Annotated in this window: 55 protein-coding genes and 1 pseudogene (1 of these 56 cut by a window edge); 33 read left to right on the top strand and 23 right to left on the bottom strand. The window is 63.2% G+C overall.

Annotation, left to right across the window (positions count from 1 at the left end):
• Both hrpA and ACIP1G_RS11895 read left to right on the top strand, forming a co-directional pair.
• A protein-coding gene (gene hrpA / locus ACIP1G_RS11900; protein WP_400736903.1) for an ATP-dependent RNA helicase HrpA crosses the window boundary here: on the top strand, window positions 1-2,669 show its 3' portion. It extends 1,237 nt beyond the left edge of the window; the window shows 2,669 of its 3,906 coding nt (coding positions 1,238-3,906); its start codon lies off the left edge, out of view; its stop codon occupies window positions 2,667-2,669.
• 237 nt (window positions 2,670-2,906) lie between these two features.
• Window positions 2,907-4,028, top strand: a complete 1,122-nt coding sequence (locus tag ACIP1G_RS11895) for a beta-ketoacyl-ACP synthase III (RefSeq protein WP_400736900.1) — start codon at window positions 2,907-2,909, stop codon at window positions 4,026-4,028.
• 174 nt (window positions 4,029-4,202) lie between these two features.
• Here ACIP1G_RS11895 and ACIP1G_RS11890 read toward each other — a convergent pair whose 3' ends face one another.
• Window positions 4,203-5,447, bottom strand: coding sequence for a putative porin (locus ACIP1G_RS11890; protein WP_400736898.1), 1,245 nt, complete (start codon window positions 5,445-5,447; stop codon window positions 4,203-4,205).
• A gap of 263 nt (window positions 5,448-5,710) precedes the next feature.
• On the opposite strand from ACIP1G_RS11890, the gene ACIP1G_RS11885 reads away from it, so the two are divergent.
• Window positions 5,711-6,838: a GNAT family N-acetyltransferase gene (locus ACIP1G_RS11885; protein WP_400736896.1), complete on the top strand. Its 1,128-nt coding sequence runs from the start codon at window positions 5,711-5,713 to the stop codon at window positions 6,836-6,838.
• Between the two features lie 125 nt (window positions 6,839-6,963).
• On the opposite strand, the gene ACIP1G_RS11880 is transcribed toward ACIP1G_RS11885, so the two are convergent.
• The 4 genes from ACIP1G_RS11880 to ACIP1G_RS11865 all read right to left on the bottom strand — a co-directional run bounded on the left by ACIP1G_RS11880 (window position 6,964) and on the right by ACIP1G_RS11865 (window position 11,159).
• Window positions 6,964-8,796: an ABC transporter ATP-binding protein gene (locus ACIP1G_RS11880; protein WP_400736893.1), complete on the bottom strand. Its 1,833-nt coding sequence runs from the start codon at window positions 8,794-8,796 to the stop codon at window positions 6,964-6,966.
• A gap of 62 nt (window positions 8,797-8,858) precedes the next feature.
• The gene (locus ACIP1G_RS11875) at window positions 8,859-9,416 is read right to left on the bottom strand and encodes a peptidylprolyl isomerase (protein ID WP_400736891.1); all 558 of its coding nucleotides are present in this window, start codon (window positions 9,414-9,416) and stop codon (window positions 8,859-8,861) included.
• Window positions 9,410-10,222, bottom strand: coding sequence for an alpha/beta fold hydrolase (locus ACIP1G_RS11870; protein WP_400736888.1), 813 nt, complete (start codon window positions 10,220-10,222; stop codon window positions 9,410-9,412). Before ACIP1G_RS11870 ends, ACIP1G_RS11875 begins: the two co-directional genes overlap by 7 nt.
• 13 nt (window positions 10,223-10,235) lie before the next feature.
• Window positions 10,236-11,159 carry a LysR family transcriptional regulator gene (locus tag ACIP1G_RS11865; RefSeq protein WP_012273620.1) on the bottom strand — a complete coding sequence of 308 codons (924 nt, stop codon included), beginning with the start codon at window positions 11,157-11,159 and terminating at the stop codon, window positions 10,236-10,238.
• Between the two features lie 50 nt (window positions 11,160-11,209).
• Between ACIP1G_RS11865 and ACIP1G_RS11860 the strand changes: the two genes are divergently transcribed.
• The 5 genes from ACIP1G_RS11860 (at window position 11,210) to arfB (ending at window position 14,840) form a co-directional block, all read left to right on the top strand.
• Complete coding sequence (locus tag ACIP1G_RS11860) at window positions 11,210-11,524, top strand: 3-phosphoglycerate kinase (RefSeq protein WP_400736885.1); 315 nt, start codon at window positions 11,210-11,212, stop codon at window positions 11,522-11,524.
• 109 nt (window positions 11,525-11,633) lie between these two features.
• Window positions 11,634-12,233 (top strand): FMN-dependent NADH-azoreductase, encoded by a 600-nt coding sequence (locus ACIP1G_RS11855; RefSeq protein ID WP_400736882.1) that lies wholly within the window; start codon window positions 11,634-11,636, stop codon window positions 12,231-12,233.
• Between the two features lie 315 nt (window positions 12,234-12,548).
• A complete protein-coding gene (locus ACIP1G_RS11850; protein ID WP_400736879.1) occupies window positions 12,549-13,424 on the top strand; it encodes a carboxylate/amino acid/amine transporter in 876 nt (291 codons plus the stop codon).
• 1 nt (window position 13,425) lies between these two features.
• Window positions 13,426-14,361 (top strand): AEC family transporter, encoded by a 936-nt coding sequence (locus ACIP1G_RS11845; RefSeq protein WP_400736878.1) that lies wholly within the window; start codon window positions 13,426-13,428, stop codon window positions 14,359-14,361.
• 65 nt (window positions 14,362-14,426) lie between these two features.
• Complete coding sequence (gene arfB / locus ACIP1G_RS11840) at window positions 14,427-14,840, top strand: alternative ribosome rescue aminoacyl-tRNA hydrolase ArfB (protein ID WP_400736875.1); 414 nt, start codon at window positions 14,427-14,429, stop codon at window positions 14,838-14,840.
• A 102-nt stretch (window positions 14,841-14,942) separates the two neighbouring features.
• Here arfB and ACIP1G_RS11835 read toward each other — a convergent pair whose 3' ends face one another.
• Window positions 14,943-16,244 (bottom strand): mechanosensitive ion channel family protein, encoded by a 1,302-nt coding sequence (locus tag ACIP1G_RS11835; protein ID WP_400736873.1) that lies wholly within the window; start codon window positions 16,242-16,244, stop codon window positions 14,943-14,945.
• Window positions 16,245-16,347: 103 nt separating this feature from the next.
• On the opposite strand from ACIP1G_RS11835, the gene ACIP1G_RS11830 reads away from it, so the two are divergent.
• On the top strand, window positions 16,348-17,709 hold the full coding sequence (locus ACIP1G_RS11830; protein ID WP_400736870.1) for a DEAD/DEAH box helicase: 1,362 nt from the start codon (window positions 16,348-16,350) through the stop codon (window positions 17,707-17,709).
• 169 nt (window positions 17,710-17,878) lie between these two features.
• On the opposite strand, the gene ACIP1G_RS11825 is transcribed toward ACIP1G_RS11830, so the two are convergent.
• Entirely contained in the window at window positions 17,879-18,151 is a 273-nt protein-coding gene (locus ACIP1G_RS11825; RefSeq protein ID WP_400736868.1) for a hypothetical protein, read from the bottom strand.
• 156 nt (window positions 18,152-18,307) lie between these two features.
• Here ACIP1G_RS11825 and ACIP1G_RS11820 point away from each other — a divergent pair, with 156 nt between their 5' ends.
• From ACIP1G_RS11820 to ACIP1G_RS11790, 7 genes are all read left to right on the top strand, one after another.
• Complete coding sequence (locus ACIP1G_RS11820; RefSeq protein WP_400736865.1) at window positions 18,308-19,072, top strand: SDR family NAD(P)-dependent oxidoreductase; 765 nt, start codon at window positions 18,308-18,310, stop codon at window positions 19,070-19,072.
• Between the two features lie 97 nt (window positions 19,073-19,169).
• Window positions 19,170-20,402: an ethanolamine utilization protein EutH gene (gene eutH, locus ACIP1G_RS11815; RefSeq protein ID WP_400736862.1), complete on the top strand. Its 1,233-nt coding sequence runs from the start codon at window positions 19,170-19,172 to the stop codon at window positions 20,400-20,402.
• A gap of 86 nt (window positions 20,403-20,488) precedes the next feature.
• Window positions 20,489-21,289, top strand: coding sequence for a LuxR C-terminal-related transcriptional regulator (locus tag ACIP1G_RS11810; RefSeq protein WP_400736859.1), 801 nt, complete (start codon window positions 20,489-20,491; stop codon window positions 21,287-21,289).
• A gap of 157 nt (window positions 21,290-21,446) precedes the next feature.
• Window positions 21,447-21,725, top strand: a complete 279-nt coding sequence (locus ACIP1G_RS11805) for a BrnT family toxin (RefSeq protein WP_400736857.1) — start codon at window positions 21,447-21,449, stop codon at window positions 21,723-21,725.
• Window positions 21,703-21,957, top strand: coding sequence for a BrnA antitoxin family protein (locus tag ACIP1G_RS11800; RefSeq protein ID WP_400736854.1), 255 nt, complete (start codon window positions 21,703-21,705; stop codon window positions 21,955-21,957). The genes ACIP1G_RS11805 and ACIP1G_RS11800 overlap by 23 nt, the downstream gene beginning before the upstream one ends.
• A 78-nt stretch (window positions 21,958-22,035) precedes the next feature.
• Window positions 22,036-22,431 carry a transcriptional regulator gene (locus ACIP1G_RS11795; RefSeq protein WP_400736852.1) on the top strand — a complete coding sequence of 132 codons (396 nt, stop codon included), beginning with the start codon at window positions 22,036-22,038 and terminating at the stop codon, window positions 22,429-22,431.
• A gap of 106 nt (window positions 22,432-22,537) precedes the next feature.
• Complete coding sequence (locus ACIP1G_RS11790) at window positions 22,538-23,464, top strand: DMT family transporter (RefSeq protein WP_400736849.1); 927 nt, start codon at window positions 22,538-22,540, stop codon at window positions 23,462-23,464.
• Between the two features lie 128 nt (window positions 23,465-23,592).
• Here the strand turns inward: ACIP1G_RS11790 and ACIP1G_RS11785 are convergent, their stop codons facing one another.
• Window positions 23,593-24,765, bottom strand: a complete 1,173-nt coding sequence (locus ACIP1G_RS11785; protein ID WP_400736847.1) for an MFS transporter — start codon at window positions 24,763-24,765, stop codon at window positions 23,593-23,595.
• A gap of 106 nt (window positions 24,766-24,871) precedes the next feature.
• Between ACIP1G_RS11785 and ACIP1G_RS11780 the strand changes: the two genes are divergently transcribed.
• Entirely contained in the window at window positions 24,872-25,765 is an 894-nt protein-coding gene (locus tag ACIP1G_RS11780; protein WP_400736844.1) for a LysR substrate-binding domain-containing protein, read from the top strand.
• Window positions 25,766-25,889: 124 nt separating this feature from the next.
• Entirely contained in the window at window positions 25,890-26,018 is a 129-nt protein-coding gene (locus ACIP1G_RS11775) for a PA1414 family protein (RefSeq protein ID WP_009683677.1), read from the top strand.
• A 188-nt stretch (window positions 26,019-26,206) separates the two neighbouring features.
• On the opposite strand, the gene ACIP1G_RS11770 is transcribed toward ACIP1G_RS11775, so the two are convergent.
• Complete coding sequence (locus ACIP1G_RS11770; protein WP_400736841.1) at window positions 26,207-27,586, bottom strand: sodium:solute symporter; 1,380 nt, start codon at window positions 27,584-27,586, stop codon at window positions 26,207-26,209.
• Between the two features lie 132 nt (window positions 27,587-27,718).
• Complete coding sequence (speB, locus tag ACIP1G_RS11765; protein WP_016498452.1) at window positions 27,719-28,669, bottom strand: agmatinase; 951 nt, start codon at window positions 28,667-28,669, stop codon at window positions 27,719-27,721.
• A gap of 225 nt (window positions 28,670-28,894) precedes the next feature.
• Here speB and ACIP1G_RS11760 point away from each other — a divergent pair, with 225 nt between their 5' ends.
• The 4 genes and pseudogenes from ACIP1G_RS11760 to ACIP1G_RS11745 all read left to right on the top strand — a co-directional run bounded on the left by ACIP1G_RS11760 (window position 28,895) and on the right by ACIP1G_RS11745 (window position 32,150).
• Window positions 28,895-29,788 carry a LysR family transcriptional regulator gene (locus ACIP1G_RS11760; protein ID WP_400736838.1) on the top strand — a complete coding sequence of 298 codons (894 nt, stop codon included), beginning with the start codon at window positions 28,895-28,897 and terminating at the stop codon, window positions 29,786-29,788.
• A gap of 133 nt (window positions 29,789-29,921) precedes the next feature.
• Window positions 29,922-30,345, top strand: a pseudogene (locus ACIP1G_RS11755) (PAS domain-containing protein); the annotation flags it as partial.
• Between the two features lie 381 nt (window positions 30,346-30,726).
• Window positions 30,727-31,485: a methyl-accepting chemotaxis protein gene (locus tag ACIP1G_RS11750; protein WP_400737104.1), complete on the top strand. Its 759-nt coding sequence runs from the start codon at window positions 30,727-30,729 to the stop codon at window positions 31,483-31,485.
• Between the two features lie 65 nt (window positions 31,486-31,550).
• Window positions 31,551-32,150 carry a tRNA-uridine aminocarboxypropyltransferase gene (locus tag ACIP1G_RS11745; RefSeq protein ID WP_400736836.1) on the top strand — a complete coding sequence of 200 codons (600 nt, stop codon included), beginning with the start codon at window positions 31,551-31,553 and terminating at the stop codon, window positions 32,148-32,150.
• 145 nt (window positions 32,151-32,295) lie between these two features.
• Here the strand turns inward: ACIP1G_RS11745 and ACIP1G_RS11740 are convergent, their stop codons facing one another.
• The 3 genes from ACIP1G_RS11740 to ACIP1G_RS11730 all read right to left on the bottom strand — a co-directional run bounded on the left by ACIP1G_RS11740 (window position 32,296) and on the right by ACIP1G_RS11730 (window position 34,924).
• Complete coding sequence (locus ACIP1G_RS11740; RefSeq protein ID WP_400736833.1) at window positions 32,296-33,654, bottom strand: TolC family outer membrane protein; 1,359 nt, start codon at window positions 33,652-33,654, stop codon at window positions 32,296-32,298.
• 309 nt (window positions 33,655-33,963) lie between these two features.
• Window positions 33,964-34,329, bottom strand: coding sequence for a YbaN family protein (locus tag ACIP1G_RS11735; RefSeq protein WP_400736830.1), 366 nt, complete (start codon window positions 34,327-34,329; stop codon window positions 33,964-33,966).
• Window positions 34,330-34,336: 7 nt separating this feature from the next.
• Window positions 34,337-34,924, bottom strand: coding sequence for a YecA family protein (locus ACIP1G_RS11730; RefSeq protein WP_400736827.1), 588 nt, complete (start codon window positions 34,922-34,924; stop codon window positions 34,337-34,339).
• Window positions 34,925-35,168: 244 nt separating this feature from the next.
• Between ACIP1G_RS11730 and recQ the strand changes: the two genes are divergently transcribed.
• Complete coding sequence (recQ, locus tag ACIP1G_RS11725) at window positions 35,169-37,316, top strand: DNA helicase RecQ (RefSeq protein ID WP_400736825.1); 2,148 nt, start codon at window positions 35,169-35,171, stop codon at window positions 37,314-37,316.
• A gap of 150 nt (window positions 37,317-37,466) precedes the next feature.
• Window positions 37,467-37,904 (top strand): MarR family transcriptional regulator, encoded by a 438-nt coding sequence (locus tag ACIP1G_RS11720; RefSeq protein ID WP_400736823.1) that lies wholly within the window; start codon window positions 37,467-37,469, stop codon window positions 37,902-37,904.
• A 116-nt stretch (window positions 37,905-38,020) separates the two neighbouring features.
• On the opposite strand, the gene ACIP1G_RS11715 is transcribed toward ACIP1G_RS11720, so the two are convergent.
• A complete protein-coding gene (locus tag ACIP1G_RS11715; protein ID WP_400736820.1) occupies window positions 38,021-40,207 on the bottom strand; it encodes a patatin-like phospholipase family protein in 2,187 nt (728 codons plus the stop codon).
• A gap of 67 nt (window positions 40,208-40,274) precedes the next feature.
• On the opposite strand from ACIP1G_RS11715, the gene ACIP1G_RS11710 reads away from it, so the two are divergent.
• On the top strand, window positions 40,275-40,556 hold the full coding sequence (locus tag ACIP1G_RS11710) for a SelT/SelW/SelH family protein (protein WP_172285757.1): 282 nt from the start codon (window positions 40,275-40,277) through the stop codon (window positions 40,554-40,556).
• A gap of 1 nt (window position 40,557) precedes the next feature.
• Here the strand turns inward: ACIP1G_RS11710 and ACIP1G_RS11705 are convergent, their stop codons facing one another.
• Both ACIP1G_RS11705 and ACIP1G_RS11700 read right to left on the bottom strand, forming a co-directional pair.
• A complete protein-coding gene (locus ACIP1G_RS11705; RefSeq protein WP_400736817.1) occupies window positions 40,558-41,448 on the bottom strand; it encodes a DMT family transporter in 891 nt (296 codons plus the stop codon).
• Between the two features lie 204 nt (window positions 41,449-41,652).
• A complete protein-coding gene (locus ACIP1G_RS11700; RefSeq protein ID WP_400736814.1) occupies window positions 41,653-42,420 on the bottom strand; it encodes an AraC family transcriptional regulator in 768 nt (255 codons plus the stop codon).
• 127 nt (window positions 42,421-42,547) lie between these two features.
• On the opposite strand from ACIP1G_RS11700, the gene ACIP1G_RS11695 reads away from it, so the two are divergent.
• On the top strand, window positions 42,548-43,360 hold the full coding sequence (locus ACIP1G_RS11695; RefSeq protein WP_400736811.1) for a UDP-2,3-diacylglucosamine diphosphatase: 813 nt from the start codon (window positions 42,548-42,550) through the stop codon (window positions 43,358-43,360).
• 40 nt (window positions 43,361-43,400) lie between these two features.
• Here the strand turns inward: ACIP1G_RS11695 and ACIP1G_RS11690 are convergent, their stop codons facing one another.
• The gene (locus ACIP1G_RS11690) at window positions 43,401-43,712 is read right to left on the bottom strand and encodes an Mpo1-like protein (protein ID WP_400736808.1); all 312 of its coding nucleotides are present in this window, start codon (window positions 43,710-43,712) and stop codon (window positions 43,401-43,403) included.
• A 152-nt stretch (window positions 43,713-43,864) separates the two neighbouring features.
• Here ACIP1G_RS11690 and ACIP1G_RS11685 point away from each other — a divergent pair, with 152 nt between their 5' ends.
• On the top strand, window positions 43,865-44,926 hold the full coding sequence (locus ACIP1G_RS11685) for an AraC family transcriptional regulator (protein WP_400736805.1): 1,062 nt from the start codon (window positions 43,865-43,867) through the stop codon (window positions 44,924-44,926).
• Here ACIP1G_RS11685 and ACIP1G_RS11680 read toward each other — a convergent pair.
• On the bottom strand, window positions 44,883-46,337 hold the full coding sequence (locus ACIP1G_RS11680; RefSeq protein ID WP_400736802.1) for a TrkH family potassium uptake protein: 1,455 nt from the start codon (window positions 46,335-46,337) through the stop codon (window positions 44,883-44,885). The genes ACIP1G_RS11685 and ACIP1G_RS11680 overlap by 44 nt on opposite strands.
• Window positions 46,338-46,439: 102 nt before the next feature.
• Here ACIP1G_RS11680 and ACIP1G_RS11675 point away from each other — a divergent pair, with 102 nt between their 5' ends.
• Window positions 46,440-46,997, top strand: a complete 558-nt coding sequence (locus ACIP1G_RS11675) for an NAD(P)H nitroreductase (protein ID WP_400736799.1) — start codon at window positions 46,440-46,442, stop codon at window positions 46,995-46,997.
• Between the two features lie 150 nt (window positions 46,998-47,147).
• Here ACIP1G_RS11675 and ACIP1G_RS11670 read toward each other — a convergent pair whose 3' ends face one another.
• The 5 genes from ACIP1G_RS11670 to ACIP1G_RS11650 form a co-directional block, all read right to left on the bottom strand.
• Window positions 47,148-48,488 carry a sensor histidine kinase gene (locus tag ACIP1G_RS11670; protein ID WP_400736797.1) on the bottom strand — a complete coding sequence of 447 codons (1,341 nt, stop codon included), beginning with the start codon at window positions 48,486-48,488 and terminating at the stop codon, window positions 47,148-47,150.
• Window positions 48,489-48,546: 58 nt separating this feature from the next.
• Complete coding sequence (locus ACIP1G_RS11665) at window positions 48,547-48,963, bottom strand: Spy/CpxP family protein refolding chaperone (protein ID WP_400736795.1); 417 nt, start codon at window positions 48,961-48,963, stop codon at window positions 48,547-48,549.
• Window positions 48,964-49,064: 101 nt separating this feature from the next.
• Window positions 49,065-49,742, bottom strand: coding sequence for a response regulator transcription factor (locus tag ACIP1G_RS11660; RefSeq protein ID WP_400736792.1), 678 nt, complete (start codon window positions 49,740-49,742; stop codon window positions 49,065-49,067).
• Between the two features lie 188 nt (window positions 49,743-49,930).
• Window positions 49,931-50,230, bottom strand: coding sequence for a YciI family protein (locus ACIP1G_RS11655; RefSeq protein WP_400736790.1), 300 nt, complete (start codon window positions 50,228-50,230; stop codon window positions 49,931-49,933).
• 1 nt (window position 50,231) lies between these two features.
• Entirely contained in the window at window positions 50,232-50,825 is a 594-nt protein-coding gene (locus ACIP1G_RS11650) for a septation protein A (RefSeq protein ID WP_400736788.1), read from the bottom strand.
• A 67-nt stretch (window positions 50,826-50,892) separates the two neighbouring features.
• On the opposite strand from ACIP1G_RS11650, the gene ACIP1G_RS11645 reads away from it, so the two are divergent.
• From ACIP1G_RS11645 to rluB, 5 genes are all read left to right on the top strand, one after another.
• Complete coding sequence (locus ACIP1G_RS11645; protein ID WP_400736786.1) at window positions 50,893-51,753, top strand: PHP domain-containing protein; 861 nt, start codon at window positions 50,893-50,895, stop codon at window positions 51,751-51,753.
• A 13-nt stretch (window positions 51,754-51,766) separates the two neighbouring features.
• Window positions 51,767-52,396 (top strand): L-threonylcarbamoyladenylate synthase, encoded by a 630-nt coding sequence (locus ACIP1G_RS11640; protein WP_400736784.1) that lies wholly within the window; start codon window positions 51,767-51,769, stop codon window positions 52,394-52,396.
• Window positions 52,397-52,521: 125 nt separating this feature from the next.
• The gene (locus ACIP1G_RS11635; RefSeq protein WP_400737102.1) at window positions 52,522-53,247 is read left to right on the top strand and encodes a segregation and condensation protein A; all 726 of its coding nucleotides are present in this window, start codon (window positions 52,522-52,524) and stop codon (window positions 53,245-53,247) included.
• Complete coding sequence (gene scpB, locus ACIP1G_RS11630; RefSeq protein ID WP_400736782.1) at window positions 53,234-54,004, top strand: SMC-Scp complex subunit ScpB; 771 nt, start codon at window positions 53,234-53,236, stop codon at window positions 54,002-54,004. Before ACIP1G_RS11635 ends, scpB begins: the two co-directional genes overlap by 14 nt.
• Before the next feature lie 310 nt (window positions 54,005-54,314).
• Window positions 54,315-55,382, top strand: a complete 1,068-nt coding sequence (gene rluB / locus ACIP1G_RS11625; RefSeq protein ID WP_400736780.1) for a 23S rRNA pseudouridine(2605) synthase RluB — start codon at window positions 54,315-54,317, stop codon at window positions 55,380-55,382.
• Window positions 55,383-55,510 lie beyond the last annotated feature (128 nt).

Genomic DNA, 55,510 nt, shown 5'->3' with positions numbered 1-55,510 from the left:
GCGTACGCCTTTACAGCGAAGAAGATTTCAACGGCCGGCCAGCATTTACCGACCCGGAGATACTGCGTACCAACCTGGCGGCGGTGATCCTGCAGATGCTGCACCTGCGCCTGGGCGCAATCGATGCCTTCCCGTTCATCGAACCGCCGGATGGCAAGGCCATCAGCGACGGCTTCAACCTGTTGCAGGAGCTGTCGGCGGTCAACCGCGAGAACCAGCTGACCCCGCTCGGCCGCCAACTGGCGCGCCTGCCGATCGACCCGCGGCTGGGCCGCATGCTGCTGGAAGGCGCCCGCCAGGGCAGCCTGCAGGAAGTGTTGATCGTCACCAGTGCGCTGTCGGTGCAAGACCCGCGCGAACGCCCGCCAGAGCGCCAGCAGGCCGCTGACCAGGCACACGCGCAATGGAAGGACGTCGACTCCGACTTCGCCGCGCTGGTCAACCTGTGGCGTGGCTTTGAAGAACAGCGCCAGGCGCTGACCGCCAACCCGCTGCGCAACTGGTGCCGCAAGCACTTCCTGAACTACCTGCGCCTGCGCGAGTGGCGCGATGCCCATCGCCAGCTGGCGCTGATCTGCCGTGACCTGCAGCTGACGGTGAATAAAGAACCGTCCGACTACCAGAAGATGCACAAGGCCATCCTCAGCGGCCTGCTCAGCCAGATCGGCCAAAAGACCGAAGAGGGCGACTACCAGGGCGCCCGCCAGCGGCGCTTCTGGGTGCACCCGTCGTCGGGCCTGGGGCGCAAGCGCCCGCAGTGGGTGATGGCCGCCGAACTGGTCGAAACCACCAAGCTGTATGCGCGCATGGTCGCCAAGATCGAGCCGGACTGGATCGAGCCGCTGGCAGGCCACCTGGTCAAGAAGAACCACTTCGAGCCGCACTGGGAGAAGAAGCGCGGGCAGGTGGTTGCTTATGAGCAGATCACCCTGTACGGCCTGATCCTGGTCGGCCGCCGGCCCGTGCACTTTGGGCCGATCGACCCGGTTACTTCGCGCGAGCTGTTTATCCGCGAAGGCCTGGTGGGTGGCGAAATCCAGTCGCGGGCCAAGTGCCTGGCGGCCAACAAGCGCCTGCTGGAACAGCTCGACGAGTTGGAGGCCAAGGCCCGTCGGCGCGATATCCTGGCAGATGAAGAGACGCTGTATGCGTTCTACGAAGCGCGCCTGCCTGCAGAAATTCACCAGACCGCGACCTTCGATGCCTGGTACCGCATGGGCAGCCAGAAAGACGCCAGCCTGCTGATCATGCGCGAGGAGGATGTGCTGGCCCGTGAGGCCAGCGAAGTCACTGCGGCGCAGTACCCCGACAGCCTGCAGGTGGGCGAACTGCGCTTGTCATTGACCTATCACTTCGAACCGGGGCACCCCCGCGATGGCGTGACCGTGCGCGTTCCCGCACCGCTGTTGCCGAACCTGCCGGGCGAGCGCCTGGAGTGGCTGGTACCGGGCTTGCTCGAAGCCAAGTGCGTGGCGCTGGTGCGTAACCTGCCCAAGGCCCTGCGCAAGAACTTTGTGCCGGTGCCTGACTTCGTCAAGGCCTCGCTGGCGCGCATGACCTTTGGCCAGGGCGCGTTGCCCCAGGCCCTGGGCCAGGAGCTGTTGCGCATGACCGGGGTGCGGGTGTCCGACGAAGCCTGGGCCGAGTCCGTCAGCCTGGTCGAAGGCCACCTGCGCATGAACATCGAGGTGGTCGATGGCCAGGGCAAGTTCCTCGGTGAAGGCCGCGACCTGGCCGAACTGACGGCTCGCTTTGTCGCCGCCAGCCAAGCGGCGCTGGCCGTACCGCGTAATGCCGACGCCGAGAAGCCGGTACAAGCCAAAGCCTTCAGCGAAGTGGCGCAGAGTACCCAGCAGAAGATCGCCGGCCTGTCGATGACGGTTTATCCGGCGCTGGTGGACGAGAATGGCACCGTGCGCGAAGGGCGTTTCTCGACCCAGGCCGAAGCCGAGTTCCAGCACCGCCGCGCCTTGCAGCGCCTGTTGTTGCAGCAGCTGGCAGAACCGGCCAAGTTCCTGCGTGGCAAGCTGCCAGGGCTGACCGAACTGGGCCTGCTGTACCGCGAGCTGGGGCGTGTCGAAGCGCTGGTCGAGGACATCCTGCTGGCCAGCCTGGACAGCTGCATTCTTGAGGGTGAGCAGCCGTTGCCACGCGACGGCGCGGCGCTGGCCGGGCTGGCCGAACGCAAGCGCGGCAGCTGGGCTGAGCACGCCGAACGCCTGGCGCGGCAGACCCTGGAAGTGCTGAAGCTGTGGCATGGGTTGCAGAAGCGCTTCAAGGGCAAGATCGACCTGAGCCAGGCGGTGGCGCTGAACGATATCAAGCAACAGCTGGGCAACCTGGTGTACCCGGGCTTTGTGCGTGAAACCCCTGGGGCATGGTTCAAGGAGCTGCCGCGTTATCTGAAGGCAGTGGAGCTGCGCCTGGAGAAGCTGGGTTCGCAAGTGCAGAAGGACCGGGTGTGGAGCGGCGAGCTGGCCAACCTGTGGGCGCAGTACAAGGCCCGTGCCGACAAGCATGCCCAGGAAGGCAAGCGCGATGAACAGCTGACTTTGTACCGCTGGTGGCTGGAGGAATACCGGGTGTCGCTGTTTGCTCAGCAACTGGGGACCAAGGTGCCGATTTCAGATAAAAGATTGAGCAAGCAGTGGAGTCAGGTAGAGGGCTAACTTCCTTGATTTGTGGCACACTTCAGTGAGTTTGGGGCCGCTTTGCGGCCCTTCGCGGGTGAACCCGCTCCTACACGGGTATGCACTGTCTTCCGGGCGGCGCGATCCTTTGTAGGAGCGGGTTCACCCGCGAACGAGGGCGCAGCCCTCGCCCCTGAATTGGCACTAAAGTGCCACTAGCCTGTCATATTTCCAGCCAGCGCCCCGTGGCAATGGCCTTTGACCAGAGGAACGACCGTGCATAACGTCGTGATCAGCGGCACCGGCCTGTACACCCCGGCCCAGAGCATTTCCAACGAAGAACTGGTGGCCTCCTTCAACGCCTGGTCACAGCGGTTCAACCAGGACAACGCCGCCGCCATCGGGCGCGGTGAAGTGGACGCGGCGCCGCTGTCCGATGCGGCGTTCATCGAAAAGGCCTCGGGCATCAAGAGCCGCTTTGTCATGGACAAGGCCGGCATCCTCGACCCGCAGCGCATGAAGCCGCGCCTGCCAGAGCGCAGTAACGACGAGCCTTCAGTACTCTGTGAAATGGCCGTGGCCGCTGCCCGCCAGGCCCTGGAGCGCGCCGGTCGCACGGCGGCCGATGTCGACGGGGTGATCGTCGCCTGCTCCAACCTGCAGCGCCCATACCCGGCCATCGCCATCGAAGTCCAACAGGCGTTGGGTATCCAGGGCTTTGCCTTCGACATGAACGTGGCTTGCTCGTCGGCCACTTTCGGCATCCAGACCGCCGCCAACAGCGTGGCCCTGGGCCAGGCGCGTGCGGTGCTGATGGTCAACCCGGAAGTGTGCACCGGGCACCTGAACTTCCGTGACCGCGACAGCCACTTCATCTTTGGCGATGCTGCCACCGCCGTATTGCTTGAACGTGCCGACAAGGCCACTTCGGCGCACCAGTTCGAAATCGTCAGCAGCAAGCTGTGGACCGAGTTCTCCAACAACATCCGCAACAACTTCGGTTTCCTCAACCGTGCGGCGGAAGAGGGTGAAGGCGCGGCGGACAAGCTGTTTATCCAGGAAGGCCGCAAGGTGTTCCGCGAAGTGTGCCCGAAGGTGGCCGAGCTGATCGGTGAACACCTGCAGGAAAATGGCCTGCAACCGAGCGATGTGAAGCGCTTCTGGCTGCACCAGGCCAACCTCAGCATGAACCACCTGATCGTCAAGAAACTGCTGGGGCGTGAAGTGGCCGAGGAAGATGCACCGGTGATTCTCGACCGCTATGCCAACACCAGTTCGGCGGGGTCGGTGATTGCTTTCCACCTGTACCAGGATGACCTGGCCAAGGGGTCGCTGGGGGTGTTGAGCTCGTTTGGTGCGGGGTATTCGATTGGTAGCGTGATTCTGCGCAAGCGCTGAGTTTTTCGGCGCCTGTACCGGCCTCTTCGCGGGTAAACCCGCTCCTGCACAGTTCTTTGTAGGAGCGGGTTTACCCGCGAAGAGGCCGGCGCATTTCTGCCAGGCAAAAAAAAGCGGGAAACGCCGGATGGGGTCGGCATTTCCCGCTTCAATTGAAGCAGAGGAGGGTGTTGCTTAGAACTTGGCTTCCAGGTCTACCTGCAGCGTGTCTACGTCAGCATCGCTGTTCGGCAGGTTGGAGAAGTCGGTCTTGGCCATCATGTAGGCCGCGCCGAGGGCGAAGTTCTTGTCGATTTCGTAACCCACCTTGAACTTGTGGCCACGGGAACCGGTGAAGCCGTTACCGAAGTCGGAGTCGGTGAACAGGCTGACTACACCGTTACGCTGTACGTCGCGGTAGTTGTAGTCCAGGCTCCAGGCACCGATCTTGCTCTTCAGGCCAGCCAGCCAGGCCTGGTCCTTGCCGTCGGTGCTCTCGGTGTTCTTGACGTACTGGCCGTAAGCCGACAGCGGGATGGCGAAGCCGGTGAAGTCGACCTGGCCGAAACCTTCCACCAGCTGGAACTCGTTGGTGGTGTTGCCCAGCGAAGCCAGGGCAGCCGAGGCCTTGTCGTTGTCGTAGCCGTAGATGCTACCACCGACGGTAACCTTGACGGTGTCAGCCGCGTTGAACTTGGTACCCAACTGGGCAGCGTACAGCTGTGCGTCGTGCTTGAACTGCACGCCGTCGCCGTCGACGTTGTCCTTCAGGTTGTAGTGGCCGATGCTGCCGAACACTTCGGCCGGGCCGGCGTTAGTCTTGTAGGTTACAGCCACGCCTTCCGGGTTGATGTCGCTGTCCCAGATGATGTCGCCCATGCTTACCCATGGCTGCATCATCTTGCCGCCGATCAGGTGCAGGTTCGGCACGGCGGTCGGGTGCCAGTCGAGGTAGGCCAGGTCGACCCACAGCTGTTTCTTCTCGAAGTAGTTGTCCAGGCTCTGGTTGGTCGAGCGGGCATCGGCGCTGCTGCCGGTGGCCACGCGTACGCCGGCGTCGACTTGCGGGTTGATCTCGCTGTAGAAGCCAACGCGGGCACGTACACGCTCACGGTCCTGGTTGCCGCTGCGAGCGATCGGGTTGTCGACGTTGACGTCTTCGTAACGCAGGCGCACATCACCCTTGATCTGGGTCTTGGCGGCCCATGCCACTTTTTGTTCAAAGGAGCTCATACGTTCGGACTGAGCTTTCTGGTCGGCCTTTTCCTTGGTTTCCTTTGCCAGGTCGCCCTGCAGTTCGTTGTACTGCGCCTGGTTGATCGAGCCGTTGGCGCGGAGCATTTCGAGCAGCTTGGCGTCGACAGCAGCACTGGCCGGGGCACTCAGGGCCAGCATCATGCCGGTGAGGCTTACTCCGGTAAGTGTAGAAACAAGACGCATAAGGTTCTCCCTACTGAATAAAATGGGGGAGGCTCAAGCGCCTGCCCCTGCGTTGGCATGTCCTCGGAAAGGGCCTGAATAGACAGGTTCTGTGGTTCCGAAAAACAGGCGCAAGTATTGCGGGGGCGAATGACAGATTAATGTCTAATTAGTGGCACTGCTGTTAAGTAATTGAGAATAAAAGGATATGGCCCGGCGTTCGTCATTTGAGTGACGGGCCTTCCTTGGCGATACTGGATGCCTTCAGACAGCGAGCCGACACCGTGACCAGCCTGTACAGCCTTGCCCATTTGCGTGATCTTCCGGCGGCCACCTGGGATGCCCTGGTGCCGGTCGGCCAGCCGTTCTTGCGCCATGCCTTTCTCAGTGCCATGGAGGACAGCGGCAGTGTCGCGCGCAACACGGGCTGGGCCGCCGAGCACCTGGTGCTGGAGCGGGAAGGGCAGGTGCGGGCACTGCTGCCGGCGTATCGCAAATGGCATTCGTTCGGTGAATACGTGTTCGACCATGGCTGGGCCGATGCCTGTGAACGGGCAGGCATCGCCTACTACCCCAAGCTGCTAGGTGCCGTGCCGTTCAGCCCGGTCAGCGGCCCGCGCCTGCTGGCCAGCGACCCTGCCGACGGCCTGCTGCTGTTGCAGGCGCTGCCGGAGTACCTGGGCAAGGGTGGGCTTTCGGGTGCGCACATCAACTTCACCGACCCGGCACTGGACCAGCAGCTGGCTGGCCTGCCGGGCTGGATGGAACGCCTGGGGTGCCAGTTCCACTGGCAAAACCGGGGCTATCGCGACTTCCAGGACTATCTCGACAGCCTCAGCTCACGCAAGCGCAAGCAGATGCGCAAGGAGCGCGAGCAGGTGGCGGGGCAGGGCATCGACTTTCGCTGGTACCGTGGCGATGAGCTGGACGAGGCGCAGTGGGATTTCGTCTTTTTGTGTTATGCCAACACCTATGCGGTACGCCGCCGAGCGCCGTACCTGACGCGCGAATTTTTCAGCCTGCTGGCTGAACGCATGCCCGAAGCCGTGCGCGTGGTAATGGCGCGCCAGGGTGGGCGTGATGTGGCCATGGCCCTGAGCCTGTTGGGGGGCGACAGCCTGTTTGGTCGCTACTGGGGGTGCCTGGATGAATTTGACCGGCTGCATTTCGAGACGTGTTTTTACCAGGGCATGGACTTTGCCATTGCCGAGGGTTTGCAGCGTTTCGATGCCGGGGCGCAGGGCGAGCACAAGCTGATACGCGGGTTCGAGCCGGTGCTGACGCGGTCGTGGCATTACCTGCTGCACCCGGGGTTGCGGCGGGCGGTGGAGGATTTCCTGGCGCAGGAGCGGGAAGGGGTAAAGGGGTATGCCGAGGAGGCGCGGGGGATGTTGCCTTACCGCCGGGACTGAGGGATTTGAGTTGGCTGTACCGGCCTCTTCGCGGGTGAACCCGCTCCTACAGGGACCGCACAAACCGTGAAATTTGTGCGGTCCCTGTAGGAGCGGGTTCACCCGCGAAGAGGCCGGCACAGGTCTCAGTCAACCCCGACAAACCCCCCGGTCTGGTGATGCCACAACCGGGCATACAACCCCTGCTGCTCCAGCAACTCACTGTGGCTGCCACTCTCGACAATCCGCCCTTTGTCCAGCACCACCAGCCGGTCCATCCGGGCAATGGTCGACAGCCGGTGGGCAATGGCAATTACCGTCTTGCCCTGCATCAGCGTCTCCAGGCTTTCCTGGATCGCCGCCTCCACCTCCGAGTCCAGCGCCGAGGTAGCCTCGTCCATGATCAGGATCGGCGCATTCTTCAACAGCACCCGGGCAATGGCGATGCGCTGGCGCTGGCCGCCTGACAGCTTGACCCCGCGTTCCCCCACATGGGCATCGAAACCAGTGCGGCCCTGGGCATCCGACAGCTGCGGGATGAACTCGTCGGCGCGGGCGCGGCGCACTGCTTCGCGCAAAGCCGCCTCGCTGGCGCCGGGGCGACCGTACAGCAGGTTGTCGCGGATCGAGCGGTGCAGCAACGAGGTGTCCTGGGTGATCATGCCAATCTGTGCGCGCAGACTGGCCTGGCTCACTTCGGCAATGTCCTGGCCGTCGATAAGGATGCGCCCGCCCTGTAGGTCATACAGCCGCAGCAGCAGGTTGACCAGGGTCGACTTGCCCGCCCCGGACGGGCCGATCAGGCCGATCTTCTCGCCTGGGCGGATGTCCAGGTTGAGCCCTTCGATCACGTTGGCGGCCTTGCCGTAGTGGAAGTCCACATCCTCGAAACGCACTGCGCCCCGGCTGACCTTGAGCGCCGGCGCGTCGGGCCGGTCGGTGACGGTGACCGGCTGAGCGATGGTCTGCAGGCCGTCCTGGACCATGCCGATGTTCTCGAAAATGCCGTTGACCACCCACATGATCCAGCCCGACATGTTGACGATGCGGATCACCAGGCCGGTGGCCAGGGCGATGGCGCCGACGGTGATCAGCGACTGGCTCCACAGCCACAGCGCCAGGCCCGTGGTGGTGACCACCAGCAGGCCGTTGAGGGTGGTGATGACTACGTCCATGCTGGTGACCACGCGCGAGGCCAGCTGGGTTTTCTCGGTCTGCTCGCGGATCGCTTCGCGGGCGTACTGCTGCTCGTAGTCGGTGTGGGCGAACAGCTTCAGGGTGGCGATGTTGGTGTAACCATCGACGATACGCCCCATCAGCTTGGAACGGGCGTCGGAAGAGATCACCGAGCGTTCCTTCACCCGTGGCACGAAATAGAAGAGTGCGGCGATGTAGCCGACGATCCACACCAGCAGCGGCAGCATCAGGCGCCAGTCGGCTTCGGCGAACAGCACCAGCGAGGTGATGGCGTAGATCAGCACATGCCATAGCGCGTCCACCGCCTGCACGGCGGAGTCGCGCAGCGAGTTGCCGGTCTGCATGATGCGCTGGGCGATGCGCCCGGCGAAGTCGCTCTGGAAGAAGTTCAGGCTCTGCTTGAGCACGTAAGTGTGGTTTTGCCAGCGGATCAGGCTGGTCATGCCGGGGTTGATGGTCTGGTGCACCAGCAGGTCGTGCAGGCCGAAGAACACCGGCCGCAGCAGCAGGATCACCACCAGCATCCAGATCAACTCGCCACTGTGCTCGCTGAAGAAGTTGACGTTGGGCGTGCCTTGGGCCAGGTCGATGATGCGGCTGAGGTAGCTGAACATCATCACCTCGATCAGCGAGGCGAACAGGCCGACCACCAGCAGGGCCAGGAAGCTTGGCCACACCTGGCGCAGGTAATACAAGTAGAACGGCCACACCTGGCTGGGTGGCGCTTCGCTCGGCGCCTCACGAAAAATATCGATCAGTTGCTCGAAACGGCGGTACAGCATGGGTGACAAGACTCCTGTGCTACCCGACCCCGGAAGGTTTCACGTCCCTGTGAAACCTGCGATCAGTCGATGCGTTTGGCGGACTTGATGTACACCGGGTCGGCCGGCACGTCGCGCATGCCTTTCTTGACGGTGGTTGGCGAATTGACGATCTGGTCGACTACTTCCATGCCCTTGGTCACTTTGCCGAACACGGCATAGCCACGGTCACGCCCCGGGTTGAGGAAGTCGTTGTCGGCCACGTTGATGAAGAACTGGCTGGTGGCCGAGTTCGGGTCCGAGGTGCGCGCCATCGACAAGGTGCCACGGGTGTTCAGCAGGCCGTTGCTGGCTTCGTTCTTGATCGGGTCGTTGGTGTTCTTTTGCACCATCTGGTCGGTGAAGCCGCCGCCCTGGACCATGAAGCCCGGGATGACGCGGTGGAAGATGGTGTTGTTGTAGAAGCCGCTGTCGACGTACTCGAGGAAGTTCTTGGTACTGATCGGTGCTTTTTCGGCATTCAGCTCGATTTCGACCTGGCCGAAGCTGGTGTCCAGCATGACGTGCGGGGTCTTGTCGGAGGCCATGACGCTGGTGGCGAAGGCGACCGAGCAAGCGGTGAGCAGGAGTTTTTTCAGCATGGGCTCAAAGATCCTTGAGAGGTGGAAGCGGCTGCGAGGAACTGCAGCAGGGTCTGGTTGAAGACCTCGGGTTGATCGAGGGGGGTAGCGTGCCGGGAATCGTCGACGACGACCAGCCTGGCATGGGGCATCAAGGCGACATAGCGCTCTTTCAGATGTATCGGGGTGTAATCGTGGTCGGCGGCAATCACCAGCGTAGGACAGTGGATCTGCCCGATGCGTTCCTGCACGCCCCAGTCGACGATGGCGTCGAAGCTCTTGAGGTAGGCGCGCTTGTCGTTGCGCGCCCAGCGCTGGGCCATCTTCTGCCGCAGGTCGGCCTGCTGGGGTTTGGGGAACAGGCGTTCGGCCAGGCCCTTGCCGACGGTTTCCACGCTGAGGATGCGCGCCAGGCCCCAGCGCTTGAGCCACCAGACCCAGTCACTGCGGGTGCGGCGCTTGACCTCGGGGGCGCTGTTGACGATGCACAGGCTGCGCAGCCACTGCGGGTGGTCGACCGCGAACTGGAAGCCGACCATGCCACCCATGGACAGGCCGACCAGGTGCACCGGGCCGGTGTGCAAGTGCTCGAGCAGGGCCAGCAGGTCGGCGCTGAAGGTGGCGATCTGGTAACCGTCGCGGGGTTTGTCGGAGCGGCCGTGGCCACGGATGTCCATGAGGATCACCCGGTAGTGGCGGCTAAGCGCCGGCACCTGCAGCTCCCAGTCCTGGCAGCTGGAGCCCAGGCCGTGCAGCAACACCAGGGGTTCGCCCTGGCCATATTCCTCATAATGCAGTGCGCATCCTTCGTGTTCGAAATAGGCCATGGGCGCGGTCCTCTCAGGCTTGCGGGGGGGCTGCGAAGGGCACGTCCAGTGGCGCAGTGTCGAAGTTGCGCAGCAGGTCGATGAGAATCTGCGTGGCCGGGCCCAAGGTCTTCTCTTTGCTCGAATAAAGGTAGAACAGTGGGTGGCGGCTGCCACCCTGATCCAGCGGCAATGGCTTGAGCACACCTTCACGCAGCTCGCGCTCGATCATGTGCCGGGGTAGCCAGGCAAAGCCCAGGCCGCTGCTGACGAAGGTGGCGGCGGTACCCAGGCTGCCGACGGTCCAGCGCTGCTCGGCACCCAGCCAGCCGACGTCGCGCGGCTGGGCGCGGCCGGAGTCGCGGATCACCACCTGCAGCTGGCTTTCCAGGTCCTGGAAGGTCAGCTCGCGGCCCAGGCGGTGCAGGCTGTGTTCGGGGTGGGCGACGGCGACGAACTCCACCGCGCTCAGCTCGGCGCCCAGGTAGCCGCCGATGCTGTAGCTGCTGATGGCCAGGTCGGCGATGCCTTCGTGCATCACCTCTTCGACGCCAGACAACACTTCTTCACGCAGGCGCACCCGGCAGCCACGGCTTTGCGGCATGAACGCTGCCAGGGCGCGCACCAGGCGGGCACTGGGGTAGGCGGCGTCGACCACCAGGCGTACTTCGGCTTCCCAGCCCTGTTCCATGTGGTGGGCGAGGTCTTCAAGCTGGCTGGCCTGCTTGACCAGGTGGCGCGAGCGGCGCAGCAGCACATTGCCGGCTTCGGTGAGCACCGCCTTGCGGCCGTCGATGCGCAGCAGTGGCACGCCCAGTTGCTCCTGCATGCGGGCCACGGTGTAGCTGACCGATGACTGTGAGCGGTGCAGTGCCTCGGCAGCCTGGGCAAACCCGCCGTGGTCGACCACTGCTTGCAGGGTTCGCCACTGGTCAAGGGTTACGCGCGGCGCTTTCATGTTTCGCTCCTGTTGTCCTAAGCTGCGCTCTTCCAAGGAGAGAGCGGCCCATGAAGAAATGTTGTGCGGCAATACTGATGTGCCTGCCCCTCGCGGCCATGGCTTACCCCATCGATGTGGAGAAGGAACTGTCCGGGGTCAAGCTTGACTACACCGCCTATGACACGGCCTACGACATTGGCGCCATTACCCTCAACAACTATGGGCAAGTGCCGGCGGCGTGCAAGGTGACTTTCCGCAATGGGCCAGAGGCGCCACGGGTGCGCAGGGTCAATGTGCCAGCAGGTAAAAGCGTGGATGTCACCGCCAAATTCAACCGGCAGATCATCAAACTGCGGATCGCCTTGAACTGTAGTGCCGAATAAACCGATTAATCGATAGATTGAACCCACTTTTTACGCTTTTTTATCGATAGGTCAACCCTTAATCTTCCCTCCATCGAATCGCAACCCTTTTTGCCGATGGAGGCACCCCATGTCCCGCGTACTGATCATCGAAAGCAGCGCCCGCCAGCAGGATTCCGTTTCCCGTCAGCTGACCAAAGACTTCATCCAGCAATGGCAGGCTGCCCACCCGGCCGATCAGATCACTGTGCGCGACCTGGCGGTAAGCCCGGTGCCACACCTGGATGCCAACCTGCTGGGTGGCTGGATGAAGCCTGAAGAACAGCGCAGCGCCGCCGAACTTGAGGCCCTGGCCCGTTCCAACGAACTGACTGATGAATTGCTGGCTGCCGACGTGCTGGTGATGGCGGCACCGATGTACAACTTCACCATTCCGAGCACCCTGAAAGCCTGGCTGGACCACGTGTTGCGCGCCGGTATCACCTTCAAGTACACCCCCACCGGGCCACAGGGCCTGCTGACCGGCAAGCGCGCCATCGTCCTGACTGCCCGTGGCGGTATCCATGCCGGCGCCACCAGCGACCACCAGGAACCCTACCTGCGCCAGGTGATGGCCTTCATCGGTATTCACGATGTCGACTTCATCCATGCCGAAGGCCTGAACATGAGTGGCGAGTTCCACGAGAAAGGCGTCAACCAGGCCAAGGCCAAGCTGGCGGCGGTGGCCTGAGGCTTGACGAATTCCCAACCCTGACACCTGTTTTTGCTCCTTTGGGTGTACCTGCCCGGTCCTTTTGGCCGGGCTTTTTTATGCCTGGGATTTTGTGGGGGCCTGTGCCGGCCTTTTCGCGGGTAAATCGGATCGCCGCACCGCCGCTCCCACAGAGATAGCACCGCAGCTGAGACCTGTGATGTACCTGTGGGAGCGGCGGTGCGGCGATCCGATTCACCCGCGAAGAGGCCAGTGCAGCCCCTACATTCCTCATGGTTGAACTCATTCACCGCAACCCGCTAAGGTCGCGCCCTTGATCCACGAGAGGCAACCATGGGCTACCTGATAATCGTCGCGCTGATCCAGGCGCTTTCCTTCAGCCTGATCGGCGAGTACCTGGCCGGGCACGTCGACAGCTACTTCGCGGTACTCGCGCGGGTACTGCTGGCCGGCCTGGTGTTCCTGCCACTGACCCGCTGGCGCCAGGTCGAGCCGCGCTTCATGCGCTCGATGCTGCTGATTGGCGCGCTGCAGTACGGCATCACCTACGTCTGCCTGTACCTGAGCTTTCGCGTGCTCACCGTGCCGGAGGTGCTGCTGTTCACCATCCTCACGCCGTTGCACGTCACCCTGATCGAAGACACCATGAACCGGCGCTTCAACCCGTGGGCGCTGCTGGCCGCGCTGGTGGCCGTGGCCGGCGCCGCGGTGATCCGTTTCGACAGCATCAGTGGCGAGTTCTTCATCGGCTTCCTGTTGCTGCAACTGGCCAACTTCACCTACGCCGCCGGCCAAGTGCTGTACCGCCACCTGGTCGCACGCAACCCCAGCGACCTGCCGCACTACGCCCGTTTTGGCTACTTCTACCTTGGCGCCTTGTTGGTGGTGCTGCCGGCCTTCCTGCTGTTTGGCAATGCCCAGCACCTGCCGAGTACCGATGTGCAATGGCTGGTGCTGCTGTTCCTCGGCCTGTGCCCGACGGCGCTGGGCCTGTACTGGTGGAACAAGGGCGCATGCCTGGTTTCCGGTGGCACACTGGCGGTGATGAACAACCTGCATGTGCCGGTGGGGCTGCTGCTGAACCTGCTGATCTGGAACCAGCACGAGCCACTGGGGCGGCTGTTCATCGGGGGGGCGATCATCCTTGCCTCGGTATGGCTGAGCCGCCTGGGTGGTCGCGCGCAGGCGCCGTTGGCTGGCAAGGCCTGAAATGCACACCATCTTTGTCATCGTGGCGCCGATCTTCGCCCTGATCCTGGTCGGCTACCTGTGCCGCAAGACCAACAAGCTGGGCGACAAGGCCGCTGCCGAGATCAACAAGATGGTGGTCTGGCTGTGCTTGCCGGCGTTGCTGTTCAAGGTCACCGCCACGGCCACCTGGAGCGAAATCTGGCACCCCGGCTTCATCGTCGCCTTTGGCGCAGGCGCCCTGGCCATGTTCGTGGTCACGCTGCTGTGGCGCCTGTACAGCGGCCACGGCCTGGTCGCCGCGAGCATCGACGGGCTCAGTGCGGGGTACGCCAACACCGGCTATATCGGCATTCCGCTTTGTCTGTTGCTGTTCGGCCAGGCGGGGTTGCAGCCGGCGTTGATCTCGTCGTTGCTCGTGGTGTGCCTGGTGTTTGCCATATCGCTGACGCTGATTGAGGTCGGGCTACAGGCGGAGCGGCACATTGGTCGTGCCATCTTGCTGGTGAGCAAGGCTCTGGCGAAGAACCCATTGGTGATTTCGCCACTGGCAGGCGCTGCCTGGGCGGTATCTGGCTTGGGTTTGGCGGAACCGGTCATGCACTTTCTCGACCTGCTGGCGCTAGCGACCACGCCTTGTGCGTTGATATCGCTGGGCGCATTCTTGGCTGAAAAACGTACAGGGTCGCAGGCCAGTCCGTGGCCGTTGGTGGCCTTGAAGTTGGTAGGGCAGCCAGCGCTGACCTGGGTGCTGGCGTTCAAGGTGTTCACCCTGCCGACCATGTGGGCGGCGTCGGCGGTGCTGTTGGCGGCACTGCCGACCGGCACCGGGCCTTTCATGCTGGCGGAGTACTACAACCGCGAGGCTGGGCTGATTTCGCGGACCATCCTGTTGTCGACCGTGGCTTCGCTGGTGACCTTGACCGGCTTGTTGTACCTGCTGGGGTATGCGGGGTAGTGGCCGTTGGAGTATGAGAGAGCGGCGCAGGCTGTGATAATGGGCGCAATCACAAGGGCCATGTCATGCTGACCATCTCCAATACTGTGCATCTACCGGATGCCGACATCGAACTGACTTACATCCGCGCGCAAGGCGCGGGTGGGCAGAACGTCAACAAGGTGTCCAGCGCTGTGCATCTGCGCTTCGACATCCCGGCCTCGTCGCTGCCCGAGTTTTACAAAGAGCGGCTGCTGGCGCAGCGTGACAGTCGCATCACCGGCGACGGCGTGCTGATCATCAAGGCCCAGCAATACCGCACCCAGGAGCAGAACCGCGCTGACGCGCTGGCACGTCTTGCCGAGTTGATCATCGCTGCCGGCAAGACCGAGAAGAAACGCCGCCCCACCAAGCCCACCCTCGGCTCGAAGACCCGCCGCCTTGAAGGCAAAGCCAGGCGCAGCACGGTCAAGGCGGGGCGGGGCAAGGTGGACTTCTAATACTGGCAGCTCCCTACAATACTACGCAGGCCTCGAATTTTGCGCGGAACCCTGTGGGAGCGGCCTTGTGTCGCGATGGGCTGCACAGCAGCCCCGGCAATCTCAAGCCTCGCTCATCTCTTCCAGCCGACGCGGCACAGGCTCTTGCGCCACACGCCCGCTCAACCCCACCCGCATGTCATTGCCACTCGGCTGCTGATACAGGCTCAAGCCAAACTCCGGCAACACCGCCAGCAGGTAATCGAAGATATCCCCCTGAATCCGCTCGTACTCCGCCCACACCGTGGTAGTGGTGAAGCAGTAGATCTCCAGCGGCACGCCCTCGGCGGTGGTCTGCATCTGCCGCACCATGCAGGTCATGTTCGGGTGCACGTTGGGGTGGTTCTTCAAGTAGGCCAGGGCAAACGCGCGGAAGGTGCCGATGTTGGTCAGCTTGCGCCGGTTGGCCGACAGCTCCGCCACCGGGCCCAGCGCTTCGTTCCAGCTTTGCAGTTCCTGGCGCTTGCCGGCCAGGTAATCGCCCAGCAGGCTCACCTGGCTCAGGCGCTGTTCCTCTTCGCGGGTGAGGAAGCGCACTCCGGCAGCATCAATGAACAGGCTGCGCTTGATCCGTCGGCCACCGGACTGCTGCATGCCGCGGTAGTTGCGGAACGACTCGCTCATCAGGCGCCAGGTCGGGATCGAGACAATGGTCTTGTCGAAGTTCTGTACCTTCACCGTGTGCAGGGTGATGTCCACCACATCGCCATCGGCGCCTACCTGGGGCATTTCGATCCAGTCACCCACGTGCAGCATGTCGTTGCTGGTCAGCTGCACGCTGGCGACGAACGACAGCAGGGTGTCCTTGTATACCAACAGCAGTACCGCCGACATGGCACCCAGGCCGGACAACAGCAACAGCGGCGAGCGGTCGATCAGGGTGGCGACGATGACGATGGCGGCGAAGATCCACAGCATCATCTTGGCCAGCTGCACATAGCCCTTGATCGAGCGGGTCCGGGCGTGTTCGGTGCGGGCATAGATGTCCAGCAGGGCATCCAGCAGGCACGACAGCGCCATGGTCATGAACAGCAGGGTAAAGGCCAGGGCGACATTGCCGAGGAAGTGCTGGGCGGTGTCGGACAACTCCGGCACCAGCTTGAGGCCAAATTGCAGCACCAGTGACGGTGTGGTTTGCGCCAGGCGGTGGAACACCTTGTTGTGGCGCAGGTCATCCAGCCACTTCAGCGCTGGCTGGCGGGCCAGCAGGCGCGCGCCGTGCAGCATCAGGAAGCGCGCCAAGCGGCCGACTACCAGGGAAATCAGCAGCAGCACCGCCAGGCCGATGGCCGCGTGCAGCATGGGATGTTGGTCGAGGGTGCCCCACAGGTCGAGGGAGTCACGCCAGATTCGTTGGATATCCATGAGCTTGGGTACAGTCATTTTGCGAAACGAAGCGCCATTAGAGCGCGGATAGCGACGAAGTTGCCAAAAGAAATTCGGCTAAGGCGGCAGAAAACGTTACCCTATGCAACTGAATTTCCCGCACTTGCCTGAGGTTACCTCCGTGTTCTCCCAATTCCCCCTGCATGAACGCCTGCTTAAAGCCGTGGCCGAGCTTAAATTTGTCGAGCCAACCCCGGTGCAGGCCGCGGCCATTCCCCTGGCCCTGCAAGGGCGAGACCTGCGTGTGACCGCGCAGACCGGCAGTGGCAAGACTGCAGCCTTCGTGCTGCCGCTGCTCAACCGACTGGTCGACCTGAAAGGCGGGCGTGTCGAAATCCGCTCGCTGATCCTGCTGCCGACCCGCGAGCTGGCCCAGCAGACCCTCAAGCAAGTGCAGCTGTTCTCGCAGTTCACCTATATCAAGGCGGGCCTGGTTACCGGCGGTGAAGACTTCAAGGAGCAGGCCGCCATGCTGCGCAAGGTACCGGACGTGCTGATCGGCACCCCGGGCCGCCTGCTGGAGCAACTGAATGCCGGCAACCTCGACCTGTCCCACGTGCAGGTGCTGATTCTCGACGAAGCCGACCGCATGCTGGACATGGGCTTTGCCGAAGACATGGAGCGCCTGTGCAAGGAGTGCGAGAACCGCGAGCAGACCCTGCTGTTCTCCGCCACCACCGGTGGTGCGGCCCTGCGCGATATCATCGGCAAGGTGCTGAAAGACCCTGAGCACCTGATGCTCAACAGCGTCTCGCAACTGGCCGAAGGCACCCGCCAGCAAATCATCATGGCTGACCACGATCAGCACAAAGAGCAGATCGTGCAGTGGTTGCTGGCCAACGAAACCTTCGACAAGGCGATCATCTTCACCAACACCCGCGCCCTGGCCGACCGTATTTACGGTCACCTGGTGGCCAAGGAAGTGAAAGCCTTCGTGTTGCACGGCGAGAAGGACCAGAAGGACCGCAAGCTGGCCATCGAGCGCTTCAAGCAAGGCAGCTCCAAGGTATTGGTTGCCACCGACGTGGCCGCCCGTGGCCTGGACATCGACGGCCTCGACCTGGTGATCAACTTCGACATGCCACGCAGCGGTGACGAGTACGTACACCGCGTGGGCCGTACCGGCCGCGCTGGCGGCGAAGGCCTGGCGATTTCGTTGATTACCCACAACGACTGGAACCTGATGTCGAGCATCGAGCGCTACCTCAAGCAGCAGTTCGAGCGCCGGGTGATCAAGGAAGTGAAGGGGACCTACAGCGGTCCGAAGAAGGTCAAGGCCTCGGGCAAGGCGGCTGGCAGCAAGAAGAAAAAGGTCGAGAAGAAGTCCGGCGACAAGAAAGCCGCCGCCAAGCGCAAGCCTACCGCCAAGCCGAAGGCCAACGCGCCACTGGCCAGCGCCGACGGCCTGGCGCCGCTGAAGAAGCGCAAGCCTGCTGCTGAGTAATCAGCCTCTAGCAGGCTGACGCATTCCCTGTAGGAGCGGCCTTGCGTAGCGAAAGGGCTGCGCAGCAGCCCCACGATTTCGGCGCAAATGTACAAATTGCTGGGGCCGCTTTGCGGCCTTTTCGCGACACAAGGCCGCTCCTACAGGGTCGGTGCCTGCAGGAAACACCTCACTCAGCCTTCTTCTCTGCCTGCTTCAACTCCGTGATCCGCTGGTCAATCAGCTGGCACTTGTCGGGCAAGTCCTTGCTCGCCGTCCCCAGGTCCATTCCCTGAAGTTCGTCATTCATCTCCTTGGCTTTTTGCGGGTTCTGCTCGGTCAACTGAGTAACCAGCCCGGCCAGCTCTTCACGTTTCTGCGTTGCTTCTTCCGGTGTGCAGGCCCAGGCGGGCAGGGCGCAGCACAAGGCGGTGGCGCAGGCAATCGGTAGCAGCGGTTTCATCCTTTCTACCTCCGGCGGTGGTGATGCCTGGTGGAGGCACGTGCAGGGCGGTTGGTTCAGTGCCTGCGACCGGTGGCTATACCCCTGGGTATATTTACCGCAGTCGCCCTCGGCTCTAATTTGAATCCACAAACATAACAACCGAGGAACAGACCCATGGATCGATTGAAAGGCAAGGTGGCACTGATTACCGGCGGTGCAGGCGGTTGCGGCCTGGCTGCGTCGGAGCTGTTCGCCGCCGAGGGTGCCAAGGTGGTGATCCTCGACTTGCCGACCAGCCAAGGCGAAGCCGTGGCGGCGCGTATCAATGCCGAGGGCGGCCAGGCGCTGTTCGTCGCCGCCGATGTGTCCCAGGCCGACCAGGTTCACCGCGCGGTCAGTCAGGCCCAGGCGCACTTCGGCCCGGTCACCGTGCTGATGAACCACGCAGGCATCATTGCCGCCGGCCCGTTCCTGGAAACCAGCGAGGCCGACTGGGACCGGTTGATGAGCGTCAACGTGAAAAGCATGTTCCTGGTTACCAAGGCCGTCTTGCCAGGCATGCTCGCTGCCGGCGGCGGCAGCGTGATTTGCACCTCGTCGATTTCGGCAGTGGTCGGCACGCCGATGGAGGTGCTGTATTGCACCACCAAGGGTGCCTGCCACATGTTCGCCCGCGCCCTGGCCGTGGAATACCGCGACCAGAACATCCGCAGCAACGCTATCTGCCCGGGCTTCATCGGCACCGCCCATGGCCGCCGCGAACTCGACCTGCTGCGCGGTTACGGTGTGGACGCCTCTGACGAAGCGATCAAGACCATGCAAGGGCGCCTGTGCGATCCGAGCGAAGTGGCCAACGCTGCGTTGTTCCTGGCCAGTGACGAGTCGAGCTTCGTCAGCGGCTCGCACCTGTTCGTCGACAACGCCTACACCGCCATGTAATGCCCGGCCGGCAGTGCGCTGCTGGCTACCCACAACAAAAACAGCTGCACCCTTCAATTCTGCCCCCAAGCCAATTCCAACAAGATAGAGGCAGCAGATGGAAAACATAGGCACTTACGTCATCTACGTGATCATGGTGTGCGCCGTGATCGGCGCGATTGCATCGATCGTCAATGCGGAATCCGAGCTGGCCAAGGAATTCACCGCCGGCTTGCACAGCATTGGCCCGATCTTCATCCCGGTAGCCGGGATCATGGCCGCCATCCCGTTCATTTCCAGCTTCATCAGCCACGTCATCGGCCCGTTGTTCCTGGCCATGGGCGCCGACGCCGGCATCGCCGGGCCGATCTTCATCGCTTCGGATCTCGGTGGTTATCAACTGGCCCAGGCGCTGTCGCACAGCCCCGAAGGCTGGATCCTTGGTCTGATCACCGGCTTCCAGTGCGGCTCGACGGTAATCTTCGTAATCCCGGTGGGCCTGGCCATGCTCAACAAGGCTGACCACAAGTACATGGCCCTGGGCATCATGGCGGGTTTGCTGAGCATTCCGATCAGTATCGTGTTCATCGCCATGGGCATGCAGGCCATGGGGCTGGGCGTGCGCCCGGACATCGCCACGGCAGGCGCCGCAACCCAGGCCTTGCACTTCACCTTGCCAACCCTACTGCGCAACCTGTCGCCGCTGATCCTGTTCTGCGCGGCGTTGGCAGCGGCACTGCGTTACTTCCCCAACCTGATGGTCAGCCTGTTCCTCAAGCTCGGCCAGCTGATGTATGCGGCGGTGACCCTGGTGCTGGTGGCCTCGATCGTCGAGTACTTCACCGGTGCGTTCACTTCGCTGTTCGGTGGCTGGGGCTTTGCGCCGATCATCGCCGACAAGGCCGACCAGTTCCGCGCTCTGGAGATCGCCGGATATGTGGGCATCATGCTCTGCGGTGCATTCCCGATGGTCTACCTGATCAAGCGATTCCTGTCGCGGCCGATCGAGAAAGTGGCCTCGAAGCTGGGCCTGTCACCGGTGGGTGCCGCCGGCATCCTCGCCGCCTCGGCCAACATCCTGGCGATGTTCCGCCTGGTGGCCGACATGCCGCCGAAGGACAAGGTGCTGGTTATCGCTTTCGCTGTCTGTGCGGCCTTTACCTTCGGTGACCACCTGGCCTACTCGGCCAACTTCCAGCCGACGCTGATCGGGCCGCTGATCATCGGCAAGCTCGCCGGTGGCCTGCTGGGCATGGGGCTGGCTTATTGGCTGGCGGTGCCCAAGGCGCTGGAACTGAGCCGCCAGGAAGAAGCGAGCGAAGTGCTTCCAGCCAGCCCAGCGTTGCACTGACAGGGTCAGTCATCGTTCAATGCCGCTCGGGCTTTCATAGCCGGGCGGCATTCGCGTGTTCCTCCCATTCCGCACAGGCCACTGCAATGAACAGCGACAACGCCGACCGCCTGGGCGCGGTCATCCGGAGCATCGGTAGCGACGCCCTGGGCTCGGCCCTCGACGCCGCGCTCAAGGGCGTGATCGATTTCGACATGAGCTGCGCCTACCTGTTTCGCTTCAACCAGCCGGCGCTGCTGATTCATGACGGCTACAACCAGCGGGTCGCCGAACGTACGCTGAAAGCCTACCTGCGCGGCGGTTATCTGCTCGACCCGTTCTACGTCGCCTGTACCAATAACCACCCGGCTGGCGTGTGGCGCATGCGCGAACTGGCCCCGGACAGCTTCTTCGCCTCGGGCTTTTCCATCTCTCATGACATCCACCCCTGCGTCTCGTCGCATCACGGCAGCCTGATCGAGGAGATCGGTTTCATCGTGCCGGTAAGGCCACGAACTGCCTTGGTGTATTCGTTGATGCGGGGCCTGGATAAAGGCGCATTCGAGGCCGAGGAAGCGCAGCGGCTGGCAGCGCTGACGCCAGTCATCGATGCCATTTTCAGCCAGCACCTGCACCTGGCACATGCCGATGACCTGGCCGACCCGCAGGAGTCGGATAGCCAACTGGAAGATGCCTTCGTCGATATCCTCCAGGGCCAGCTGACCGAAACCCAGCGGCATGTGGCCAAGCTGATCCTGCAAGGGCACAGCAGCCAGTCAATCTCCCGCGAGCTGGGGATCTCCGAAGGGACGGTGAAGGTGCACCGGCACAATATCTGGCAACGGCTGGGTATCGCCGGTAATGCGGAGCTGTTTCGGTTGTTTATCAACTATCTGGTCAAGCAGTAACCTGAGCCGTGCCAGCCGACTGGGCATGCTGCTTCTGTTCCGGCTTGTAGGCCTTTTCCCAAAGCCTTCTGATGCTATTGAAGGACGAGCGATCGCCCTCTAGCCTTGGCCTGAATCAGGAGGTATCGTATGTACAGATGTAAATACGGAGCGCCCCATGTTCTTTGAGTGGGACGATACGAAGAACGAGATCAACATCCGCAAGCACGGCATCGATTTCAGTGATGTTCCGGACATGTTCAATCACCCGATGCTGATACGCCGCGATGACAATCCACATCATGACGAAGAGCGCTGGGTGAGCCTGGGCTGGCTAAAGTGCCTGATAGGCGTGGTCGTATACACAGAGAGGCAGGGTAACGTCATTCGGATCATCTCTGCGCGTAAAGCCACCAGACGGGAGGCCAAACATTATGACCAAAGCATCGAAAACTGACTGGGGCCGCTTGTCTCGGCAGGACGATGAAGCTATCGATACGTCGGATATCCCCGAACTGGATGACAATTTTTTCAGTCAGGCCGAGCTGCGGGTTCCAGCGAAGCAGACGGTGACCATTCGCCTGGATTCCGATGTCCTCGCGTGGTTCAAAGAGCAGGGCAGCGGCTACCAGACCCGGATTAACCAGTTGCTGCGCCAGTATATGCACGCACAGCAACGCCAGCGCTGATATCGTTCGGAACACTCGGTACCCCCGACCGGTCCCAACCTGTGTACCCCTTCCGTCCACAGCTGGAGCCAAATCACTATGAGCATCACCTACGACTGGGACCTGATCGAACGTTTGCTGCACGAGGTGCAGAATGGCGGCGGTCACAGCTTCACGCCACGCCCCTATGCCGAGCAGCACGCTGCAGCACTGGCCGCCAAGGGTGAGCCGGTGGGTGACCTGGACCACTTGAAAACCCGTGCCTGCGAGTATGAAAAGCTGTTGTTCGAGCGCGGCTTTATCGAAAGCCGGCCTGAAGAGGACGGCGGCAACGGCGAGAACTTCGTGTTGACCGAGCGCGGTTCGCGGCTGATGAGCCTGATCGACAGCAGCATCCCTGGCTTCGAGCACCCGCGCCAGGTGCTGGACGAGCAGGAGGATGCGCTGGACGAAACCACCTTCGAACAGGTGTCGGCGAAAGCGCAGATCGCTTGAGGTCGTTTTGAGGCTGGCAAGGGTGGCCATGGAAACCCGATAATCGGTAGTTCCTGAATGCTGCCGAGCGCTAGCCCATGACCACGATCACCCCAGAGGCCCGCCCATGAGCGCGGTCCGCAAGAACCCTGATGCCTTTGCCTTCCAGGTGATGCTGGGGCTGTGCCTGATCTGGGGCTGCCAGCAGGTGCTGATCAAGACTGCCGCCGTCGATATCGCCCCGGTGATGCAGGCGGCTCTGCGCAATGGCATCGCCGCCGTGCTAGTGGGCTTGATGCTGTGCTGGCGCGGTGGCTGGGAGCAGGTCGGCAACACCTGGCGCGCCGGGCTGGTGGCGGGCGGGCTGTTCGGCATCGAGTTCTTGTTCATTGCCGAGGGCCTGAAGTTGACCTCGGCGGCGCATATGTCGGTGTTTCTCTATACGGCGCCAGTATTCACCGCATTGGGGCTGCATTTCCGGTTACCCAGTGAACGCTTGCGGCTGCTGCAATGGCTGGGGATTCTGCTGGCTTTCGGCGGTATTGCCATGGCCTTTGCCGGTGGCATGTCATTCGAACACATGGATGGCCGCACCCTGTTGGGCGATGCCTTTGGCGTGATCGCCGGGCTGGCCTGGGGCGCGACCACGGTAGTGGTGCGCTGCTCGCGGCTGTCGGAAGCGCCAGCGACCTTGACCCTGTTCTATCAGCTGGCGGTCGGTTTTGCCGGGCTGCTGTTGATTGCCCTGCTCAGCGGGCAGATCGGTGCGGTATCGCTGACGCCGCTGGCGATGGGCAGCGTGCTGTTTCAGGGGATTGTGGTGTCGTTTGTCAGTTACCTGACCTGGTTCTGGTTGCTGCGCAAGTATCTGGCCTCGAACCTGGCGGTGTTTTCCTTTATCACCCCGCTGTTCGGGGTGACCTTTGGCGTGTTGCTGCTGGATGAGCCACTGAGCGTGAACTTCGTGGTTGGGGCGTTGATGGTGTTGCTGGGGGTGATCCTGGTGAGTGCCGAGCCCTGGGTGAAGAAGCAACTGCGCAAGTTTGTGGGGTAATGTTTAGCCTGTGCCGGCCTCTTCGCGGGTAAACCCGCTCCTACAACGGGGGCGCAGACCTCGAAATCTGCGCTGCCCGTTGTAGGAGCGGGTTCACCCGCGAAGAGGCCAGAACAGACAATCGAGATTCAGGATGTAACCCTGGCCTGACAGGCACCAACCTGCTGTGACCCACTGGCAATCAGCACCAGCCCCCCAGCCACCCCCAAACCACCCGCCGCCAGCATCAGCGCCGGTTGCAGACCGCCGCTGTAATGGCTGCTGACCGCCGCCAGCAACGGCCCGCTCAACTGCCCCAAGGCAAAGCACGCGGTCAGCAGCCCGGCATTGCGCTGCGTGGCATGTGGCGCCAGCTCTCGCGAGCGCTGCATCACCAGTTGCATACAGGCCAGGAATGGCCCGCCGCACAGCACCACGCCCAATGCCAGCCCGACACCCCCGCCCATCAGGCAGGCCAGCACACCCAGCCCTTGCAGCCACAGGGTAGCGGTCAGCCAGGTCGAAGTGCGGCCGTTGCGGCGTAGGCTCACCAGCAGCACCCCCAGCGCCGCCGCCAAGCCAAACGCCGGCCAGAACAGGTCGGCCAGCCACTGCCCGCGAAACTGCTGGTTGGCCATCTGCGACAGGAAGGTGGCCGGCAGGATATAGCCCACACCGTACAGCGCATACACCAGCCCCAGGCGGCCAATGCCGACACTGCGGGTAGGGCCCTGATGCGGTGTAGACGGCGCTGGCGCGGCTTGCAGTGCCTGTGGCAGCCAAGGGCGCACCGCCATCAGCATGACCAGCGCGGCCACAGCATAGATCAGCCACAGTGCAGCCGAGCCCAGCCCCAGCAGGTGCGCCAGCAGTGCCAACAAACCGGTCACGGCAATACCTAGCCCAGGCCCGGCGAATACCAAGGCACCCAGGCGCTGGCGATGGTGCGCATTGGCCACCTGCTGGCTGAGGCTGGTGATCATCACCAGCACCCAGGCACTGGCCACACCGGTGCCAAAGCGCAGCAGCAGGTGGCTCCATAACCCGTCTGCGGCCCAAGAGGCCAGGGTCAGCAGCACGCACAGCCACAACCCACCGTGTAGGCGCAGGCGCACCTGGCCTGGCGAGCGGGCGAACATGGCGTCCACCGCGCCCACGAAATAACCCAGGTAATTGGCCGCCGCCACCAGCCCGGCGACCGTCAGGTCGAACTGGCCTTCGGCGATCAGTTGCGGCAGTTGCGGGGTGAGGGCGAAACGGCCAATGCCCATGGCCATCATCAGCGCCACAGCGCTGGCCAGCAATTGGATGAGTGGCGACATGACAAGTCTCCTGCGCGGATGTAAGCGATGTCTGGCAGGTTAAGGCGGTTTCTTTTTCAATAAAATTGAATAATGATGATCAAGTTGTTCTGTTTTGGAGAATGCTGTGGAATTCAGCCAGCTGCGTATCTTCCAGGCCGTGGCCGAGGAGGGTTCTATTACCCGTGCCGCCGAGCGCCTGCATCGGGTGCCGTCAAACCTGTCGACGCGGCTGCGCCAGCTTGAGGAGCAACTGGGCGTGGAATTGTTCCTGCGCGAACGCCAACGCCTGCAACTGTCGCCGGCGGGCAAAGTGCTGCTGGACTACGCCAACCGCATGTCGACCCTGCGTGACGAGGCACTGGCGGCTGTGCGAGGCGGCCAGCCAGCCGGGGACTTCGTGCTGGGGACCATGTACAGCACGGCCGCGACCCACCTGCCGGCGTTGCTGGCGCGTTATCACCAGGCTTACCCGGCAGTAAACCTTCAAGTGCGTGCCGCGCCCAGCGGCGAGCTGCTCGAAGGCCTGCTCAACCACAGCCTGGACGCCGCCCTGGTGGATGGCCCGCTGAACCTCGCCGGGCTGGATGGTGTGCCGCTGTGCGATGAGCAGCTGGTGCTGATCACCAGCCCCGAGCACCCGATAGTGCACAGCGCCAAGGACGTGGTGGGCAAGGCGGTGTTTACCTTCCGCCAGGGCTGTTCGTATCGTATGCGCCTGGAGGCCTGGTATGCCCATGCCCATACGCCGATGGGCCGGGTGATGGAGATCGAGTCGTACCAGAGCATGCTGGCTTGCGTGATCGCCGGCGCGGGCGTGGCGATGATGGCCCGGTCGATGCTCGACAGCCTGCCTGGGCGCGACCGGGTCAGGGTGAACCCGCTGCAGGCGCCGTTCGATCAGGCGGTCACCTGGCTGATGTGGCGCCAGGGCATGCGTGGGGCGAATTTGCAGGCGTGGATCGACCTGCAACAAAGCGAAACGATTAACCAGTCGTCGGAATACGCCGTTACGGCTTGATCCGGGTCAAAATGGCCCTTATCTGTAAGATCAGAGGCATGCGTAGTACAGGACATCGGGCTATGATCTGTATGAAACATCGCAGGATTGATTTGCCGTGAGGCTGACCCGTCAAGGGGGCATTATGAATAAACCACTGTCCAACTGGCTCCACGACCTGGCGGTCGCCTTGGGGCTGATTCCACCACCCTTGCAGCCGGTGCCGATCCCGACTGATGAAGAGCAGCGCAAGCGCCAACCGCGTCGTCGCTGATAAAGAAAAAGGCCGCTGCACCTGGGTGGGTGCAGCGGCCTTTTTGTGTCTGCCAGTTGTGTGTTGCCTGTACCGGCCTTTTCGCGGGTAAACCCGCTCCTACAGGGATACCACAGGTCTTGAAATCTGTGGGTTCCTGTGGGAGCGGGTTCACCCGCGAAGAGGCCGGTACAGGCGGCCGAGATCTATCAGGCCAGCTTCACCGCCGCCACCGATTTACGCGACACCAGGCTCACCACCACAAAGCTCACCAGGCCAATCGCCAGGCTGTAATAGATCGGCGTGTTCGCCTCCAGCCCGTCCTTGAACATGAACAGCAGCGCGGTGGCAAAGCCCAGCGACATGCTGGCGATTGCGCCGGCGGTGGTCGCACGTTTCCAGAAGATCGCCCCGATCAGCGGGATCAGCATGCCGCCAACCAGCAGGTTGTAGGCGAGGGTCAGGGCGTTGATCACATCGTTCACCACCAGCGCGATACCCAGCACCACCAGGCCGGTGAGCAGGGTGAACAGGCGGCTCATGCCCAGGCTCGACTGCTTGCCGCCACGCAGCTTGGGCAGCAGGTCTTCGGTTACGGTGGTCGAGGCAGCCAGCAGGCCGGCGCTGGCGGTGGACATCATCGCCGCCAGGGCCGCTGCCATCAGCAGGCCACGAATGCCATCGGGCAGGGTGGTCTTGATCATCTCGGCAAAGGCATTGTTCGGGTTGGCCAGGTCGGGCATCAGCACGTGTGCCGCCATGCCGATCGCGGCGCAGGCCAGGCCGTACAGCACGCAGTACACACCCGCGGTGGTACCGGCACGCTGGCAAACCTTCTCGTCACGGGCAGTGAACACCCGCTGCCAGATATCCTGGCCAATCAGGATGCCGAAGAAGTAGATCAGGAAGTAGGTGATGATGGTGTCCCAGCCAATGGTGGTCAGCTGGAAGCTGGCCGCCGGCAGCTTGGCCACCAGGGTGTCCCAGCCACCGGCCTTGTACAGGCATACCGGCAGCAGGATGAACATCAGGCCGACGGTCTTGATCACGAACTGGACGATGTCGGTCAGGGTCAGCGACCACATGCCGCCAATGGTCGAGTACAGCACCACCACGCCGCCGCCGAGCATCAGCGAAGCCCAGAACGGCAGGTCCAGCAGTACCTGCAATACGGTGGCCATGGCCAGGGTCGAGGTCACGCCGATCATCAGCGCGTAAGCCAGCATGATCACGGCGCTGGCCTGGCGTGCGGTCGGGTTGTAGCGCTGCTCCAGCACCTGTGTCACGGTGAAGATGCGCAGGCGCAGCAATGGCTTGGCCAGGAACAGGTTGATGGCGATGATGCCCAGGCCCAGCGCTGCGCACAGCCAGAAGCCGGAGATGCCGTGGACGTAGCCCAGGCGCACGGTGCCGACAGTGGAAGCGCCCCCGAGCACGGTGGTGGCCATGGTGCCCATGTACAAGACCGGGCCAAGGTTGCGCCCGGCCACCAGGTAGTCTTCATGGGTTTTCGCGCGCCGCATGCCATACCAGCCAAGCCCGAGCATGCCGGCGGTATAGATCATTACAACAATGATGTCCAAGGCCATTGGGGGTCTCCCGATTATCTTTATTATGGCGAGATCGACCACTCGGGCGGGTTCACGGCGCCCGGCGGTCTTGTCGTGTGTTGGCGGGCCTCTATGGCCCTCCCTCATGGCTCCTGCCGGGGTAAAGCGGTATTAGCGACGCACCACGCCAGGCAGCACGCAGAGCATCTCGAACAGCAGGTTGGCACCGAGCAGCGAGGTGTTGCCGGTGGTGTCGTAAGGCGGGGAGACTTCGACGAGGTCACAGCCGATCAGGTCCAGACCGTGGCAGCCGCGAATGATCTCCATCGCCTGGATGGTGGTCAAGCCGCCGATTTCCGGGGTGCCGGTACCTGGCGCCCAGGCTGGGTCGATGCCGTCGATGTCGAACGACAGGTACACCGGGCCACCGCCGACCTTTTCCCGCACTTCGGCCATCAGCGGCTCAAGCGACTTGTGCCAGCACTCTTCGGCCTGTACCACGCGGAACCCCTGGCGGCGGCTCCAGTTGAAGTCGTCGGCGGTGTAGCCCTGGGCGCGCAGGCCAATCTGCACCACGCGGTCGCAATCGAGCAGGCCTTCTTCCACGGCGCGGCGGAAGGTGGTGCCGTGGGCGATCTTCTCGCCGAACATGTGGTCGTTGACGTCGGCGTGGGCGTCGATATGCACCAGGCCGATCTTGCCATGCTTCTTGTGCAGTGCACGCAGGATTGGCAGGGTGATGGTGTGGTCGCCACCCAGGGTCATCGGGATGACATTGTGCTCGACGATTTCGTCGTAGGCTTCTTCGATGATGCGTACGGCGTCCAGCAGGTTGAAGGTGTTGATCGCCACGTCACCGATGTCGGCCACCGACAGCGAGTCGAACGGGGCGGCACCGGTGGCCATGTTGTACGGGCGGATCATTACCGATTCGGCGCGGATCTGCCGCGGGCCAAAACGGGTACCGGAGCGTAGCGAGGTGCCGATGTCCAGCGGTACGCCGATAAAGGCAGCATCCAGGCCTTGGGCACTTTGCAGGTGGGGCAGACGGAGCATGGTGGCGATGCCGCCGAAACGCGGCATTTCGTTGCCGCCCAGTGGTTGGTGGAGAGTCTTGTCCACGGTGGGCCTCATCAGTCGGTCGATTGTTCTGTTTGTTCGAACCTGTGCCGCCGCGCGCCTTTCAACTGTGCTTTTGCCGGCGGGCAGGGACATTTCGGCCAAGTCTGCTCAAGGTAGTGCCGGGGAAGAATCGCTACCGACAAATACTTAGTTCAGGAATTTCTGAACTAAAGGCCGGCAGAGCGGTTAGACTGCGCGCACATACCGTTGCGGAACCGTTGCACCATGGCCTCGACCTTGCCCGACCTGAAACTGCTGCGTATCTTCGTCAGCGTGGTGCGCCACCAGGGCTTTGCCAACGCCCAGCGCGAGCTGAACCTGTCGACCTCGGCCATCAGCACCTACATGAGCCAGCTCGAAGGCGCCTTGGGTATCGTGCTGTGCCACCGTGGCCGTGGCGGTTTCAGCCTGACCAGCAAGGGTGAACTGTTCCACCAGGAGTCCTTGCGCCTGCTGGCCGAGCTGGACGGTTTCGAGCAGTATGCCGCCGCCCTCAAGGGCGAGTTGCGTGGCACCCTCAACCTTGGGGTGATCGACTCCACGGTCGGTGACCGAGCCTTGCCGTTGGCCGAGGCCATCGGCGCCTACAGCCAGGAGCACCCGGCGGTGCACCTGCACCTGTCGGTGTCCAGCCCTTACGAGTTGCAACTGGGCGTGCAGGACAACCGCCTGGACTTGGCCATTGGTGCGTTTTCCTCGCGCATGAGCGGCCTGCTGTACCAGCCGTTGTACCGTGAGCAGCACTGGCTGTACTGCAGCAGCCGCCACCCGCTGTATACCGAGCGGCGCATCCCCGAACAGGTGGTGACCCAGCAGCGCATGGTCGGGCGCGGCTACTGGAGCCAGGCCGAACTGGCCCGGCATGGCTTCAAGCACAGCGCGGCAACGGTAGAGAGCATGGAAGCGCAGCTGATCCTGATCCTCTCAGGGGCCTACATCGGCTACCTGCCCGAACACTATGCCCAGGCGTGGGTCGACAAGGGCGATTTGCGCGTGCTTTCGCCATCGACCTTCGGTTACCAGGCGCCGTTCTCGCTGATCATTCGCCGTGGGCGCAGCCGCGAGCCGCTGATCCAGACCTTCCGCGACTTGCTGAAAAGCCAGCTCAACGTGGGCTGATACCCGCCATGCCCGTGCATTCCGTCGGGATGCACTCAATTCCCGCAGGGCCCGACCGCTAACCTGTTAGCGCTCTGCTACACATCAACTTGCCCTGATGATTTCCCCTTTTATCCTGCAAGGATCGCCCAAGATGCGCATGAATTTGCCCGTCACTGAGCACGAAAGAACCTTCTCCAGCGACCAACGGTTGATTTCCACCACGGACCTCAACAGCCGTATCACCTATTGCAATGACGCCTTCGTGGCGATCAGCGGGTTCACCTACGACGAGCTGCTCGGCCAACCGCATAACCTGGTGCGCCACCCGGACATGCCGCCTGCGGTGTTTGGTCATATGTGGGAAACCATCAAGCAGGGCAAGCCGTGGATGGGCGTGGTCAAGAACCGTTCGAAGAACGGGGATTACTACTGGGTCAGTGCCTATGTCACGGCCATCTACGAGCAGGGCCGCATCAGTGGCTACGAGTCGGTGCGTTCGGTGCCTTCGCGCGAGCAGATCCGCCGTGCCGAGGCGTTGTACGCACGCTTGCGCGATGGTCGCGCGCCGGTGTCGTGGGCAGCTCGCCTGGGGCATGGGCTGGGCCACGGCTGGCCGCTGATCGGCGCCGGCCTGCTGTCGGCAGCGGCTTACCTTTGGTTGCCGCCCTTCGCAGCCCTCGGGGTGCTGATGGCCAGCTTGCTGCTGGCCTGGTACCTGGTCGAGCACCGGCAGAACCAGGCCATTCGCCGCACCCTCGCCGAGCACCCCAAGGCGTTTACCAGCCCGCTGGTGGCGCTGACCTACAGCGGCAACCTGGGGCTGCAGGGCCAGCTGGATCTTGCCATCCTCAGTGAAGAAGCGTCTGCAAACGGCCCTGACTCGTCTGGTGGACGCCGGGGTTGGGGTTAAGTCGCGGGCCACGCAATCGTCCGACTTGTCCGATGCCCAGGCGCAGATGCTCGACCGCCAGCGCAGCGAGACCGACCAGTCGGCCACGGCCATTGCGCAGATGGCGGCGACCATCCAGCAGGTTACCCACAATGTGCAGAGCACGGCGCATGCAGCGGGCGATGCTGATCAGCTGGCACAGCAGGGCAGTGAGCTGGCGCTGCAGAGCCTGAAAGCGATGGGCAGCATGAGCGATGCGGTCAATGACATTGGCCAGGCGGTCAATGCCCTGGCCGAGCAGACCCAGTCGATAGGCAGCGTGGTTGATGTGATTACCTCGATTGCCGAGCAAACCAACCTGCTGGCGCTCAACGCTGCGATTGAGGCGGCGCGCGCCGGTGAGCAGGGGCGCGGGTTTGCTGTGGTGGCTGATGAAGTGCGTTCCCTGGCCCGGCGTACCCGAGCCTCGACCGAAGAGATCCACCAGATCATCGCTACATTGCGCGCAGGGGCCGAGCGGGCAGTGAGCACCGCCAACCGTGGTGAACAGATCTCGCGGGACAGCGTGCACAGTGTCGAGGCGGTGCAGGCGGCGTTGACCGGGATTGCCCAGGCGGTCAGTCGCATCACCGGCATGAGCCAACAGATGGCGACGGCGTCGGAGCAGCAGAGCCATGTGGCCGAAGACATCAACCAGCAGATCGTGCGGATTGCCCAGCTGTGCGACCAGAGTGCCGGGCAGGCCAGGCAGGGTGCGGAAATCAGCCAGGACCTGGAGCGCATGGCGGAGTACCTGCATAGCTTGGCGGAGCGGTTTAACCGTTGAGGCCGCTGGGGCCGCTTTGCGGCCCCAGGTTCTGTGGCAAAATTGTCCTCGCCAAGGAGACCCCCATGCCCAGACCACGCTGCGAGCGCTGCCAGCGCCCGCTCGACCATTGCCTCTGCCCACTGATCCCCGCACTCGACAGCCGCACCCGCGTCATCCTGCTGCAGCACCCCAGTGAAACCGCCCACGCGCTGAACACCGCGCGCCTGGCTGCCCTTGGGCTGAACAATGCAGAGCTGCGGATAGGTGAGGTGTTTGCTGACCTGGAGCAGTTACTCGCTACACCCGGCTACCGGCCGGTGTTGTTGTTCCCCGGCGATGAAGCCCAGGTGCTGACCGCCTATGGCGAGGCGAGCGACAAACCGTTGCTGTTGATCGTGCCCGACGGCACTTGGCGCAAAGCGCGCAAGCTGCTGTACCTGAACCCGCTGCTAGAGGCGTTGCCGCGGGTGACGCTGGGGCAGGTGGCTGCTTCGCGCTATCGCTTGCGCAAGGCACCGGAGGCAGGGGCGTTGTCGACCATCGAGGCGGTGGTGGGGGCGTTGAATGCGCTGGAGCAACCGGCCTGCTTCGATGCATTGTTGGCACCGTTCGAGGCGTTGATCGAAGGGCAGATCAAGGCCATGGGCGAGGAGACGTTCCAGCGTAACCATGGCACCGAGTGAGGGCAGGGGGCTGCTTCGCAGCCCTATCGCGACACAAGGCCGCTCCTACAGATGATCGCACCAGCCATTGGCATACTCGATCTCCTGTAGGAGCGGCCTTGTGTCGCGATGGGCCGCAAAGCGGCCCCGGCAATCTCAAGTCCGATCAACGCATTTCAGGCAACCGCGCCTCGGTCCGTACCTCGGTAGTCGCCAGCGCCTCTGGCGGCAGCGAAATACGCTGCTTGGTCAGCAACTCACCCATGGTCGCCAGCACGCGGTACCGCGAGAACTCCTCGGTATAACGCACTTCGGTGTAGCGACGGTCGGCGTTGTACAGCTCGTTCTCACTGTCGAGCACGTCCAGCAAGGTACGCTGGCCCAGGCCAAACTGGTCCTGGTAAGCGGCACGCACGCGCTTGGTGGTTTCGGCGTATTCACGCGCGGTTGGCAGCTGCTTGCTGGCGTTGTTCATGGCGTTCCACGCCAGGCTCAGGTTTTCGGTCAGCTCGCGCAAGGCGTTGTTGCGGATGTCCAGGGCCTGGTTGATCTTGTGTGCGTCGGACTGCAGGCGAGCCTTGTCGCTGCCGCCGCGGAACAGGTTGTAGTTCATCTCCACGCCGGCTTGCCAGTCGTTGTTGTTGTGGCCTTTCTCGCCGCCGGTGTTGTTGTTGGCACCGGTCGCCAGGATGGCGTCGAAGCGCGGGTAGAAGGTCGACTTGCCAACTTCGTATTGCTGCTCGGCAGCATTCACGTCAGCTTGGGCCGACTTGATGTACGGGTTGTTCTGGCGCATGCCGTCGCGGGCTTTGTCGAGGGTGCCAGGCACTTCGCCCTTGATCGATTGTGGGCTTTCCAGCTCGTCCGGCATACGGCCAATGACGCTGAAGAAATTGGCCTCGGCATCGGCCAGGTCGACTTCGGCAGTGTCCAGGTTGTTTTCCGCCAGGGCACGACGGGCGCGGGACTGGTCAAGGTCGGCGGTGCTGCCGACGCCACGCTCGTTGCGCAGGCCGATCTGGTCGTTGACCCGCAGGTGGGCTTGCAGGTTGTTCTTGGCCAGGGTCACCAGCTCACGGCGCTTGAGCACTTCCAGGTACACCTCGGTGGCGCGCAGGGCTACGTCCTGGGCAACCGCCTGGGTGTAGTAGGCGCGGGAGGTGGAAACGGCCTCGGTGCGGCCCACTTCGTTCGACGTGTTGAAGCCGTCGAAGATCATCTGCCGCAGGCGCAGCTCGGACTGGGTGTAGTTGAGGGTTTCCTTGGCGTGGTTACCCTGGGCACGGGTGGTGGTATTGTCCGAACGCTGGCGGCCATAGCCAGCAACCAGGTCCACGGAAGGGTAGTAGCCACCACGCGCAAACTTCACGTCTTCATCGGCCGACAGCTTGCTGTTACGGTTGGAGCTGATTTGTGGGTGGTAGTCCACGGCGCTTTGGACAGCCTCAGTCATCGACATCGCCTGTACGTTGGCACTCGCCAGGGCCAACAGTAATGCACTGGTGATGGGGTTCAAAACGCGCATGGTACATCTCCCTGATCCTGGAATTGATCCTGCTTTCGCCAAAAAAATGACGATAATTTTATCGCGTATAGTGTTGCAGGTTTTTAACAACACAGCTAAGTACATTCAACGCGATATATAAGAAGATTTATTCATATCAAATATCCATATAAGACCTATGCTGTCTAACACGGATGGATATAAGTTCAGGGAATGTGCGCTTCAAACTCGATGCAAGCCAATGAATACGAGGCTTCGCGGGCCTTCAGAACCAATGCTGATAACGAAAATTGCGCTTAGGCGAAATTGATATTTGGCGACAAAATATTGTCACTTGGGCTTTTGCAGGGTTTTTTGCCTGAGGATATACAGGCTTACCAGCACGGCGCTGGACAACATGAAGGTGCGCGCCCAGAACAGCGGTACCAGGTAGCACGACAAGCCAATGCTGGCCCACATCAGGCCGATGGCATAGACCTTGCCCTTGAGAGGGATGCCTTCACCACTGAGGTAGTCGCGGATCCAGGGCCCCAGTTTGGGGTGATGGACCAGCCAGTGGTGAAAGCGCGGCGAGCTGCGGGCAAAGCAGGCCGCCGCCAATAGCAGGAACGGGGTGGTGGGCAGTACCGGCAGGAATATCCCCAACACCCCCAGCGCGACGCTGAGCCAGCCGGTGGCCAGCAGCAGGTAGCGCACAGGCGAATCAGTGGTGGCGTGGCTTGAGCAGCGCCGGTTTTTCGTCAGGGGCGTGCAGCAGCAGGAACAGCGCGGTCAGCGCTTCGGGGATCTGCACGATCATGTCGTCCTGCAGGTTGGCGTTGCTGGCGATGTCGGCGAACTCTGGCTGCTCGTCGAACAGGCCCGAACCCACCATGATCGGCAGCAGCATCTCGCTGACTTCTTCTTCGTCGCGGTCGAACCAGGCTTCTTCACGCAGGAAAACGCCTTCCATGAAGCCGATGCACCAGCCGCGCAGGTCGGAATCGTCTGGTTCTTCGGTCAGGTCGAGGTCGCAAGGCAGGTCGAATTCTTCTTCGCTGGCCAGTTGGCGAGCAATGTGCGCCTTGAGTGCCACCAGGGTGGCTTCGATTTCAGTGCGCTGGGCGTCGCTGGCGTAGTGCGGCTCCTCGGCGAACAGGGCGTCGATCCATTCGCGCTCGGGCACTTCTTCGGCGTTGATCGACAGGGCGGTGAGGTAGCCGTGGGCGGCGACATAGTCCAACGCCTCTTCGTGCAGCTCGTCGGCGTCGAGGAAGGCTTGCAGGCGGGTCAGTTGCTCGGCGAAGGACATTACAGGGCTACCTTGGAGAATAAACGATAACGAATTCTAGCACCTTGCAGCGGCGCCGGGGTAAAGGGAACGTCTATCGCCGTGCTGCCCTGCGCAGCACAACGCTGCGGTATACTCCGCGGTTTTTCATCCAGGCGCAGGCATTACCGGGCGCCTGGTAAAAACCGCTTACGCATTCGGCGTGTGCGGGGCGGGTTTTTCGTCCAGCCTGTATCCAGGATGGTACGGCGATTTGGAGTTGCACATGCTCGAACAGGCTCAGCGCGTTCTCAAGGACATCTTCGGCTACGACAGTTTCCGCGGGCGCCAGGCAGCGATCATCGAATGCGTGGCCAATGGCGGCGATGCCCTGGTGCTGATGCCCACCGGTGGCGGCAAGTCGTTGTGTTTCCAGGTGCCGGGGCTGTTGCGCCCGGGCCTGACCGTGGTGGTCTCGCCACTGATCGCGCTGATGGACGACCAGGTCGCCACCCTTGACGAGCTGGGCGTGGCAGCGGCCGCGCTGAACTCCACGCTGACCGCAGAGCAGCAACGTGACCTGGCCGGGCGCCTGCGCCGTGGTGAAGTGAAGATGCTGTACCTGGCGCCGGAACGCCTGGTGCAACCGCGCATGCTCGACTTCCTGCGCGACCTGGACATCTCGCTGTTCGCCATCGACGAGGCACACTGCGTGTCGCAATGGGGTCACGATTTCCGCCCCGAATACCTGCAACTGGGCCAGTTGGCCGAGCTGTTCCCGCATGTGCCGCGCATCGCGCTGACCGCCACCGCCGACATGCGCACCCGCGAAGAGATTGTCCAGCGCCTGCACCTGCAAGGCGCCGAGCGCTTCCTGTCGAGCTTCGACCGGCCCAATATCTTCTACCGCATCGTGCCCAAGGAGGCGCCACGCAAGCAGCTGATGGCCTTCCTTGGCGAGCGCCGCGGCAACGCCGGCATCGTCTACTGCCTGTCGCGCAAAAAGGTCGACGAAACCGCCGCATTCCTCTGCGAGCAGGGCTTCCCGGCGCTGCCGTACCATGCCGGCCTGGCTGCCGAGACCCGCGCGGCCAACCAGCACCGCTTCCTCAACGAGGAAGGGCTGATCATGGTCGCCACCATTGCCTTCGGCATGGGCATCGACAAGCCCAACGTGCGCTTCGTCGCCCACCTCGACCTGCCCAAGTCGCTTGAGGCCTATTACCAGGAAACCGGCCGTGCCGGCCGTGATGGCTTGCCGTCCGATGCCTGGATGGCCTACGGCCTGCAGGACATGGTAATGCTCAAGCAGATGCTGCAGAACTCCGAAGGGGACGAGCGCCACAAGCGCATCGAGCAACACAAGCTCGACGCCATGCTGGCGCTATGCGAAGAAACCCGTTGCCGCCGCCAGTCGTTGCTGGCCTATTTCGACGAAACCCTCGAACAACCCTGCGGGCACTGCGATAACTGCGTCGACAACATCCAGACCTGGGACGCCACCGAGCCGGCTCGCCAGGCACTGTCGGCGGTGTTCCGCACAGGTCAGCGCTATGGCGTTGGCCACCTGGTCGATGTGCTGCTGGGCAAGGACACCGAGAAGGCGCGCAATTTCGGCCACGAGAAGCTTTCGGTCTTTGGCGTTGGCAAGGGCCTGGCCGAGGTCGAGTGGCGTTCGCTGTTCCGCCAGCTGGTGGCGCGCGGCCTGGTCGACATCGACTTGGAAGGCTACGGCGGCCTGCGCCTGTCCGACAGCTGCCGGCCGTTACTGCGTGGCGAGGTGACCTTGCAGCTGCGCCGCGATCTCAAGCCGCAAACCACTGCCAGGACCTCGTCGACCAGCGGCGGCAGCCCGGCCAGCCAGCTGGTGCGTGCCGAAGAGCGCGAGCTGTGGGAAGCGTTGCGCACCCTGCGGCGCAAGCTGGCCGAGGAACACAGCGTGCCACCCTATGTCATCTTCCCCGACTCGACCCTGCTGGAAATGCTGCGCAGCCAGCCGGTCAGCCTCAGCGACATGGCCCAGGTCAGCGGCGTGGGCGCGCGCAAGCTGGAGCGCTATGGCCAGGCATTCCTCGAAGTGCTCAACAACAGTGGCGGTACCGACGAGGCGCCGAAAGTGGTGCTGGACCTGCGCCATGAGCTGGTCAGCCTGGCCCGCGCCGGCATGACCCCGGCGCAGATCGCCGGGCAGCTCAATTGCAGTGAAAAGAACGTGTACAGCCTGCTGGCCGAGGCGCTGGGCCGCCAGGAACTGAGCCTGGACCAGGCCCTCGACCTGCCGGAAGATCTGATGATGGAGGTACAGGATGCCTTCCTCGACGGTGAAGGCGAGCTGCCGCCTGTGTCCGCGATTGCACCGCTGTTTGGCGCTCGCGTACCTGAGGGCGTGCTGTATTGCATCCGTGCAGCGTTGGCTGCCGAATTCGAGTTGTGATCACCGGCAGAATCAAAGGCAGAAGCGCCATCTGCTGACCTTTGTCATGCTTTTTGACGATTATCGAATGCTCAACGCTGCCCGAGCCTTGCCTCATGGGGCAGGGCATGGTTAGCTGCCTAATAATTAGATCTATTCAATGAGTTGCTTATGCCCCTGACCGACAACCAACACCGTTTCGGCATGCAGCTGGCCCAGATGTCCCGGGGTTGGCGTGCCGAACTGGATCGCCGCCTGGCCGGGCTCAACCTGTCCCAGGCGCGCTGGCTGGTGTTGCTGCACCTGGCTCGTTTCGAAGAAGCCCCCACCCAGCGGGAGCTGGCCCAGAGCGTGGGCGTCGAAGGCCCGACCCTGGCGCGCCTGCTCGATAGCCTGGAGGGGCAGGGCCTGGTGCGGCGGCAGGCGGTGCTGGAGGACCGGCGGGCGAAGAAGATCTTGCTGTGCCCGCCGGCCAAACCGCTGATCGAGCAGATCGAGACCATTGCCAACCAACTTCGCATCGAGCTGTTTACCGGGGTGGACGAAGCCGACCTGCAGGTGTGCATGCGGGTGCATGCCAAGATTCTGGCCAACCTCGAAAAATCCTGAGGGCCATTGGGGCCGCTTTGCGGCCCATCGCGACACAAGGCCGCTCCTACAGGAGTACGCGATCCCCTGTAGGAGCGGCCTTGTGTCGCGATGGGCTGCAAAGCAGCCCCGGCAATCTAGAAGGTATGCCCCAGGTTCAGGTACACCGCCTGCTCATGCGCACTGTTGGCGCCATAGCTCAGGTTCAGCGGCCCCAGCGGCGTCTCCAGCCCGAGGAAGATGCTCGCCGCATTGATATAGCCACTGTCGAACTCGTTGTCGTTGTTCCACGCCCGCCCACGCTCCAGCGAGCCGCCGATGTACAGCGGGAAGTCCAGCGGCACATACGCCCGTGGCGTCAACCGGCGGTAGTAGACCACACGCATCAGGCTCACGTTCTGCCCAGACACCGAGTCCTGGCGGAAGCCGGACAGTTCCCGCGCCCCACCCAGCACGAAGCTTGACGTCACCACTTCGGTATCGTCCAGCGTGCGCCCGTAGCGCCCACCCAGCACGAAGGTGTTCGGCCCGCTGCTGAGGGCCTTGTCCAGGCCGAACATCCATTGCCGGTAATCCTGGTCGGAATCCAGCGACTTGTCGTATTTGCGCAAGGTCAGGCCAATGTCCTCGCCACGGTGTGGGAAGTACACGTTGTCGAGGGTGTCGAACGAGTACTTCAGCTCGTAGAAGCCTTCATTGAAACTGACCTTGGGCAGGTCCTGGTCGCCAATACGCACCTCGGCCTCGCCCCAGGCCTTGCCCACACCCAGGCGCACTTCACCGTTGGTGCCGATCTGCCGGCCCACGTTCAGGCCAAAGCCGTAACGCTCCAGGCGGTACTCGGCGACCGGGTCGTTGTCCAGGGTGGCTTCGATGTTCTGCGAGCTGAAGTCCAGGTACGGCGCGATGAAGTAGCGCGAGCCCACGTCCAGCGGCTGATAGAACTCGCTGTACAGCTCCTGCTGGTCGCCGATCTGGCCCCGGGTCAGCCACTCGGCGCCCAGGCTGTTGATGCCGTTGACCCGGTAGCTGGCGCCCAGGTTGAAAGCGCTGTCACCGCGAAGGTCGTCCGACAGGTTCAGGCCCAGGCGCAGGTAGTCGGTGCCGCCGCGCCGGCCACGGGCGTTGATCACCAGGGTGTTGTCGTCGCCCTTGTGCACCACGCGGTACTGCACCCGGTCGAAGTAGTCCAGGCCGTACAGCGTGCCCATGTCGGTCTGCAGGCGGTCCAGCTCCAGCGGGGCATTGATCGGCTGGCGGATGTACGAGCGGATGACATCGTCGCTGACCTTGGAGTCGTTCTCGATCCGGATTGCGCTGATCGTCGGCGTGCGCTGGCGCGGCGAGCGGGCCACGGCCAGGCTGCTGTCGCCTTCGGTCTGGCGCAGGCTAGCCAGGCGCGGGTCGAGCAGGCGGGTGGCGCGGTAGCCGGCATCGATCATTTCCTGGGCACGGCCAAAATCAGTCACGCCAAAGGCGTTCAGTGGCGGTTGGATAAGGATGTCATCGCGGTGCAGGCTGGCCAATTGTTCTTCTGAATTGCGCCGGGTCATCAGGGTGATCGACTGGTTGAGCACATCGACCACCGTGGCCAGTTGCTTGCGGTCACGCAGAGGGGTGCCGATGTCGACCACGATGGCCAGGTCCACGCCCATTTCGCGGGCCACGTCCACCGGGATGTTGTCGACCATGCCGCCGTCCACCAGCAGACGGCCGTCCAGTTCCACCGGGGCAAACACTGCAGGGATCGACATGCTGGCGCGGATTACCTGGGGCAGGTGGCCACGGCGGAACACCACCTTTTCGCCACTGGCGATGTCGGTGGCCACGGCGCGGAAGGGGATGGGCAGCTTGTCGAAGTCGCGGGTGTCGGCGGTGTGCGCCAGTTTGCTTTCCAACAGCAGTGCCAGGTTCTGGCCCTGGATCACCCCCAGCGGCAAGCCCAGGCTGCCGTCGTCGCGAAAGCTGAGTTTCTGCTTGACCAGGAAGTCGCGGTCATCCTGCTTGCGCCGGAACGGCACGTCCTTGCGCGGCGGCGCATCGGACAGCGCCTGCTGCCAGTCGAGGGTGGTGGCAAGCTTTTCCAGCTCTTCGACACTGTAGCCCGAGGCGTACAGCCCGCCGACCACCGCGCCCATGCTGGTGCCGGCAATAGCGTCGATGCGCACACCCTGTTCTTCCAGCGCCTTGAGCACACCGATGTGGGCCAGGCCACGGGCCGCGCCGCCAGACAGCACCAGCCCGACCTTGGGCCTGGCCGGTTCGGCGGCGATTGCCGTGAGGGAGGTAAGGGCGAGCAGAAAACAGAACAGCAAACGGCGCATCGTGAGTCTCAAACCGTGGGCTAAAGACCGCTAGTATAAGCGGCCCCTTACCTGGAGATGCTTCACCATGGCCGACAGCAAACCGGAAATCGTCATCACTTATTGCACGCAGTGCCAGTGGCTGCTGCGTGCTGCCTGGCTGGCCCAGGAACTGCTCAGCACCTTTGCCGACGACCTTGGCCGGGTAGCGCTGGAGCCAGGCACCGGTGGCATCTTCCGCATCACCTGCAATGGCGTGCAGATCTGGGAGCGCAAGGCCGACGCTGGCTTCCCCGAGGCCAAGGTGCTGAAGCAGCGGGTGCGCGACCAGATCGACCCACAGCGTGACCTTGGCCACAACGACCGCTGAATCAGGCGCCCTCGGCCAGTGGCCGCTGCTTGGGCGGTTGCTCGGCGGCCAGGCGGCTGGACAGCACGATGGCGAAGATGATCAGCGCGCCACCCAGCAGCATGCGCAGGGTCGGGGTTTCAGCGAACACCGCCCAGGCCACGGCTATGCCGTAGACCGGCTCCATGGCGAACACCACGGCGGCGGTGCGCGCCTTGATCACTGCCAGGCTGGCGACGAACAGGCTGTGCGCTACACCGGTGCAGAAGATGCCGAGCAGGGCGATCCACAGCCAGTCCATGGGCGCGACGCCGGCCAGGCCAGGGGCGGCGAACGGTAACAGGCACAGGCCGACCACCAGGTTCTGCCACAGTGCTGCCTGTACTGCCGGCAGGCGGCCGGAGCCGGCACGGTTGGTGAGTGACAGCAGCGAGAACAGCAGCCCCGAGAGCAGTGCCCAAAGCAAGCCGCTGGTGGCCTCGCTGGCCAGGTCGAATGCCGGCGTAACCAGCACCAGGCCGATGCTGACCAACAGTACCAGCACGGCCTCGTTGCGGCGGATGCGTTCGCGGAACAGCAGCCCTTCAAGGATTACGGTAAAGGCCGGGAAGCTGGCGAAGCCGAGGGTGGCGATGGCGACGCCGCCGACCTTGACGGCGATGAAGAAGCTGACCCAGTGGCCGGCCAGCAGCACCCCGCCGAGCAGTAGGCGGCGCACGTCCTGGCCGCTCAGGCGTTGCCAGCCGGGGCCGGCAACGCTGGCGAACAGGGCCAAGGCGATGACGGCGAAGGCGGCGCGGCCGAACACGATGATCGCCGGGCTGGCACTGGCGGCCAGCTTGCCGAAGACGCCGGTCAGGCCGAAGAACAGTGCGCCAATGTGCAGGGCGCCGAGGGCGGTGCGGTGGTTCATGATGGGTCCTTGCTCGAGATCTTTACTGACTGTACCGGCCCTTTCGCGGGTAAACCCGCTCCTACATTGATTGCAGTGGTCCTGAATGATGTAGGCGGTCTAACGGCGAACAGCTTTCTTTGTAGGAGCGGGTTCACCCGCGAAAGGGCCGGCACAGGCAAAGTGTAAAGCCTCAGGCAAACGCATTCTGTCGCAAGACTGCTGTCAATTGTCGCCAGGCTCTCGCCGCAAAGCCAAAGGCGTACAACCAAACGCCCGCAACATCGCCGCCGAAAACGCACTTTGCGAGCTGTACCCGACCTGCGCGGCAATCTCACCCATCGGCAGCAGGCTCTGCACCACCAGCCGCCGTGCCTTGAGCAAGCGCCGCTGGCGAATGTAGTCCATCGGCGTCATCCCGCATTCCGCAGTAAAGCGCGCATGCAACCGGGCGTTGGACAGCCCGGCAATGCGCGCCAGGTCGGCGACCTGTAGCGGGTAGGCGGCATGTTGCTCGATATGCGCATCGAACGCGGCATAGGGCAGGCGCTGGCTGGCGTGGACGCTGGCGGCTGCGGTGGGGTGGAGGCTGGCGAGCAGCAGCGCCGCGCCTTGCCGGGCAATCAGTGGGTCGTTTATGGGGCTGGCCGCCAGCCAGTCCACCAGCTGTTGCTGGCGGTCATCCAGGCCCAGGGCGGCGGGGCGGTCGAGCAGGCGGCGGCTGGCATCGGCATGCTCGCCCAGCTGCTCGCGCAACCAGTGTTCCCCAGGTACATCCAGCACCAGGCAATCGCTGCCGCCATCACTGGCGCAAGTGTGGTGAGCACCGGCCGGCACCACGATCAGACCTTGCCGATCGACCCCGGCGCCATGCCCCTGTACCTCGAACTCCAGGCGGCCGCGCAGGCCGAACACCAGTTGCGGGTGTTCGTGGCTGTGGGCGATCAGGCTGTCGCGGTAGTGGCGCAGCGAGAGGATCGGGCCGGCGGTCATGGGAGGGTCCTCGCGAGGCAGGCAGGTATTGTGCCTCAATCCTGGCAGCCCATCACTCGTCACTGTTTTGCCACCGGGCTGTCATCCACGCCTGCCAGTCTCCAGCAAACTGCGCCGGAGCCTGCCCATGACCCATGCCGAACTGTCCCGTCCCTTGCGCAAGCAGCGCGTGCGTACCCTGTGGATCTCCGATGTGCACCTGGGTACCCGTGACTGCCAGGCCGAACACCTGTCGCAGTTCCTCAAGGGCTACCAGGCCGACCGCGTCTACCTGGTGGGCGATATCATCGATGGCTGGAAGCTGCGTGGCGGCATCTACTGGCCGCAAGCCCACACCAACGTGATTCGCCGCCTGCTGACCATGAGCAAGCGTGGCACCGAGGTGATCTATGTCACCGGCAACCATGACGAATTCCTGCGCCGCTACTCCAAGCTGATGCTGGGCAATATCCAGCTGGTGGACGAGGCCGAGCACCTGACTGCCGATGGCCGCCGCCTGCTGGTGATCCATGGCGACCAGTTCGATGTGATCACCCGCTACCATCGCTGGCTGGCGTTCCTGGGGGACCGTGCCTATGAGTTCACCCTGGTGCTCAACCGCTGGCTGAACCACTGGCGTGCCCGCTACGGCTATGGCTACTGGTCGCTGTCGGCCTACCTCAAGCACAAGGTCAAGGGGGCGGTTAACTTCATCAGCGACTTTGAGGATGCCATTGCCCACGAGTGCACCCGGCGCGGCTTTCATGGGGTGGTGTGTGGGCACATCCACCATGCCGAGATCCGCAAGGTGGGGGAGGTGGAGTACCTCAATTGCGGGGATTGGGTGGAGTCGTGCACGGCGCTGATCGAGCATTGGGATGGCACGATTGAGCTGTATCGGCTGGCGGAGGCGCAGGCGCGTGAAGCGCAGGCAGCGGCGGCGGTGCGGGAACCGGCGTAGGGGGTGAAGGCCATGGGGCTGCGAAGCAGCCCCCTCGGATCTACAACCTGACCTTGCCCAGCAAGATATCGCGAAACATCACGAAATCCCCGATCAGGCTATAAAGCGGATAGGTAAAGGTCGCCGGCCGGTTCTTTTCAAAAAAGAAATGCCCGACCCAGGCAAAGCCGTAACCGAACAACGGCACGGCCAGCAGCAGCCACCATTTGCCACTGCCGAGGGTATAGGCCAGCAGGGCAATCACCAGGCTGGTGCCGACAAAGTGCAGCCGGCGGCAGGTGGGGTTGCTGTGCTCCCCCAGGTAGTAAGGATAGAACTCGGCAAAACTGCGAAACTGCGCTGTGCGGTTCATGGCAGTGCTCCAAGGTGGATACTTCTGGACAAGATGTACGGCGTGGAGCCTGATTCCAGTCTAGAGTGACTGGCAGGACCTACCAGTGACAATAGGCGCCAAATGAGTATCCTTGGGGTTCACCGCAGGAGCGGTCAGCATAAGAGCCTGTCATGAGCGAAAGAACCACGTCAGCCAGCTGGACATCAGGGATTGTGAAGGCGCTTGAACTGGAGGGGCTCGATTGCCCGGCCATGTTCAAGCAGCTGGGGCTGGACTTCGCTGCCCTCGACGACCCTGACGCGCGCTTCTCCCAAGACTCCATGACCCGGCTCTGGCAGCTGGCGGTGGAGCTGTCGGGCAACGATGCCATTGGCCTGAACATGGCGCGAGTGGTGCGCCCGGCGTCGTTCCATGTGGTGGGCTATGCGCTGATGTCCAGCCGCACCCTGGCAGAAGGCTTCGAGCGCTTGGTGCGTTACCAGCGCATCATTGCCGAAAGCTCGGACCTGAGCTTCGTTCTTGGCCCCGAGGGCTATTCACTGATTCTGACCGTGCACGGCGATCACCTGCCGCCAACCCGGCACAGCGCCGAAGCGTCGCTGGCTTGCGCGTTGTCACTGTGCAAATGGCTGAGCGGGCGGCCGGTGCAGCCGCGGCGGGTACTGGTGCAGGGCCCGCAGCCAAAGAATATCGAGCCATACAAGGTCGCTTTCCATTCGCCGCTGGTGTTCGGTGCGCCGCATGATGCGCTGCTGTTCGAGCGGGCCGACATGGAGGCACCGCTGCCGACGGCCAACGAGGCCATGGCGGTGCTGCACGACCGTTTTGCCGGGGAGTACCTGGCACGCTTTTCCGAAAGCCGGGTCACCCACCGCGTGCGCCAGGTGCTGTGCCGCATCTTGCCGCAAGGGGAGCCCAAGCGCGAAACCCTGGCCCAGGCCCTGCACTTGTCGCAGCGCACCTTGCAGCGGCGGCTGCAGGAGGAGGGCACCAGCTTCCAGACTTTGCTCGACGACACCCGCCGCGAGCTGGCCGAACAGTACCTGGCCCAGCCGGGCATGACCCTGCTGGAAACCGCCTACCTGTTGGGCTTTGCCGACCCCAGCAACTTCTTCCGGGCCTTCCGCCGATGGTTCGATGCCACGCCCAGCGAGTATCGCGCCCGCCTGGGCACCGACGCCGATGTGCTCAGTGACGCCAGAACGCAGGCATGCACAACACTAGCACCGTGATGATTTCCAGGCGGCCGAGCAGCATGCCCGCCGCGAGAATCCACTTGGCCGCGTCTGGCAGCGTGGCGTAGTTGCCCGAAGGGCCGATCACTTCACCCAGCCCCGGGCCCACACCCGAAACCGTGCCGGCGGCGCCGGTCAGTGCGGTCATCCAGTCTACCCCGAGCAATGACAGCATCAGTGCCATGACGCAGATCGTGATGGCGAAGAAGAACGAGAACGTCAGGATCGAGCGCACGATTTCTTCGTCGAGGCGGTGGCCGTTGTACTTCTGCTTGATCACCGCGCGCGGGTGGATCAGCTGGTTGAGGCTGGCCTTGAGCAGGATGTAGGCCACCTGGAAGCGGAAGATCTTGATGCCGCCTGCGGTCGAACCGGAGCACCCACCGACGAAGCCCAGGTAGAAGAACAGCATCAGCGAGAAGTTGCCCCACAGGCTGTAGTCACCCAGGGCGAAGCCGGTGGTGGTGACCACCGAGGTCACGTTCAGCGCCACGTGGCGCAGCGCGTCCAGCCAGTGCAGGTTGGTGCTGTACCAGTACCAGGTGCCCAGTACCAGCCAGGTCACCACCAGCATGCCCAGCAGCCCTTGTACCTGCTGGTCACGGATCAGCGCCTTGCGGTTGCCGCGCAGGGTCGCCACGTACAGCGTGAAGGGCAAGCTGCCGAGGATCATCACCACCACCGCGACCCAGTGCACGGCCGGGATGTCCCACTTGGCCAGTGACTGGTCCGACGTCGAGAAGCCGCCAGTAGAGATCGCCGACATGGCGTGGTTGATGGCATCGAACGGGCTCATGCCGGCCCACCAGAATGCCAGCGAACCGAGTATCGAGAAACCGACGTAAACCCCCACGATAGACTTGGCGACCATGTGCGAGCGGGGCATGACCTTTTCCGAGCGGTCGGACGATTCGGTCTGGAACAGGCGCATGCCGCCGATGCGCAGCAACGGCAGGATCGCCACCGCCATGGCGATAAAGCCGATACCGCCGAGCCAGTGCAGCATCGAGCGCCACATCAGGATGCCCGGCGACATGTTATCGAGCCCGCTGAGCACCGTGGCACCGGTGGCGGTGATGCCCGACATGCTTTCGAAGAAGGCGTCGGTGTAGCTGATGTGCTGGGTCAGCAGGAACGGCAGGGCGGCGAACACGCACACCACCAGCCAGCTGCTGACCGTCAGCAGGTACATGTCACGCGGGCGCAGGTGCACATGTTCGGGGCGGCCCTGGACCACCAGGGCCAGGCCAGCGATGAAAGTGATCAGGCTCGACCAGAGGAACGACGGCATGTCGCCGGTGCGCTCGAAGACCACCAGGGTCGCCATGGGCACGGCCATGCCGACGGCGAGGGTAATCAGGAAGATGCCGATGATGAAACCAATGATCCTTAAGGTCGGCAACGCCATGTGATCTGCTCTGACTCGAAACGGAAGGGCGCCATTCTACCTATGGGTCTGGTGATGTAAACGCTAGAATGGCGGCACATTCAACTGCCAGGAGGGTAGCCGATGGAGGCTCTCGACGCATTGCTCAACCGTGTTTCCGTGCCACGCCTGACCGACCCGGCGCCTAATGCCGCCCAGCGCGAGGCGTTGTTCCAGGCCGCCTTGCGGGCCCCGGACCATGGCCAGCTGCGGCCTTGGCGGTTCCTGACCATCGAAGGCCAGGGCCGCGACAAACTGGGTGAGCTGTTCGCCGAAGCGCTGCAGCACAAGGGCGATGCCAGCCAGGCTGCACTGGACAAGGCCCGCGCCATGCCGCTGCGGGCGCCGTTGCTGATCGTGGTGGTGGCCAAGCTGCAGGACCACTTCAAGGTACCCAAGTCCGAGCAGCGCCTGGCGGCGGGTTGTGCGGCGCACGGCATTCTGATTGCTGCACATGCGCAGGGGATCGGTGCGGTGTGGCGCACCGGTGACATGGCCTTTGATGCCCATGTGCACAAGGGACTGGGGCTGGCTGAGAACGAAGAGCTGATCGGCTACCTGTATGTCGGCACGCCGCTGACCGAGCCGCGTACGGCGCCGATTCTGGAGACTGCCGATTTCGTCAGTGGTTGGGGCGAGTAACGCAGCTTTGGGCTGATTGCTGTATCAGGGCACCTGGCCCTTTCGCGGGTAAACCCGCTCCTACACAGGTTCTGCGCAAGGTCCGAATCCTGCGCTGCCCTGTGTAGGAGCGGGTTCACCCGCGAAGAGGCCAGGCGCCCTTACATCAAATCAACTGCCTGCCGCTTCAGCCAATGGCAACTCCAGCCTCGCCACAAACCCACCCTGCGGATGATTGTCCAGCACCAGGCTACCGCCATGGCGCTCCGCCGCCTTGCGCGCAATCGCCAGCCCCAGCCCATGCCCCGGTGCCTCTTGCCCCGGCGCGCGGAAGAACGGCTCACCCAACTGCCCCAGGTGTTCCGCAGCTGCTCCCGGCCCATGGTCACGCACGCTGATCACGATACGTTCCTGCTCTCGCACGGCGCTGACCTCGACGGGTTGGCCCACCGGGTTGAAGCGCAGGGCGTTGCGCAGCAGGTTGTCCACGGCGCGCTCGATCAGCGTTGGCCAACCCTGCAAGGTCAACCCCGGCTGCGCCTCCAGGCGCACGTCCTGGTCTGGCGCGCTGAGCAGGGCGTCCTTGCGCACGCTGCCAAGCAGGGCATTGAGGTCGACCGGCTCGGCATGGGCCTGTTCGGCATCCACTCGGGCCAGGGTAAGGATTTCGCTGATCAGGGCTTCCAGGCGGTCGCATTCGCGGGTCAGGCGTGGCCACAGGGTTTCGCGCTGCTCGGGCCCGGCGCGCTCGGCCAGGGCCAGGGCAATGCGCAGCCTGGCCAGCGGCGAGCGCAGTTCATGGGACACATCGCGCAGCAGCTGGCGCTGGCTGCCGATGGTGCTTTGCAGGCGCGAACCCATCTTGTTGAAGTCCTTGGCCAGCACGCCGAACTCGTCGCGCCGCGCCGCCAGCCGCGCCAGGCTGTTCTGCTGGTAGGTGGTCTGGCCCAGGTCATGCACGGCGCTGCGCAGGCGGCTTAGGGGGCGGGTGATGGACAGTGTCACCAGCAGGCTGAACAGGGTCAGCACCACCAACGCAATACCTAGCGCACTTAGCGGCCAAAGCAGGCTTTCGCGGTGCCAGGCATCCAGTGCGGGATGAGGGATACGGTAGATCAACAGGTAGGTTTCGCCGGTGTCCGGGCTGGTGTACTCCTCGGTCAGCCGACGCCACGGCAGGCGCCGCTCGTCATTGTGCTGGCGTGCCTCGAAGGCCGCCGCACGGCGAGGGAAGGTGCCAGGCACCACCGCCTCGCCACTGTCGTCGAGCACCTGCACGTCGATCTTGTAGCGGTCTTTGCGCCGTTCCAGGAAGTGCTGCGCCGCATCCAGGCCTTCCTGTTCGTAGTGCTTTGCCCACTTGCTGGCCAGGGTATTCAGGCCCGGGTGGCGGCTGAGGATCCAGGCGTCCTGGTTGAGCATGTGGCCGAGCAGGATCGACAGGCCTGCGACCAGGGTGATGGCCAACCAGAAACTGGCCAGGATGCGCCAGAACAGTGAACGCAAGTGCACCTCCTAAACAGAAAAAGCCCGGCTCGCGGTTGGGCGGGCCGGGCGTTGGGCAGTCAGCTTACTGGGCCTTGTTGCCTTTTTCAGCTTTCCAGGCCTGGAACTCCTGCCACTCGGCTTTCTTGGCGGCGCGTTCCTTTTGCAGTTCGTCGAACTTCTTCTGCTGGTCAGGCTTGAGCAGGTTGCGCACGGCGGTGTCGGTCTTGGTGCGGCTGGCCTGCAGTTCGTCCTTCATGGCCTTCTGGTCGGCGGCTGGCAGCTTGGACAGGTAGCGCTCAGTGATGTCACGGCGCTGTTGCATCTGCTCGCCCATCAGCTTGCCGATCTGCTGGCGCTGGTCGCGGCTCAGGTCCAGTTGGTGGAAAGGCGCATCACCGCGATGATGCGGGCCGTCGTGACGCTGGCCGCCGTCAGGCATGGCCATGGCCACGGTCGGCAGAGCGGCGGCGAACATCAGGGCGATAAGGGTCTTGCGCATGGTGTCTCTCCTTTCATAGGCCGGTGGTTACCGGATGAGCACAGTCTAGGGAGATCACCGTCAAGCGCAGTCAGCGGATGGTAAAGGCTCGGTAAAGATGGTCAGAGGCAGTAGTAATAACCGCGGCTGCGCAGCGCGACGATGCGTGGCCGGCCATCGGCGTGCGGGCCGATCTTCTTGCGCAGGTTGCTGACATGCATGTCCAGGCTGCGGTCGTACAGGGTCAGCTTGCGGCCCAGGCCGATCTGCGCCAGTTCCTGTTTGTCCAGCGGTTCGCCGGGCTGGCGTAGCAAGGCCTCGAGGATGCGGCTTTCGGACAGGGTCAGGGTCATTTCGCGGCCATCGATGCTGGCCACGCCACGCGCCGGGCTGTAGACCAGGTCACCCAGTTCCACCTGGCTGGTGGTGGCAGTCGGGTGGCTGCGGCGCAGTACTGCACGCAGGCGGGCGGTGAGCTCACGCGGGTCGCAAGGTTTGGCCAGGTAGTCGTCGGCGCCCAGTTCCAGGCCAAGAATGCGGTCCAGCGGCTCGCCGCGGGCCGACAGCATCAGCACCGGCAGCTCGGCATGCTCGCTGCGCAACTGCTTGAGCAGTTCCAGGCCACTGCCGTCGGGCAGCATCACATCCAGTACCACGGCAGCGGGGGCATGCTCGGCCAAGGCCTGACGCGCGCTCTGGCCATCGTGGCAAGCACGCACGGTAAACCCTTCCTGGGTCAGCCAGCTGCCGAGCAGCTCGCACAGTTCCTGGTCATCATCAATCAGTAACAGCTCGCTCATGACTCACTCAATTCAACCATTGACGGCGGCTATTCGGCCCGCCAGTGGCAAAGATACCGCAGACTGATGGCCTGAGTATAACTGCTGGTACTGCGTGGCCTTCTTCGCGGGTAAACCCGCTCCTACAGGGACCAGTGCGATCCTTGTAGGAGCGGGTTTACCCGCGAAGCAGGCGATGCGGTCTCAAATCAAGGCAGCACTTGCTTGAACGGCTTGACCACAACCTTGTCGTACACGCCGGCGGCAACATACGGGTCGGCATCGGCCCAGGCCTGCGCCGCAGCCAGCGACTCGAACTCGGCAACGATCAGGCTGCCGCTGAAACCCGCTGCGCCCGGGTCGTTGCTGTCGATGGCCGGGTGTGGGCCGGCCAGCACCACGCGGCCTTCGGCCTTCAGCTGTTGCAGGCGTTCGATGTGCGCCGGGCGGGCAGCCAGGCGCTTTTCCAGGGAGTTTGCGACGTCGCTGGCAATAATGGCGTAGAGCATGTCAATCCTTGGGTTTGGAGGTAGAGGGGTCGTCGTGCAGGTGGCGCGACAGGTACACGCCTTGCGCCACCAGGAAGATCACGGTCATGCCCAGGCTGCCGAACACCTTGAAGTCCACCCAGAAGTCCTGGAAGGTGAAGGCGACGAACAGGTTGGCCGCGCCGCAGAACAGGAAGAACGCGATCCAGGCCACGTTCAGGCGGGCCCAGATGGCATCGGGCAGGCTCAGGGCGTGGCCCATGATGCGCTTGATCAGCACCCGGTCGCCGATGAAGTGGCTGCCGGCGAAGCCCAGGGCGAACAGCCAGTTCACCACCGGCGCCTTCCACTTGAGGAAGGTTTCGCTATGGAAGGTCAGGGTCAGGCCGCCGAACACCAGGCAGGCCACCAGGGTAAGCCACTGGCCCTTTTCCAGCTTGCGCTGGCGCAGGAACAGCGCGCCGTACACCACCAGCGAGCTGATGATCAGCATGGCCGTGGCGCTGTAGATGCCGCCGAATTCGAAGCTGTTGCCGGCGACTTCCATGGGGCGCGGGTCGAGCTTGTAGACGATGAAGAACAGCAGCAGCGGGATGAAATCGATGAATTGTTTCACAATGGCAGCCAGAATCGGGATGTGACGGCATAATAACAAACATCGATTCCAGCGAAAGCGCTCCTCCATGAATGTTGATCTGCACTGTCACAGCACGGCCTCCGACGGCGCCCTTGCGCCCTCGGTACTGGTTGCCCGGGCCCACGAGCACGGGGTGCAAACGCTGGCACTGACCGACCATGACACCATCGAAGGCCTGCCCGAAGCGCGCCAGGCCTGCGTTGAGCGGGGTATGCGCTGGGTCAGCGGGGTAGAGCTGTCGTGCACCTGGGGTGGCGCGACCATCCACGTGCTGGGCTATGACTTCCCGCTCGACGCACCGCCCCTGCTGGCGGCGATCGAAGCGTTGCACCACGGCCGCTGGCTGCGCGCCGAAGAAATCGATAAACGGCTGGCGGCCAAGGGCATGCCCGGTACGCTCGAAGGCGCCCGCACCGTACAGCAAGAGCTGGGCGACAGCGGCAACGCCCCGGCGCGCCCGCATTTCGCCGAATACCTGGTGCGTGCCGGGCACGTCAAGGACCGCGGCGAAGCGTTTCGCAAGTGGTTGGGCGCCGGCAAGCTGGGCGACGTCAAACAGCACTGGCCCACCCTCGACGAAACCGTTGCCACCCTGCGCCAGTCCAACGCTTGGGTAAGCCTTGCGCATCCGATGCATTACGACCTGACCCGCAGCAAGCGCAGAAGGCTGATTGCCGACTATATTCAGGCAGGCGGGCAGGCGCTTGAAGTGGTCAACGGGATGATGCCGGCCGAGCAGGTGGGCACGATGTCCATCCTTACCCGAGAGTTCGGCCTGCTGGCAAGCGCTGGCAGTGACTTCCACGGCCCCGGCACCTGGGGCGAGATCGGTGCCTACCGGCCATTGCCCGAGGACCTGCCACCTCTGTGGCGCCGATTCAGCCATGAACAGCCTTTGGCGGTATGAACAGGACGACTACGTGAGCCAATTTTTCCAGATTCATGCGGAAAACCCGCAGGCGCGCCTGATAAAACAGGCCGTCGAGATCATCCGCAAGGGTGGCGTGGTGGTGTATCCGACCGACTCGGCGTATGCGCTGGGTTGCCAGATTGGTGACAAGGGCGCGATCGAGCGTGTGCGCACCTTGCGCAAGCTCGACAAGCAACACAATTTCACCCTGTTGTGCTGCGACCTGTCGCAGATGGGCCTGTTCGCCAAGATCGATACCTCGACCTTCCGCCTGCTCAAGGCACATATCCCAGGGCCCTACACCTTCATTCTCAACGCCACCCGCGAAGTCCCACGGCTGCTGATGCACGAGAAGCGGCGGACCATAGGCTTGCGTGTGCCGTCCAACCCGATCGTGCTGGCGCTGCTGGAAGAACTGGGTGAGCCGTTGATGAGCGTGAGCCTGATCTTGCCACCTGAAGTAGAGCCGATGACCGACCCCTACGAGATACGTCAGCGGCTGGAGCACCATGTCGACCTGATCATCGATGGTGGCTACGGCGACCTCAAGGCCTCGACCATCATCGACTTGACCGGCGACGAACCTGCCCTGATACGCGAAGGCTGCGGCGACCCTACCCCGTTTCTGGTCGGCGCGTGAGCCAGCTGGATATACCCGAAGCGCCCGCCGAGCCGGTCGAGGCGCCTCAGCAACTGCAACTGGCCCTGGTCTACGGCGAAGCCCTGACCGAAATGCCGCTGGACCTGTACATCCCGCCGGATGCCCTGGAAGTTATCCTTGAGGCATTCGAAGGCCCGCTGGACCTGTTGCTGTACCTGATCCGCAAGCAGAACATCGACATCCTCGATATCCCTGTGGCGGAAATCACCCGTCAGTACATGGGTTACGTGGAGCTGATGAAGAGCGTGCGCCTGGAACTGGCCGCCGAATACCTGGTGATGGCCGCGATGCTTGCCGAGATCAAGTCGCGCATGCTGCTGCCGCGCTCGGCTGAGGTCGAGGAAGAAGAGGGCGACCCGCGCGCCGAACTGATCCGCCGGCTGCAGGAATACGAGCGCTTCAAGGCCGCCGCCGAAGGCATCGACGCGTTGCCACGGGTAGGTCGCGAGGTTGTGGTGCCACGCCTGGAGGCGCCGCAGGCCAAGGTGCGCAAGCTGTTGCCGCAGGTCAGCCTGGAAGAGCTGCTGATGTCCATGGCCGAGGTAATGCGCCGCAATGACCTGTTCGAAAGCCACCAGATCACCCGCGAGACCCTGTCCACCCGCGAGCGCATGAGCCAGGTGCTGGAGCGCCTGAAAGGCGGTGGGTTTGTGCCATTCGTCGAGCTGTTCGGCGCCGAGGAGGGCAAGCTGGGTGTGGTGGTGACCTTCATGGCGATTCTTGAGCTGGTGAAGGAATCGCTGATCGAACTGGTGCAGAATGAACCTTTCGCCGCCATCCACGTGCGGCTTCGCCCGGCGCTTGTTGAAGAACCTGATGAACCTGAATGACCCCCGCGACCTGGCGTCGCTGATCGAAGCCTTTTTGCTGGCTTCGGGCAAGCCGCAATCCCTGGAGCGCCTGTACGAGCTGTTCGAAGAGGCCGAGCGCCCTGAGCCCAAGGTGTTCAAGCAGGCCCTGGAGGTGCTGGGCGAGTCGTGCAATGGCCGCGCCTTCGAGCTCAAGGAGGTGGCCAGCGGCTACCGCCTGCAGATCCGCGAGGCCTATGCACCCTGGGTTGGGCGCCTGTGGGAAGAGCGCCCGCAGCGTTACTCGCGTGCACTGCTCGAAACCCTGGCCCTGATCGCCTACCGCCAGCCGATTACCCGTGGCGAGATTGAGGATGTGCGGGGTGTGGCGGTGAACAGCAACATCATCAAGACCATGATGGAGCGCGAGTGGATACGCGTGGTCGGCTACCGCGAAGTACCCGGGCGGCCGGCGATGTTCGCCACTACCAAGGCGTTTCTCGACCATTTCAACCTCAAGAGCCTGGACGAGCTGCCGGCGTTGGCCGAACTGCGCCTGATCGAGCCAGAGCCGCTGCTTGACCCGGACGATGCGCCGGTGCCGGCGCACTTGCAGGCCTTGGCTGATGCCAGCCTTGGCGAAGAGGAGGAGGTGGGCGAGCCGAAGGAGGTGACCAGCTTCCGTAGCTTGCTGGTGGAGCTGGACCAGATGGAAGAAGGGCTGAAGACTGATTTTGAAGATTTGCGGGAAGAGGAGCCTGTGGCCTCGGTGGAAGAAGAGGGCAAGTTGCAGCCCTGATTCTTCTGTTGCCTGCACCGGCCTATTCGCGGGTAAACCCGCTCCTACACTGGATATCACATGCCCTGAGGGCGGTGCGGTTCCTGGATATCACATGCCCTGAGGGCGGCGCGGTCCCTTGTAGGAGCGGGTTCACCCGCGAAAGGGCCGGCAATGCCCACACACCACCATTAGGCAGAAACCCCTGCCAATGCCCATAAAACCCTCTACGCTCCAGTGCGTTCTACAGCCGAACCGCGTATGATGCGCGGCCTTTTGGCGCTTCCGTCGCCAGAAAACCTATTTCATTCCTACACCGGGAGGTGCCCAGATGAGTGAGCAAGACCTGCAAGATACCGAAATCACCCCGCCGGCCGGCGAAAAGCTGCAGAAAGTGCTGGCGCGCATTGGCGTGGGTTCACGCCGTGACGTCGAAGCCTGGATCAGCCAGGGCCGCATCAAGGTCAACGGCGTCGAGGCCACCCTCGGCCAGCGCGTCGACCTGCACGACGCCATTGCCGTAGACGGCAAGCTGATCAAGCGCGAAGAGGCCGCCGAGGCCACCCGCCGGGTGATCATGTACAACAAGCCCGATGGCGAAATCTGCACCCGTGACGACCCGGAAGGCCGCCCGACCGTGTTCGACCGCCTGCCACGGCCGAAAGAAGGCCGCTGGATCAACATCGGCCGCCTCGACATCAACACCACCGGCCTGCTGCTGTTCACCACCGACGGTGAACTGGCCAACCGCCTGATGCACCCGTCGTACGAGATGGACCGTGAGTACGCGGTACGTGTGCGTGGTGAAGTCGACGACGAGATGATCGAGCGCCTGAAGGCCGGCGTAATGCTGGAAGACGGCCCGGCCAAGTTCACCGACATCCAGAAGGCACCGGGTGGCGAAGGCTTCAACCACTGGTACCACTGCGTGGTGATGGAAGGCCGTAACCGTGAGGTACGTCGCCTGTGGGAGTCCCAGGGCATGGTGGTCAGCCGCCTGAAGCGCGTGCGTTTCGGCCCGGTGTTCCTCAACTCCGACCTGCCGATGGGCCGCTGGCGTGAAATGACCCAGGGTGAAATCGACATCCTGGCCGCCGAAGTGGGCCTGCAGCCGGTTGCGCTGCCAACCTTGAACCTCAAGGCCAAGGACAAGATGGAGCGCATGCAGCGCAAATCGTCCCGCCCGATGGGCCGTGGCGAGCGCGTGCGCAACCTGCGCCCGGCGCATGAGGGTGCTGCTACCGGTGAACGCCCTGCGCGTCAGCCGCGTGAAGAGGCCCCACGCAAGGGCAGCCGCGGCAGCGCCGTGGCCGAGCGCCCGAGCGAGATTCGCAAGCGCCCAGGCAAGCCTGAAGGTGACAAGCCGGCAGGCCGTGGTCGCGGCAAGCCGCGTGGCTGATTGGCCTTTGTGGTGATCAGGAAACCAGCCTTCGGGCTAATGCCAGTCAGTTAAGACTGACGCATTGACCTTTAGCCCATAGGCCGCAAAATCCGATGCTTGGAAACGAGCATCGGATTTTTTATGCG

Source organism: Pseudomonas sp. NPDC089392 (assembly GCF_044749595.1).
Taxonomy (GTDB): domain Bacteria; phylum Pseudomonadota; class Gammaproteobacteria; order Pseudomonadales; family Pseudomonadaceae; genus Aquipseudomonas.
This window is presented reverse-complemented; position numbering and strand designations above follow the sequence as displayed.

Bases quoted from the DNA above. Each gene is read 5' to 3' on its own strand.
- ACIP1G_RS11890 (WP_400736898.1), bottom strand. From the start codon at position 5,447: ATGCGTCTTGTTTCTACACTTACCGGAGTAAGCCTCACCGGCATGATG.
- ACIP1G_RS11880 (WP_400736893.1), bottom strand. From the start codon at position 8,796: ATGCTGTACCGCCGTTTCGAGCAACTGATCGATATTTTTCGTGAGGCG.
- ACIP1G_RS11875 (WP_400736891.1), bottom strand. From the start codon at position 9,416: ATGCTGAAAAAACTCCTGCTCACCGCTTGCTCGGTCGCCTTCGCCACC.
- ACIP1G_RS11870 (WP_400736888.1), bottom strand. From the start codon at position 10,222: ATGGCCTATTTCGAACACGAAGGATGCGCACTGCATTATGAGGAATAT.
- ACIP1G_RS11865 (WP_012273620.1), bottom strand. From the start codon at position 11,159: ATGAAAGCGCCGCGCGTAACCCTTGACCAGTGGCGAACCCTGCAAGCA.
- ACIP1G_RS11860 (WP_400736885.1), top strand. From the start codon at position 11,210: ATGAAGAAATGTTGTGCGGCAATACTGATGTGCCTGCCCCTCGCGGCC.
- ACIP1G_RS11855 (WP_400736882.1), top strand. From the start codon at position 11,634: ATGTCCCGCGTACTGATCATCGAAAGCAGCGCCCGCCAGCAGGATTCC.
- ACIP1G_RS11850 (WP_400736879.1), top strand. From the start codon at position 12,549: ATGGGCTACCTGATAATCGTCGCGCTGATCCAGGCGCTTTCCTTCAGC.
- ACIP1G_RS11845 (WP_400736878.1), top strand. From the start codon at position 13,426: ATGCACACCATCTTTGTCATCGTGGCGCCGATCTTCGCCCTGATCCTG.
- arfB (WP_400736875.1), top strand. From the start codon at position 14,427: ATGCTGACCATCTCCAATACTGTGCATCTACCGGATGCCGACATCGAA.
- ACIP1G_RS11835 (WP_400736873.1), bottom strand. From the start codon at position 16,244: ATGGATATCCAACGAATCTGGCGTGACTCCCTCGACCTGTGGGGCACC.
- ACIP1G_RS11830 (WP_400736870.1), top strand. From the start codon at position 16,348: ATGCAACTGAATTTCCCGCACTTGCCTGAGGTTACCTCCGTGTTCTCC.
- ACIP1G_RS11825 (WP_400736868.1), bottom strand. From the start codon at position 18,151: ATGAAACCGCTGCTACCGATTGCCTGCGCCACCGCCTTGTGCTGCGCC.
- ACIP1G_RS11820 (WP_400736865.1), top strand. From the start codon at position 18,308: ATGGATCGATTGAAAGGCAAGGTGGCACTGATTACCGGCGGTGCAGGC.
- eutH (WP_400736862.1), top strand. From the start codon at position 19,170: ATGGAAAACATAGGCACTTACGTCATCTACGTGATCATGGTGTGCGCC.
- ACIP1G_RS11810 (WP_400736859.1), top strand. From the start codon at position 20,489: ATGAACAGCGACAACGCCGACCGCCTGGGCGCGGTCATCCGGAGCATC.
- ACIP1G_RS11805 (WP_400736857.1), top strand. From the start codon at position 21,447: ATGTTCTTTGAGTGGGACGATACGAAGAACGAGATCAACATCCGCAAG.
- ACIP1G_RS11800 (WP_400736854.1), top strand. From the start codon at position 21,703: ATGACCAAAGCATCGAAAACTGACTGGGGCCGCTTGTCTCGGCAGGAC.
- ACIP1G_RS11795 (WP_400736852.1), top strand. From the start codon at position 22,036: ATGAGCATCACCTACGACTGGGACCTGATCGAACGTTTGCTGCACGAG.
- ACIP1G_RS11790 (WP_400736849.1), top strand. From the start codon at position 22,538: ATGAGCGCGGTCCGCAAGAACCCTGATGCCTTTGCCTTCCAGGTGATG.
- ACIP1G_RS11785 (WP_400736847.1), bottom strand. From the start codon at position 24,765: ATGTCGCCACTCATCCAATTGCTGGCCAGCGCTGTGGCGCTGATGATG.
- ACIP1G_RS11775 (WP_009683677.1), top strand. From the start codon at position 25,890: ATGAATAAACCACTGTCCAACTGGCTCCACGACCTGGCGGTCGCCTTG.
- ACIP1G_RS11770 (WP_400736841.1), bottom strand. From the start codon at position 27,586: ATGGCCTTGGACATCATTGTTGTAATGATCTATACCGCCGGCATGCTC.
- ACIP1G_RS11760 (WP_400736838.1), top strand. From the start codon at position 28,895: ATGGCCTCGACCTTGCCCGACCTGAAACTGCTGCGTATCTTCGTCAGC.
- ACIP1G_RS11750 (WP_400737104.1), top strand. From the start codon at position 30,727: ATGCTCGACCGCCAGCGCAGCGAGACCGACCAGTCGGCCACGGCCATT.
- ACIP1G_RS11745 (WP_400736836.1), top strand. From the start codon at position 31,551: ATGCCCAGACCACGCTGCGAGCGCTGCCAGCGCCCGCTCGACCATTGC.
- ACIP1G_RS11740 (WP_400736833.1), bottom strand. From the start codon at position 33,654: ATGCGCGTTTTGAACCCCATCACCAGTGCATTACTGTTGGCCCTGGCG.
- ACIP1G_RS11730 (WP_400736827.1), bottom strand. From the start codon at position 34,924: ATGTCCTTCGCCGAGCAACTGACCCGCCTGCAAGCCTTCCTCGACGCC.
- recQ (WP_400736825.1), top strand. From the start codon at position 35,169: ATGCTCGAACAGGCTCAGCGCGTTCTCAAGGACATCTTCGGCTACGAC.
- ACIP1G_RS11720 (WP_400736823.1), top strand. From the start codon at position 37,467: ATGCCCCTGACCGACAACCAACACCGTTTCGGCATGCAGCTGGCCCAG.
- ACIP1G_RS11715 (WP_400736820.1), bottom strand. From the start codon at position 40,207: ATGCGCCGTTTGCTGTTCTGTTTTCTGCTCGCCCTTACCTCCCTCACG.
- ACIP1G_RS11710 (WP_172285757.1), top strand. From the start codon at position 40,275: ATGGCCGACAGCAAACCGGAAATCGTCATCACTTATTGCACGCAGTGC.
- ACIP1G_RS11705 (WP_400736817.1), bottom strand. From the start codon at position 41,448: ATGAACCACCGCACCGCCCTCGGCGCCCTGCACATTGGCGCACTGTTC.
- ACIP1G_RS11700 (WP_400736814.1), bottom strand. From the start codon at position 42,420: ATGACCGCCGGCCCGATCCTCTCGCTGCGCCACTACCGCGACAGCCTG.
- ACIP1G_RS11695 (WP_400736811.1), top strand. From the start codon at position 42,548: ATGACCCATGCCGAACTGTCCCGTCCCTTGCGCAAGCAGCGCGTGCGT.
- ACIP1G_RS11690 (WP_400736808.1), bottom strand. From the start codon at position 43,712: ATGAACCGCACAGCGCAGTTTCGCAGTTTTGCCGAGTTCTATCCTTAC.
- ACIP1G_RS11685 (WP_400736805.1), top strand. From the start codon at position 43,865: ATGAGCGAAAGAACCACGTCAGCCAGCTGGACATCAGGGATTGTGAAG.
- ACIP1G_RS11680 (WP_400736802.1), bottom strand. From the start codon at position 46,337: ATGGCGTTGCCGACCTTAAGGATCATTGGTTTCATCATCGGCATCTTC.
- ACIP1G_RS11675 (WP_400736799.1), top strand. From the start codon at position 46,440: ATGGAGGCTCTCGACGCATTGCTCAACCGTGTTTCCGTGCCACGCCTG.
- ACIP1G_RS11665 (WP_400736795.1), bottom strand. From the start codon at position 48,963: ATGCGCAAGACCCTTATCGCCCTGATGTTCGCCGCCGCTCTGCCGACC.
- ACIP1G_RS11660 (WP_400736792.1), bottom strand. From the start codon at position 49,742: ATGAGCGAGCTGTTACTGATTGATGATGACCAGGAACTGTGCGAGCTG.
- ACIP1G_RS11655 (WP_400736790.1), bottom strand. From the start codon at position 50,230: ATGCTCTACGCCATTATTGCCAGCGACGTCGCAAACTCCCTGGAAAAG.
- ACIP1G_RS11645 (WP_400736786.1), top strand. From the start codon at position 50,893: ATGAATGTTGATCTGCACTGTCACAGCACGGCCTCCGACGGCGCCCTT.
- scpB (WP_400736782.1), top strand. From the start codon at position 53,234: ATGAACCTGAATGACCCCCGCGACCTGGCGTCGCTGATCGAAGCCTTT.
- rluB (WP_400736780.1), top strand. From the start codon at position 54,315: ATGAGTGAGCAAGACCTGCAAGATACCGAAATCACCCCGCCGGCCGGC.